Below are 55,771 nucleotides of genomic sequence, written 5' to 3' on the forward strand. Positions count from 1 at the left end.
GCGGCCACGAACGCGGCGGCCTCGGCCGGGTCGGTGCGGACGCCCGGCGCGTGGGCGCCGTCCTTGCCGCCGATCGCGCCAAGCTCGGCCTCGACCCAGGCACCGGCGGCGTGGCAGCGTTCGACGACGGCGCGGGTGCGGGCGACGTTCTCGTCGTAGGGCAGCGTGGCCGCGTCGAACATGACCGAGCGTATGCCGAGGGTGAGCGCCTCGTCGATCAGCGCCTCGTCCTCGGCGTGGTCGAGGTGGACGGTGACCGGCACTGTGGCCTGTGCGGCGAGGGCCTGGCAGGCGGCGGCGAACGGGGCCAGCGAGCCGTGGTACTTCACCGCGTTCTGCGAGATCTGGAGGATGACCGGTAGGCCGGCGTCCTCGGCGCCGGCGACGATCGCCTCGGCGTGCTCAAGCGTGATCGCGTTGAACGCGCCGATGCCGCGGCCGGTGCCGCGCAGCTCGCGAATTGTGCTCACGTCAGTTCCTCCACGGTGATGGTGTCGCGCCAGCGGGCGCGGGCTTGCAGGTCGATCTCGCCGGCGACTGGTTTGAGCACGCAGGCGGCGGAGGTGGCCACGGCGTCGGCGAGGGCGGCGGGCCAGTCGATCTTGTCGGCCAGGTGGATCGCCAGCGCGGCGGCCGCGGCGTCGCCGGCGCCGGTCGGGTTGCCGTCGACGACGCGTGCCGTGTGAGCCAGCCAGGCGCCGGACGGCGTGATCGCGACCGCGCCCTTCTCCCCGAGCGTCACCACGACGGCCGCGGCCCCGGCCTCGATCAGGCGGCGCCCGTGCGCGGCGACCTCGCCTATCGTCTCCGGGCGGCTGCCGACCAGTTCGGCCAGCTCGTCCGCGTTGGGGGTGAGGACCGCGCCCGCCCCGGTCGCGGCACGCAGCGCGGCCCCGGAGACGTCGATGATCGCTGGCACGTCCGCGAGCCGCGCCAGGCGCGCCGGAAGGTCGTGCGGCAGTCCGGGCGGCAGGCTTCCGGAGACGACCAGCACGTCCGCCCTGGTCAGCTCGTCGGCGACCGCTGCCTCGAGCGCCTCCGGCGTACCCTCGACGGCTGATCTTCCTGGTTCCAGGAGGATCGTGGTCGCGCCGTCCGCGCCGACCACCGCCACGGTCTGCCGCACGCTCTCGAACGCGGGCACCAGCCGGTAGGGCAGGCCGAGCCGGTCGAGGCCGTCCCGGAACGGGTCCGGTGTGGTGAGCGCGCCCGGCGCGACCACCACGGCCTCGCCGCCGAGGGCCCGCACCACGCTCGCGACGTTGACGCCCTTGCCGCCGGCCCGGGAGCGCACGGCGGCGACCCGGACGCTGCGGCCGACAAGCAGCGCCGGTACGTCATAGGTGAGGTCAAGCGCCGGGTTGAGCGTGACGGTGAGAACACGGGTCATGCGGGGGTCAGCTCCGCGTTCTTCTCGGTCGTGTAGACCATGAGCGTGGAGCCGGCCAGTGCGAGCACGATTCCCGCGGTCTGGAAGACGGACGGGACGGTCTGGTAGATCGCGAGCGACAGCGCGATGGTGAGGACCGGTGCGAGCGCGTTGGTGACGGGTGCGACCACTGACGCCTTGCCGCGGCTCATCGCCATCACCAGGAAGAGGGCGCCGACCGCGTTGAGCAGCTGGGTGACGGCGGCGAGGGTGGGCGCCTGCCAGGGGAAGTCGAGCGGGACTCCGCCGGTCATCAGGATCGCGACCGGGATGAGGACCAGGCCGCTGATCGTCATCCAGCTGAACGTGGTGGCGTCGTTGACGCCCGCGGTCGCGGCCTTGCGCATGTAGTAGGCCTGCACGCCCCAGGCGATGCAGATCAGCACGGCGAGCAGCAGGTACGGCCCGGTGGCGAACTCGCCGGGCGACACGGAGAAGAGCACGATCGCGACAAGCGCCAGCACGACGCCGATGAGCGCGAGGCGGGTGAGGCGTTCGCGGAGCACGACCAGCGCCATGACCACAGTGATCGCCGGGGAGAGCGCGATGATCGGGAAGATGATGTAGGCCGGGCCCATGGTGAGCGCCTTGAAGAGCAGCAGCTGGCCGCCGGCACCTGTGAGTCCGACGATAAGGCCGTAGAACGCGGCCACCGGGCGCCTGTCGAACGTGTTGCCGCGCAGCGCCGCCACGGCCGGGATGATCATCGTGATCGACCAGATGATGTAGACCATCCCGTCGGGATAGCCGTATTCGCTTGTCGGGAGGCTGGAGAAGGCGCCCCACACGCCCCAGAAGAGGACCAGCAGGCCGGCGTAGGGTATCCATCCGGTACGGCGCATGGCGGTGTCCTTTCTCAGAGTGGAATGCGGTGGCCCGCGAGCCGGGCCGCGTAGACGGCCGCGCCCCGGTCCGGTGGGAGTAGCGGCGCGCGCAGGTCGTAGCGGTCGCCGAGCGCGTCCCGGAACGCCGCGAGCAGCAGCGGCGAGGTGAACATGCCACCGGAGTAGGAGACCGGCAGCCCGTCCCCGCCGATCGCGGCCGCGGTGGCGTCGACGAGCGCGGCCAGCTCCCGCCCACCGTCACGGAGGATCGCCTCGCAGGCCTGATCGCCGGCCGACGCCGCCTCGCTGACCGCGGTGCTGAGCGCCGCGATCGTGGCCCGGTCGCCCTGCCAGCGGTTGAGCACGATGTCGACCGCGTCGAGGTCGTCGGCCAGCCCGAGCGTGCGGCGCAGCACCTCGGCCAGCGGGCCCGCGGGCTGCCGGCCGTCGCTCATCCGGCTGAACGCCTGGAGTCCGCGGATCGCGGTCCAGTAGCCGGAGCCTTCGTCGCCGTAGAGTTCGCCCCAGCCGCCGACCCGGGCGCGGCGGTCGCCGTGCTCGCCGTAGGCGATGGAGCCGGTGCCGGCCACCACGTTGATGCCGTCGCGGCCGCCGAGCGAGCCGGCCCAGCCGCAGATCATGTCGTTGCCGCACGCGTACCGGCCGGTGCCGAGGATCTCCGCGGGAAGCGCGTCGAGCGTCGGAACGTCCGCGCTGACCTCGCCGTAACAGGGTATGCCGAAGAACGAGTGGGTGATGTCCGCGGGCGTGATGCCGGCCGCCGCGCACACCTGGCCGATGCCCTCGGCGAGCAGCGGCGCGACGATCCCGATGTCACTCATCAGGTAGTAGATGCTCGCGGTCCGCGCCTCCGCGACCACCGCGCCGTCCGCGTCGATCAGGCAGTACGCGGTCTTGCTGCCGCCGCCGTCCACCCCGAGGTACATGTCAGGACCGCCCCTCGGTGAACGGGTGGATGACCACGCCCTGCACGACCCGGTTGACCTCGCCGCCGGGGAACGGGTTGTCAGGCGTGTGCCCGCCGGCGAGCGAGCAGGTCAGCGCGACAAGCTGCGCGGGCACGATCGCGGCGATCCCCCAGAGCGCGTCGGGCGTGCCGGGCGTGCGCGCGACAGTCCAGTGCCCGGCGTCGACGCCGTACCCCTCGTCGCTGATCATGATGACCCGCTCGGAGCCGAGCGTGCCGGCCAGCTCGCGCGCGATGTCCAGGTCGTAGGCGCGCCGATAGGGATCTCCAGAGACAAAGACGATCGCGAGGGTACGGGCGGTGAGCGCCGCCTTCGGCCCGTGCCGGAAGCCGAGCGACGACTCACCGAGCGCGAACACCTCGCCCGCGGTGAGTTCCAGGCACTTGAGCGCGCCCTCGTGCGCCAGGCCCTTCAGCCCGCCCGATCCGAGGTAGACGATGCGGTCCGGGTCGAGCGCGCGGACCGTCTCCTCGATCGCCGCCGTCTGGCGCAGCGCGCCCTCGCCCGCCTCGGCGAGCGCGTCGACGTCGGTGTCACCGGCGAGCACCAGCCAGGCCGCGAGCACCATGCTCGTGAACGAGGACGTCATGGCGAAGCTGCGGTCGTTCGTCTCCGGCGGCAGCGCGACGACTACCGCGTTGTCCGCGTCCCGGTAGGCGCCGGCCAGGTCGCCGTCCGCGTTGCACGTGATGACCAGGTGGTACGACTCGGCCGCGACCTGGTCGATCAGCCGTCCGGCCGCGACCGACTCCGGGCTGTTGCCGCTGCGGGCGAAGGAGACCAGCAGCACCGGCCGGTCGTCGACGGTGACCGCGAGCGGGTCCGCGACCAGGTCGGTGGTGGCGATCGCGTCGACCGGGCGTTTGAGCAGCCTGGTCAGCTCCGGTGCGAGCAGCTCGCCGACGTAGGCGGACGTGCCGGCACCGGTCAGCACGATGCGGGTGCGCGGGTCGCGCAGCGCCGTGCCGAGCAGCCGGTCGGTCCGGTCGCGGAGCGCCGTCACCACCTGCCGGGTGGCCCGCCACATGGTCGGCTGTTGGTCGATCTCCGCCCTGGTGAACATCCGGTCCCTTCCCGCGACAACTGAAGTGGTCTGGTTCCGGAAAGCTACTGGTATGCAACTGGTCTGTCAACGGCTTCAACCGGTGCGCAGCTGGTACGGTGGCGGTCATGCGTAATCCCCTGATCGACCCGGAGGCGTCGCCGCTCTACCTGCGCCTGGCCGACCGCATCGAGGGGGATCTGCGCGAGTCCAACGGCGCGGACGGCGCCCGGCTCCCCTCCGAGCGCCAGCTCGCCGAGCGGTACGAGGCGTCCCGGGTCACCATCCGCGCCGCCCTCGGTGAGCTGCGTGACCGCGGCATGCTGGTCTCGCTGCCCGCGCGCGGCTGGGCAGTGGCCGCCGCCCCGAAACCGCGCGGCGCCGGCACCGCGGGCCGCGTCATGGGCTTCACCGACCTGGCCCAGCAGCGCGGCCTGTCCATGCGCAGCCGGGTGCTCTCCTCAGGCGTACGCCCGGCCACGGTCCGCGAGGCGGAGCTGCTGCACACGGTCGCCGGCGCGGACCTGTTCGAGATGCGCCGCCTGCGCTACCTCAACGACCTGGTCATCGCGCTCGAACACAACCGGCTGCCGCTGTCGGTCGCGCCCGCGATGGCGGACACCGACTTCACCGCCAGGTCGCTCTACGACGTGCTGCGGGAAACCTCACCGACCCAGCAGCCGCACTACGCGGACTACTCGGTCGAGGCGCGCATCGCCACCGACGCCGAACGCGGCCACCTGGACATCACCGGCGCGGTACCGATCCTTGCCGCCACCCAGCTGACGTTCAACCAGGAAGCCGTGCCGATCGAGCTGACAATCCAGGCGTACCGGGGCGACCGCTACACGTTCCGCGCGTCGATCACGGACTGACGCGTGTACCAGGTCATCGTGGACACCGGCCGGAACCCGAGCTTCTCGTAGAGCGGCAGCCCCGCGTCCGTCGCGACAAGCGTGGCCTCCCGCTCCGGATGCGCCGCGAGCGCGGCCTCCATCACCGCGCGCCCGAGCCCGCGGCCGCGGTGCTCCGGGTGGGTGGCGACCCAGTAGAAGCCGACCGACGCGCCGTCGTCGTAGGTGAAGCAGCCCGCCGCCGGAGTGCCGTCCGCGGCCCGCGCCAGCCACACCCGCCAGCCCGGGATGTCCAACACCCGCGCCGGAAGCGCGTTCCCGGTCACCGGCGGCTGGTAGTTGGCCAGCGGGAACGCGCCGATTATCAGGCGCTCGGTCTCGGCCAGCTCACCCGGCTCGGTGACCTCGACGACCGGGGCACGGGGTGCGTCCACCGGCCCGGCGCCCCGGACCATGACCGGGATCCGGAACGTCCGCACGCCCTCGACCGGCGCGGCCTCCGCGTGCATCAGATCCTCGACCACGAGCGCCTTGCCGGGCGGCGCCTCCCGGGCGAGGCCCGCGACCGCGTCAAGCGAGATCGGGCGGGTGACAAGGAACCGGGTCACTGTCGGCAGGTCCACCCGCAGGCACCCGTTCTCCACGAGCGCGCCCGGATCCAGCGCCCGGAACATCGCCGCCGCGTTCCTCGCGTACACCCGCGTCCCACAGTTGATCACCTGGCGACTCTAGCCCGCTGTGTCCCGGCTGTGATCCGGCATGCATCCGGGAGGGAACGCCGGAGCCGGCGCATAGCATGGTGCAGTGCGTCGCAGCGGTAATCCTCGTGAGGCGACGGTCGTGGTCATCGGGGGTGGGCAGGCGGGCTTGTCCGCTGGCTATCACCTGCAGCGGCGAGGGTTCGTCAGCGCGCTGACCGGCGGCGGGCGCACGTTCGCGGTCCTGGACGCCGAGGACGCGGCCGGTGGCGCGTGGCAGCACCGGTGGGAGTCGCTGCGGATGGCGACGGTCAACGGGATCTTCGATCTGCCCGGCTTCCCGAAGCCGCCGATCGATGCGGACGAGCCGAGCCGGACGGCGGTGCCGCGGTACTTCGCGGACTTCGAGCGGCACGCCGGGCTGCCGATCCTGCGCCCGGTCACGGTGACCTCGGTGCGCCACGAGGGGCCGGACGCGTTCCACCTCGACACCGACCACGGGCCGTGGCGGGCGCAGGCGATCATCAACGCCACCGGCACCTGGACGAATCCGGTCCTCCCCCACTACCCCGGCCAGGAGACGTTCCGGGGGCTGCAGCTGCACACCCACGCCTACGTGGCGGCGGAGAAGCTGGCCGGGCTCCGGGTCGCGGTGGTCGGGGGCGGGATCTCGGCGGTGCAGCAGCTCGAGGAGATCTCGCGGGTGGCGACCACGTTCTGGTACACGCGCCGCGAGCCGGTCTTCCGCACCGACTTCACGCCGGAAGGCGCCGGGCGGGAGACGATCGCGAAGGTGGTCGCGGACGTGGAGGCCGGGCGTCCGACCGGAAGCGTCGTGTCGTACACCGGCCTGATCTGGACGCCCTACGCGCTGGCGGCCAAGGAGCGCGGCGCGCTGGAGCGGCGGCCGATGTTCACCGCGCTCGTGCCGGAGGGAGTGGTCGAGGCGAGCGGCGAGGTGACCGCTGTGGACGCGATCCTGTGGGCGACCGGGTTCAAGGCCGCACTCGCCCACCTCGGGCCGCTGGGCCTGCGCAACGCGGCGGGCGGCATCCGGATGACAGGCACGCAGGTGGCCGGTGAGCCACGTCTACACCTGATCGGTTTCGGCCCGTCGCAGTCGACGGTCGGCGCGAACCGGGCCGGACGCGACGCGGTCCAGAAGATCATCAAGACTCTGGCGGCCTGAGGCGCCCACCCTCCTCCGCGGCGGCGGACGGCCTCAGGGCGAAGCGGGCGCCGTCTCCAGTTGACCGCGGCGCGCTGCGACGTGGCGCAGCAGGCTGGTGAAGCGCGGCCCCACGGTCCACCCCCAGACACAGAAACGGGGGTACGTCACGCGCCGTGACGTACCCCCTCGGTGTTGATCAGTCGTTCTGTGTTGGTGAGGAGGACTTCGGTGAGGCCGGTGCGCGCTCGGGGCTGCCGGCGGAGCCGGACTTGAAGGAGATCTTCACGCTTGGTGCGTTGAAGTTCTTCACCGGCTGGCCCTTGAGCGCGTCCCGCATCAGCCGGGCGACCGCGGCGATGACCTCGTCCTGGACCGGCGCGCCGACGATGTCGTTCGGGTTGTCCGGGTTGACCGCGATGCCGGCGATGGCCAGCTGCGGCGTGGTGGCGATGAACGACTCGGTGGCGTTGTCCGAGGACGAGCCGGTCTTGCCCGCGACCGGGCGGCCGACGACGCCGCTGACCTCGGTGGACGTGCCGTTGTTGCACGCGCCGTGTGCGGGGCTCTGGCCGATCGGGCAGCGGGCCGCGTCGATGCCGCCGCGGGCCACGTCCTTGTCGAGGACCTGCTTGCAGTCCGGCTGGGCGGCCTTGGCGGCGGCCTCGCTCGACGAGCCTGTGGTGTCGGTGATCGAGACGACGGGCGTCGGCTTGCAGTAGTTGCCGTCCGCGGCGAGCGTGGCGTACGCGTTCGCCATGTCGAGCGGCGTGGTGGACGAGACGCCGAGCGTGAACGAGCCCCAGTCGTCCGGGTTCGCGGCCAGGTTCGCGTCGTTCTTGGTGCGGAACTGGATGCCGAGCCGCTTCGCCACGTCGACCGCGGCCTTCACCCCGACCTGCTCCTCAAGCTTCACGAAGTACGTGTTGGAGGACTTGCCGAACGCGGTCCACATGTTCTGGTAGCCGTCCTGGTAGGACGCGCTCGCGTTCTTCGGGCACCAGAAGCCGCCGCAGCCGTCCGAGCTGCCGTCGGAGAACGTGGTCTTGTCCTTGCTCTTCGTGGTGAAGCCCTTGTCGAGCGCGTAGCCCTTCTCAAGCGCGGCAAGCAGCACGAAGATCTTGAACGTGGAGCCGAACTGGTAGCCGGCCGAGTCGTCGCTGCCCGCGATGAACTGGTTCATCGTGTTCGGGTAATTGCCGCTTGTCGGGTTCTTCTCGTTGCTGTAGTGCCTGTTGATCGCCAGCGCCTTGACCTTGCCGGTGTTCGGCTCGACCGCGGCGAACGGCGCGGCCTTCGGGTCGTTGAAGCCGTAGATCTTCAGCGCCTCCTTGCTCGCCGCGCTCTGCAGCGTCGCGTCGAGCGCGGTGACGATCCGGAAGCCGCCCTTCTTCAGCGCGTCGTACCGGGCGTTGGCGTCCGGGCCGAACTCCTCCTGCTGCTTCCACCAGGAGACGAAGTAGTCGCAGTAGAAGCCCCAGCCGGCGTCCGCGTGCGAGGAGCCGGCGCAGTTGCTCGTGGACTTGGTGGGCTTGAGGCCGAGCGGCTCGGCGATCGCGGCGTCCGCCTCGGCCTGGGTGATCGCGCCGGTGCCGACCATCCCGTTCAGCACGTAGTTGCGCCGGCCGAGCGCCTCGTCCTCCTCGTTGTTCACCGGGTCGTAGAGGTCCGGCGACTTGACCAGCCCGGCGATCATCGCGGCCTGGGCCAGCGTGAGCTTGTCCGGCGTGGTGGAGAAGTACGCGTTCGCGGCCGCGGAGACGCCGTAGGCCTGGTTGCCGAAGTACGCGATGTTGAGATAGCGGCGGAGGATCTCCGGCTTGTCGAGCGAGTCCTCGAGCGTGATCGCGAACTTGATCTCCTGGAGCTTGCGGGTGGTGCTCAGCTCGGTCGCGGCCTGACGCTCCTCCTCGCTCATTGTGGAGTCGTTCTTCAGCACGTTTCGCACGTACTGCATGGTGAGCGTGGACGCGCCGGAGACCTCACCGCCCTGCGAGTTGGAGACGAACGCGCGGACCAGGCCCTTGATGTCCACGCCGCCGTGCTCGTAGAAGCGGGTGTCCTCGGCGGCGACGATCGCGTCCTTCATCACCTTCGCGATCTCGTCACCGGAGACGTCGGTGCGGTTCTCGTCAAGGAACGAGGTGATCACGGTCTTGCCGTCGCTGGCGTAGAGGTAGGACGTCTGCGCGGTCGGCGGCGTCTTCAGATCCTCCGGCAGGTCGTCGAACGAGTCGCTTGCGAGTTTCGCCGCGACGCCGGCCGTGGCGCTCACCGGAAGGCCCGCGCCCGCCACCACCGCACCGCCCAGGACGCCGAGTAACACCAGCGTGAGGACCTTGCGAGCCTTGGACGTGACCTGCCGGCCGGGAGCGGTCGCTGTCTCCGGGCCGGGTGGTGATGACGAAACCTGCATTGCGGGAAGGACCCCTCGTGGTCTATGGCGCCGGAAGTCGTGCGGCGCTCAGCAGAACATGATCGCGTTCATTGATGCGGAACGGGGTTCACCGTCCGGCGGGCCTCTGCCAGTGCCCCATCAGGGAGACCCCGGAGCGCCCGCGAAGGTTGCCGAATTCAACCCCGAAAAGCGAAATCTAGATCACATGAGCCTTACGCCGGGGGTACGCCGAGCGCGCGCAACGCCGCGTCGACCGCCTCGGCACGGATGGTGGTCGCCAGCTCCGGATCGTCGGCGAACAGGATGAGCGTGTCCTGCAGTCCACCGAGCGCGACCACCGCGCGCACCCGGTCGGCGGTGGTGGGCCCGGCGAGCGCGACGTCGATCCGGGTGCGCCAGGCGATGATCCAGTCGACGATCTTGAGCTCGTTGAGGACCGCGACGTCCCGCACGATGCCGAGCAGGATCGCGCGGTGGCGGTAGCAGAGGTCGAAGAAGGCCTCCAGGGTGGCGCGCGGCTCCGCGGGGAGGTCTGCGGAGAGCGCCTCGATGTCGGTGACGAACGGCTCGACCAGGCTCCTGAGCAGGTCACCCTTGGACCGGAAGTGGTAGTAGAGCGCGGCCTTGCTGATCCCGAGCCGGCCGGCGATCTCGGACAGGCTGGTCTGCTCGTACCCGCGGGTGGCGAACAGCTCCGCCGCGACCCGCTGGGCCTGCGCGCGGGTGTCGGTGGTCAGGCGGGGCATGCGGACGATCATAGACCCCCACTTGACTACTTGCCGGCCGGTAAGTAACTATCGAAAGCCATGAGACGAGTGCTGATTTCCGGGGCCAGCATCGCGGGCCCCACGCTGGCGTACTGGCTGGACCGGTACGGGTTCGAGGTCACAGTCGTGGAGAAGGCGCCGACCGTGCGGCAGGGCGGCTATCCGATCGACATCCGCGGGTCGGCGATGGAGGTCTGCGAGCGGATGGGCCTCCTCCCCGCGTTACGGGAGGCACACATCGGCACCCGGCGGATGACCGCACTGACCGAGGGCGGCCGGGTCGCCGCCCGCGTCGACATGGCCGCGCTGCTCGGCGCCGCCGCGGACCGGGATGTGGAGCTGCCGCGCGGCGAGCTCAGCGACATCCTCTACGCGCTCACCAAGGACCGGGTGGAGTACGTGTTCGACGACTCGATCAGCGCGCTGGAGCAGACCGCAGGCGGCGTCGACGTGACGTTCACGCACGGCGCACCCCGTACCGTCGACGTGGTGGTGGGCGCTGACGGCCTGCACTCGGTGACACGGCGGCTGGCGTTCGGCCCGGAGCGGGACTACCACCACTATCTCGGCCTGTGCTTCGCCGGTTTCACGGTGCCGAACACGGACGGGCTGTCGCACGAGATCGTGATCCAGAACGGACCCGGGTTCGGCGCGGCGCTCTACGCGGTGCGGGACCAGCCGTGGGTGCAGGCGATGGTGTTCTTCGCGACCCCACAGCCGGCCCGCGGCTGGACAGCCGATGACCTGCGCGCACAGGTGGCGGAGCGGTTCGCCGGGTTCGACAGCCCGATCCCGGGACTGCTGGAGACCGCGGACCGCGCACCCGGCCCGGCGTGTGGCTGCGCAATCAGAGCTTCCGGATGGCACCGCTGCTCTCCCGGATCGAGCGGAACGCGACCGCGCTGCGGATCTCCGACTATTAGAGACCCGCAGCGCGACGGTGTTCTAGGAGGCCAGCAACTCCAGCTCCGCCACCGTCGCCGGTGACGTGAACTCAAGGCGGTACTGCGTGTAGGCGCCTGGCGTCTTCACAGTGAACGGCCGCGTCTGCTGCCGCCAGCTGAACGCCTCGCCGGACCGGGCGTCCAGCTCGGTCCAGGTGGTGCCGTCGGCCGAGCCGAGCAGCTTCCACCCGGCCGGGTCGGCGCCGGACGCGGCCGCGGACGTGATCGTGTACTGCTTCACAGTGGCCGGGCCGGTGAGCGTCCACTGCGGGGCGCTCACCGAGGCGGACGTGGCGGACGAGTCGTCGGCAAGCGCCGCCGTCGTCACCGTGCCGGACACGTCGTGCTGCGGCGTGGCCGGTCCGGTGCCCTTGGTAAGCGACGGCGGGACCGCGTCCACGCCTGTCGCCCAGGCCGACGGCGCCGAACCCATTGTGAAGTCGAGCGTGCCGCCGTTGGCGAGCGCGGAGTGCGGAAGCGACGAGGAGTTCCACGCCTTGCCGTTCACCTTCAGCGACTGCACGTAGACGTTCGTCGCGGAGTTGCCCGGGGCCTTGACGACTACCTTCTTCCCGTTCTCCAGGTTGATCGTGGCCTTGGTGAACAGCGGCGAGCCGATCACGTAGTTCGCGCTGCCCATCTGGAGCGGGTAGATGCCGAGCGCGGCGAAGACGTACCAGGCCGACATCTCGCCGTTGTCCTCGTCGCCCGGGTAGCCCTGGCCGATCTCGCTGCCCAGGTAGAGCCGGGACAGCACCTCGCGGGTCAGCGCCTGCGTCTTGTACGGCTGCCCGGCGTAGGTGTACATCCACGGGATGTGGTGCGACGGCTGGTTGCTGTGCCCGTACTGGCCCATCCGCACGTCCCGCGCCTCGACCATCTCGTGGATGACGCCGCCGTAGGAGCCGGGCTTGAGCGCCTCCTCCGGGTCCGCGAAGAACGAGTCGAGCTTCTCCGCCAGCTCGGACCGGCCGCCGTAGAGGTTGGCCAGTCCCTGGCCGTCCTGCGGCGCGTGGAACGCCATGTTCCAGCCGTTGGTCTCGGTGTAGTCGTAGCCCCAGACCTCCGGGTCGTACTGCTCCGGCGTCCACCGCCACTGACCGGCCGTGTTCCTGCCCTGGAAGAAGTCGACGGACGGGTCGAAGTGGTTGACGTAGTTCAGCGCCCGCTGGCGGTAGTACTCCGCCTCCTCCGCGTAACGTACGGCGTTCGGGCCGCCGGCCTTGGACAGCTCAAGAGCCATGTTCGCGATGCCGAAGTCGTTGATGTAGCCGTCCATCGCCCAGGACATCGCCTCACCTGTCACGTCGAGCGGCGTGTAACCCTTGAAGATCGACCTGGTCAGGCCCTTGCGGCCGACGTTGTCGTTCGGCGGCGCGACGGACGCGTTCTTGATCGCCGCCTGGTAGGCGACCTCAGGATCGAAACCCTTGATCCCCTTCAGGTACGCGTCCGCGAACGCCACGTCCGAGCTGGTGCCGACCATCAGGTTCGCGTAGCCGGGCGCGGACCAGCGGGAGATCCAGCCGCCGTCCCGGTACTGCTGCACGAAACCGTCGGCCATCTCGCCCGCCATCGACGGCGTGAGAAGCGAGTACGCCGGCCAGGTGGTGCGGTAGGTGTCCCAGAAGCCGTTGTTGACGTACACCTTGCCGGGCTTGATCTGCGCCCCGGTCTCGGTGGGTGTGCTCGGCGGCGTGCTCGTCGACGACTGCACCGTGTGCTGCCAGACCGGTGCCGCGTTCGTGCCGGTGTTCTCGTGCGCGGAGTTCGGGTAGAGGAACAGCCGGTACAGGCTCGAGTAGAGCGTGACCAGCTGGTCGCGGCTGGCGCCCTCGACCTCGACCGTGCGCAGCTTCGCGTTCCACGCGGTCTCGGCACGGGCGCGGACCGACTCGACGGTGTCCGCTGCGGCGATCTCCAGGTCCAGGTTGTGCCTGGCCTGGGCCACGCTGATCAGCGAGGTGGCGACGCGCAGGTTGACGGTCTTGCTGGCGACGGTGACGTACCCGGTGGCGGGCCGGTTGCCCTGCGGCAGCTTGCCGGACGCCACGATCGGGCTGTCAAGCGTGGCGTACATGAACATGCGGGTGGCGCCGTTGGCGAGGCCGCCGCGCACGTCGGTCCAGCCGGTGATCGCGCCGGTCGCCGCGTCGATGGTCAGGTCCGCGTTGCCGTCCACGTTGTCGAAGATGACTGTGCCACCGGTGCCGGTGAACGTGTACCGCATCAGCGCCGCGTGGTCCGTCGGCGCGATCTCCGCCTTCAGGCCGCTGTCCGTGGTGACGCCGTAGTAGTGCGGCTTCGCGATCTCGTTCTCGTGGTGGAACGGCAGCGCACGGGCCGCCCGGTCCACGTTCGGCACCCCCGTGCCGTCCTGCGGCATGAACTGGAACGTCTGCCGGTCCGCCATCCACGGGCTCGGCTCGTGGCTCACCGACAGGGCCTGCAACGCCGGGAGGTTCTGCGCGTTGTTGGCCTTGTGGTACTCGTAGAGCCAGTTCAGCGTGCCGGCGTCGGTAACGGGCGTCCAGAAGTTGAAGCCGTGCGGCACCGCGGCCGCGGGGATGTTGTTACCGCGGGAGAAGCTGCTGCTCGACTGGGTGCCGCGACGCGTCTCGACATACCCCGCGAGGCTCTTCTCCGCCTGGGCGGCCGGCCTGTCGATCAGGCTGATGTCGTCGAACCAGGCCCGCCAGGCGCTCTGCGGCCCCGCCGGCTTGTCGTAGGCGACCAGGATCCGGTCGATGGTCTTGCCGCGGGCCACGTCGCCGATCCGGCTGACGATCTTGTTCCACTGGTTGGCGGACAGCATCTTCGACGCGCCCTGCGCCTGCGGGCTGACCACCGTCCCGTGCTGGTCCTTGGCCTTGAGCCCGCTCAGGAACGTGCCGTCGGTGAACGCCAGATCGACCGAGGTGTACGTGGCCGGGTAGCTCAGGTCACCGCGGCTGAACTCCGGGAAGACCAGGTAGGACAGCTCCGTGTCCCGGTTGACCTTCACGTTCACGTCGTAGATCTTGTTGTAGGTGTAGCCGCGCCCGTCCGTGGCGTGCCGCCCGGCGAACTCGAGCGCGGCCAGCCCGGAGAAGCCGACCCGGGCCTTCGCGGCCGGCGTGTTCGACGGCCCCGCACCGATCCTGCTCCGCACCGGCGCGGGCGGGGGCGGCGTCTCGTTCCCGTCGGAGAGCTGCAGGTCCGCGAGCTGCACAAGGGTGACGCCGCCGTTCGTCGCGGTCACGGTGAGGCGGTAGTACGCGTACGAGCCGGGCGTCGCCACGTCGAAGCCTGTCGTCGCGCCGCGCGCGCCGAGCGTCTGCCCCGAGCGCGTGTCCACTGTGGTCCAATTACTGCCGTCCGCCGAGCCCTGCAGCTGCCAGTCGCGCGGGTCGCGCTCCGGCGCGTCATTACCGGCGGTCAGCGCGTAGCGGACCACTGTGACAGGCGCGTCCAGCTGGTAGGCCGCCCACCCGGTCGGCGTGAAGACGAGCCATTTCGTGTCCGGGTCCGCGTCGCGCAGGTTCGCCGCGACCTCGCCGCCTGCGGTGTTCTCGCCGGACGCGGTGACCGCGACGACGTGCTCGTTGACCGACCCCGGAATGCCCGCTTGCAGCCGCCCGTCCACACCCTCCGCCCGCTCCGCGGTGTCCACCCAGGTCGGTGGCGGGTCCCCGGTCTCGAAGGAGGTGGCGAACCGGGGTGCCGGGGCGGCCGACGCGGGCTCGCTGATCACCACCGAGCCTCCGATCAGAGACAGTGAGAGTGCGGCGGCGAGCGGAATCCGCATCAGACCTCCATCGTTGAGGACGAATCGCCCGTCATCTTCGATCGTCTGACGCCGATCTGTAAAGGCACCGTAATAAAAAATCCAATCCATGGGTACGGATGCGGCCGCCTACGCGTTTCGTGCGAGGCGGCCGCGGTCCCAGGTCAGGCTCAGCAGGTCCAGGACTTGGCGCCGGTGCCGCTCAGACCGCGGACGCTCCCGCAGGCGCCCTTCTGCTTGACCGGCCCGGCGTAGTAGCGGTAGGTGCCGTCGTCGAGCGCCCACCCCGTGGCGCCACGCAGCAGCACGCCGGCGCCGACGTAGGTGGCCTTGCCGACGTTCGCCGTCTTGATCGTGACGACGCACTGCCACGAGCCGTTCGCGAGGTGGTAGACGGTGGCGCCGGGAAGCTTCGCGGAGCGCTTGACCGTGTACCCGGCACCACACAGGCCGGTGGGCGTGTAGGTCGCGGCGTGGGCCGCCGCGGGCGCGAGCGCGGTGGCCACGATCGCAGAGACAACAGCGACGCCGAGGGTACGCAGAATCCGGTTGATCATAATCTTCAACTCCCGATATGTCCGACTTTTCCCTGTTCAACGGCTGGGGATGGCGAGAGTGGCGGCTAAACCGGTGGCCAGCGGATGCGCCGCCGATCAACAATCCTGAGTTGTGAGCACACGACTGCGGGCCATCGCCAAGGAGACACTCGACGTTCTGGACGCCGGGCAGTACCGCGCGCCGTCCGGAGCCCTCGTGCCCGTGGCCTCGCCGGCCGCCTCCGGAACCGTGCTGCACCTGCCGGACGCGGACCTGCCCCTCCCGCCCGCCGCCGTTAGTCCTCCCGCGACGGTCGAGGTCACCGGCGAGTCCACCCTCGACGCCGCGCGCCGGCTCGCGGCGGACGGGCCGGTCGCCGCGCTTGTGTTCGCGTCCGCGAAGAACCCCGGCGGCGGCTTCCGTACCGGCGCGCAGGCCCAGGAGGAGAGCGTGGCCCGGGCGAGCGCGCTCTTCCCGTGCCTCACCGCGGTTCCGGAGTTCTACGCGTTCCACCGCGCCCAGGGCGACCTGCTCTACAGCGATCGGGTCATCTACTCGCCGCGGGTGCCGGTCTTCCGGGACGACAAGGGACGGTTCCTCGAGGCGCCGCACGCGGTGTCGATGCTCACCGCGGCCGCCCCGAACCGCGGCGCGATCATGCTCAACCAGCCGGCGAGCGCACCCATGATCGACACGGTGCTCGCCGCACGCGCCCGGCGGGTGCTGGCGGTGGCGGCGTACCACGGTGAACGTCGTCTGGTCCTTGGCGCCTGGGGTTGTGGCGTGTTCCGCAACGACCCGGCCGCGGTCGCGGAGGCATTCGCGACCGCGCTCGACGCCATGCCCGGCCGCTTCGATCAGGTCACGTTCGCGGTCCTCGACCGTGGCGCGGCACCGATCCGCGCCGCGTTCACCACCCGGCTGGGGGGCACGGCGCGAATCTGACACGTGTCGAGACCCCGATAGTCACGTAGCGCGTTTACTCTGTCGCACTACGCCTCCGTTCGGCGGGGAGGATGGGGATGATCAGGAACCGTTTCCGGCGTGCGATCACCTGTGGCTCGGTCGTTCTCACTCTGGCGCTCGCCACGGCCGCGGGCTGCCAGCCCGACGACGCCGGGCCGCCCTCGGTGGACGAACTGCTGCGGAAGTCACGCATCTGGCAGCGCCCGACGCTGAAGATCGGCGTGGCCGCCAACGAGCCGCTGATGGGCGAGTCGAAGGACGGGGTCCGCAGCGGTTTCGACGTCGAGATTGCCCGCTACCTGGCCCGCTCGCTCGGCTTCACAAACGAGAGCGACATCGAATTCGTCACGGTACGCACCGACGAGCGGATCCGGTTCCTCACCGCCGGGCACGTCGACATGGTGGTCGCCAGCCTCTCCTACACCGAGGAACGCGCCAAGCAGATCGGGATGGCCGGGCCGTACTTCGTGACAAGCCAGGCGTTCCTGGTGCCGAAGTCGTCCGAAGCCACGCTTCGCAACGAGGACGACTTCATCCAGAACAAGGTCAAGGTGTGCACAAGCGGCAGCTCGACAACTGAGGACGAACTGACCCGGCGCGGCTTCACCCGGTCCGTCGTGCTCGACCTCCAGGACTGCGTGAACGGGCTGCTGACCGGCAAGTACGGCGCGATGAGCACGGACAAGACCATCCTCGCCGGGTACTACTCCCAGCATCCGACGCAGCTCGCCTACGTGCAGCTGCCGCTCGGCGCGGACGAGAGCCTGCGCGTCGGCGTGCCGATCACCGACACCGCGCTGCGGGACCTGGTCGGCTACTTCCTGAAGAAGAGCTACAACGAGGGGCGCAACACCGGCGCGAGCCCGTGGCTTACCGCCTACAACAACACGCTCGGCCCGTTCTACCTCGCCGACGTGGACCGGATGAGCCAGCCGGAGCCGCTGAACGTGCCGGACATCGTCGACCACGACGACAAGGTCTCGCCGAAGTGACATCGCCGGCCGCGCCTCCGCCCCCGGACCCGACCGCGACAGAGGCCGCGGCCGCGCCATCGCCCTCGCCATCGCTTTCGCCCTCGCCATCGCTTTCGCCCTCGCCATCGCTTTCGCCCTCGCCGCCGGAGTCTGTGGAACAGCGGACGCAGGCCGGGCAGTCGTTCTGGAGCGTGGTCGTCGGCGTGCCGGCGATCTTCTCGGTGCTGCGGCTCGGCGTCGAGGCCGGCGGCGAACTCCAGACCACGCTGCTGCTGGTGTCGAACGTGGATCCGATCAACCTGATCGCGGCGCTGTTCACCACCGGCGCGCGGTTCACGTCCGCGGCGCTTGTCGGCGTGCTCGCGATCGGCGGCGTCGCGCTCGCCGGGTACACGCCCGGCCGGGGCCGGCCGGCACTGTTCGCCCGCTGGCTGCGCGCGGCCCCGCTGTGGTTCGCGGTCGCCGCGTTCGGGCTGGCCGCGATAACCTGGCAGATCCTCTACCTGCCGATGCTGCTGCCATGCGCGGTCGCCGCGTTCCAGTCGATCGTGACCGTGTCACCCGAGGACCGCTGGAAGGTCGTCTCCGCCGTCGCGGCCGGCTTCCTGGTCTACGGCTGGCTTGTCGGCTCCACAGTGATCGACGCGGCCCGGCAGGGCGACTGGCTGGCGTTCCTGCTGTTCACGGTGCCGCCACTGCTGGCGCTCGGGGTACGCGGGCCGCTGCCACGGACGTTCGTGGGCGTGCTCACGCCGCTCGCCCAGGCAGTGGCGCTGATCATCGTGGCGGGCGCGGCCGTCCCGCTTGTCACCACGCCGGTGCTGCCGCTCACCGTCATCACCGTCTCGCTTACCGGCCCGAACGGCTCCTCCTCCGCCGATCCGGCCTCGCCGGGGCCGGGCGATCCGACCGGCACGGCCACCCCGGGGCCGGGCGGTCCCGCCGGCACGGCCACGCCTGGGCTGGGCGGCAGCGCGCGCCCGGCGGAGCCGGGTGGATCATCGCCGGGGGCCGAGCCGGGCGGCATTGCATCGGGGGACGGTGACGCCGCCGCGCCCGCACCGGGCGGCACCGTTTCACCGGCCGTAGCCGGCCCGGCCGCGCCGGGCTCGTCTGGGGACTCGTCTGCGGGTTCGTCTGCGGGTTCGTCTGCGGGTTCGGCTGCCGGGCCGGACGGCGCCGAGCTGCCGGTCCGCGCGACCGGCGATCCCCGCGACACCGAGGACATCCTCGGCCACGTCATCACCGTTGACGACGTCAACATGGTGATCCTCCAGGAGAGCGGCGGCGTCCGTTACGTCCCCACCGACCTGGTTCGGGCCCAGGTGCTCTGTCCCAGCGAAGACGAACTCCCCCGCTACCGCCTCTGGGTCCGCGGCTTCCACGTCGAGGACTCGCTGCTGGAAGGGCTCGGCCGCCAGGTCCGCCCAGCCAGCCGCCTCGCCGCCGCCTGCCGCAACCCGGTCTCCGGCTGACCGTCCCCGCCGCAAGCTGATCTCCGGCTGACCGCCGCCTTCCCGCAACCCGGTGTCCTTGGCTGACTGCCCACGGCCGGGCCCGCTGCGGGGCGCGGCCGTGGGCGGTCAGCCGGTCAGGCGCCGATCAGGTGCGCCACCGCCTCGGCCGGCTGCGGGTGCGCGGCCAGCAGCGCCGTCGCCGCGCCGCCACCGGCTGGCGCCACCGGCGTCCACTCACCCGCGCACCCGAGCAGTTCCGCGACCGCGTCCGTGGTGACGGGATGTGCGGCCAGGAGCGTGCCGGCCGGCCTCGCCGCGGCGGCGGGCGTCGCGGTGCGGGCCTGGCGCGGCGGCGCGTTCCACGGCGCCACCCAGGAGTCCACGCCGGCAAGCGTGCCCGGGAACGTGCGCCCGGCCTCGCGGGTCAGCACCGGCACCAGCTCCGCGGCCTGGTCCTTCAGCGTGGTGATCAGGCTGGGGAGCCAGGGCAGCAGTACCGGGTCGGGCAGGCGGGCGAACGCCTTGGACAGCGTCTCCACCACGAACGGTGCGAGCCGTGGCACCGACTCCAGCGCCTGGATGAAACCGACCACGTACTGCGGGAACGCGGGCACGATCAGCGGGTTGCCGAGCAGCTCGTCGACGCGGGAGCGCAGGTCGGCGAGGGGCAGGACGCCGAGCTGGTGCAGTGCGGCCCAGAGCAGCGCGATCTTCGCGGGGCTCTCCGGGTGCGACTGCCGGACCGCGATCTCCAGCTGGGCGCGGTCGCAGCCGAGCGACAGCGCCAGGCTCTCCATGCTGAACAGGAAGCCAAGCATGGCGCCCACCTGCCGCACGCCTGTGTCGTCCGCGACGAACGCGGACGGCAGCAGCGTGCAGTAGTGGGCGTAACCGGTCCGGACGAACGACTCGCACCAGGCCGGCAGCACCGGTGTGGTGGACCGGTAGTGCGCGAGCAGCCGCCGGATGCGGCGCAGCACGTCCGGGGCGTCGTCGACGGTACGCTCCGCGGCCAGCAGTTCCACCGCCCGCGCGCCGAGTTCGTCGGTCAGCCGGGGGCTGTGCAGGAACAGCAGCGAGTCCTCGACCGCGGTGAGCGCGGTGGCGGCGGTCGCCTTCGGGTCCCAGGCGGCCCGGCGCAGGCGCTGCTCCAGCACCTGTTCGACTGTGACACCCTCGTACCCGAGCTGGATGATTGTGCGCTGGTGACGCCCGATGTCGAGGTCCCAGCTCTCCTGGATGTGCTTCTCGCCCAGCTTGCGGGAGCCCATGATCGGGCGGACCGCGTGGTCGGGCAGCAGGTAGCGAAGCATCCAGAGCAGCTGGGAGACGCCGGCCAGCTCCGGGTGGGCCGCGAGGTCGAGCAGCGCCCGCTGGATGCTGCGCTGCTCAAGGTTGAGGCCGAGCGGGGCGAGCCGGTCGTAGACGTCGCGGGCCAGCGGCGGCAGCGCGGCGTACCCGACCTGGCCGACCCGGTCCCCGCCGAGCAGGATCTCGCACAGCCGTCGCACGTCGCGGCGGCCGGGCACGCTGTCCTTCTCGATGCAGGTGACTGCCGCGTCCTGGAAGTCGTAGGGCGTCGGCCGGGCCCGCCCGCGCATGCCGGCCAGCAGGATCGACGTCTCGAAGACCGCGATCGCGTCCGCGGTGCTGGCCAGGTAGCCATTGCGGCGGGCGAGCCGGACGATGTCCACGCACCAGCCGCGCAGTTCCTCCTCGTCCAGCCCGTCGAGCGCGGGCGGCCCGGAGAGGTAGCCGGTGAGGTGGTCCTCGACCGGAGCGCCGGCGAGAACCGGTGGCGGCAAGGGCTTGACGGCCCGCGTCTTCCCGCCCTTCTGCCCCTCCAGCTGGAACGGCTTCAGACCGGTCCGGGTCAGTGACTTCTGCCAGGTGGCGCCCGCGATCGAGACGGAGCCGGGTGCGAGCCCGAACTGCGCCTCGATCGCGGACTGGCTGCTGGGGATCAGGCCGTAAAGCCACGTCGTCCCGGTCCGCGGCGTGATGGCGAAGTCCGGCGTGCCGGGCGCGGACCCGACCTCCGGCAGCCGGCTGGCCGCGTGGAACGCGCCGCACACGTAGAGGCACTCGGCCGGGTTCGCGCCGGAGCCGGCCAGGTGCTCGCGGATCCGCGTCCACATGTAGCGCTCGCGGTCCTCGTCCGAGGCGAACCGGCGCGAGTCGTGCGGCGACAACCGCCGGAACAAACTGCCGATCAACACCATGACCTGCCGGTACGTGTCGTAGTCCGCGCCCGCAAGCGGCTGCTCGACGTACTGGTCCCACCACTCCGACCAGTGCCGGACGCGACCGTGGTGGAGCAGGTGCTCCTCCAGCTCGGCGAACCGGGGACGCAGGTCGCCGATCTCCACGCCGACCGCGTCGCCGTGCAGGTCGTCCTCCGGCTCGACGTCCTCGCCGGCTTCCGAAGAAGACGGCGCCGGCTGCCACTGGAAGACGTGGTCGGTGGACCTGTCGACAAGGACCAGCTCCACCCCCGGCGTCTCCAGCGCGTACGAGATCGCCTGGTACTCCGCGGACGCCTCGGTGATCGGCGCGATGACCGACAGCGGCGCCGACTCCTTCGGGAACCCGTCCAGCTCGGATGCGAACGACTGCAGCGCGACCGGCAGCCGGCAGTTGCGCAGCTCGGTGAGGAGCGGCGCGAGGTCCTCGCACAGCTCCAGGTAGATCACTTTCGGCTGTTTTTCCCGGAGCCGGCGCACCATCGCCACCGCGGAGGCCGGGGAGTGGTGGCAGACCGGGAAGATCTCCAGGGGTTCACGGAGAGCATGATCAACGTCGTCGACGATCCCGGCGAGGATGTCCGGAAGCGCGGCCGGTCCGCCGGTGAGCGCTTCCGCCGCGCCGAGCAGTTGCGTGCGGAGGGCATCGAACGGCCCGCTCACGACAGGGTGGCGATCGCCTGGCGACCACCCTCCAGGAAGCCGTTCCACTCGCCGCCCGCGTCCTTGCTGCGCGGCTCGATCACGCCGTGCCAGTACTTGTTGAGGATCGCCAGGTCCTCCGGGCTGCGCCGGGCCAGCGACCCGACCAGCGAGGAGGCGAGCGTCTGGGAGCTGAGCGCGGCCGCGCCGAAGAACGTGGAGTGCAGGATCGCGTCCTCGAGCACACCGATCTGCTCCGCCGTGGACAGCGCGGACTCCAGGCGCTCGTCGTCGCTTGTCGCGGACGCGGACGCGGCGCGCAGGTCGGCGAACGACTGCAGCAGCACGTCGAGCAGCGTCGGCGGGACCTCCAGCTCGATGTTGTGCCGGCGTAGCAGTTCCTCGGTGCGGAACCGGACGATCTCCGCCTCGCTCTTGCGGTTCGTCACGACCGGGATGCGGACGAAGTTGAAGCGGCGCTTGAGCGCTGACGACAGGTCGTTGACGCCCCGGTCGCGGCTGTTCGCGGTGGCGATGATCGAGAAGCCGGGCTTGGCGAAGACGATGTTGTCGTCCTCCAGCTCCGGGATGGACACGTACTTCTCGGACAGGATCGAGATCAGCGCGTCCTGCACGTCGCTCGTCGACCGGGTCAGCTCCTCGAAGCGGCCGATGACGCCGCCCTCCATCGCGGTCATGATCGGCGACGGGATCATCGACTGACGGGACTGGCCCTTGGCGATCACCATCGAGACGTTCCACGAGTACTTGATGTGGTCCTCGGTGGTGCCCGCGGTGCCCTGCACGACGAGCGTGGAGTTGCGGCTGATCGCGGCGGACAGCAGCTCGGCGAGCCAGCTCTTGCCGGTGCCGGGGTCGCCGATGAGCAGCAGGCCGCGGTCGGAGGCGAGCGTGACGATGGCCCGCTCGACGAAGCTGCGGTCGCCGAACCACTTCTGCGGGATTTCGCGCTCGAGGCCGTCGGCGCGCTCGGAGCCGAGGATGAACAGGCGCACCATCTTGGGGCTGAGCCGCCAGGAGAACGGCTTCGGCCCGTCGTCGACCGACTCGAGCCAGTCCAGCTCGTCGGCGTACTTGGCCTCGGCCGGGGCGCGCAGCATGTCACTCATGAGGAAATCTCTCCTAGTTGTACAGAGTCAGGCGACGAAGTTCTTGAGCTCGGTGACGAGCTTGCGGATGTGACCGGAGATGACAGGCGTGCCCAGGTCCTTGAACTTCTTGCGGAACCACGGGTCCACGCTCTCGGTGCCGGAGCTGTTGACCGAGCCGACCGGGATGAACTTCACCCCGGACCGGTAGACGGCCTCGATCCCGGCGTAGAGCGGCTCGGACGCGCCGAACTCGTAGAAGTCGGAGATCCAGACCATCACGGTGTTCCGCGGGTCGGTGATCTTGGGGCGGGCCATCTCCATCGCGACCGGGCCGTTGTTGCCGCCGCCCAGATTCGTACGCAGCAGCACCTCGAACGGGTCGTGCACCCAGGCGGTCAGGTCCAGCGCACGCGTGTCGTACGCGATGAGGTGCACGTCGACCTTGGGCAGCCCGGCGAAGATCGAGGCCAGGATGGTGCAGTTGACCATCGAGTCGACCATCGACCCGGACTGGTCCACCACGACGATCAGCTTCGCCGGCGTCACCCGCTTCGCGGTCTGCTTGTAGAACAGCCGGTCCACGTAGAGGCGCTCGTCCTCCGGGTTCCAGTTCGGCAGGTTCTTCCAGATGGTCCGGTCGATGTCCAGGTTGCGGAACACCCGTTTCGGCGGGATCGACCTGTCGACAGTGCCGGCGCTGGCCTGCGCGACCTGCGTCTTGAGCGCCTCGGCCACCTCATCGACGTACCGCCGGATCAGCAGTTTGGCGTTCTTCAGCGCGACGCCGTCGAGGTTGTCCTTGTCGCGAAGCAACTGCTCGATCAGCGACATGCTCGGCGTGAGCTTGGCCGCGAGCCGTGGATCGGCGAGCACCTCACGCAGCCGCATGCGCTTGACCAGGTCGCCCTCGATCGCGGCCAGCGCCGGACCGAGATCGACGCCGAAGCCGTGGCCGGTGCCGCCCTCCCCGGTCGGCGTGCCGGACCTCATCGACGGCCCACCCGCTCCGGCCGCGGCCGCCCGGTTGCGCAGCGCGCCCGGCTCGCAGCCGAGCGCCCGCTCGAACCAGCCCGCGTCGGCCTGCCAGCGGGATAGCTGGTCCGCGCTTACCGCGCCGTTGCCGGTGGCGAACACGTTGAGCAACAGCTTGGACGCGAGCGCGGCCCGGCGGACCTCGCCGGAGCGGTCGTCGTCCGCAGTGGTCATCAGGCCGTCGATCTCGGCCTCCAGCTGCGGGAACCGCTGCACGACGTTGTCCACCGAGACGGACGGGTCGAGCAGGATTGACGGCAGCCCCAGGTCCTCGACGATCGCGACGCTCGACGACTCGAGCGTGGGCTGCTCCTCCGGGTCGAACAGCCGGGCCAGCAGCCGCCAGTAGAGCACCTGCCGCCGGTTCTCCTCCGAGGCGGTCATTTCCGCAGCAACCTTCCCGCGCGCTCGCGAAGCACGTCGACAGCGGTCCCGGCGACGGCCTCGGCCTTCGCCGCCTTCGCATCGGTCGGGCCGTTCGCCCAGTCGCCCGCGTGCGCGACCACCGCCTTCTTCTTCACGATCGCCTGCACCGCAAGCGGCTGCACGGACCAGCGGCCGCCGTCCCAGCGCAGCAGCCCGAGACAGGCGGACGCAGCGTCGGCAAGCGCCGGGGTGAGCGGCCCGGCAGCCGGCAGCCGGTCATGATCAACTGCAACATCAAGACCCCCCTCCAGCAGCACGGGTACGGCGATCGCGGCCGGATGCCGGTCCAGCGGCGGCACCGGGGGCAGCGTCGCGCCGGCCAGCCGGACCCGCGCGGTGGTGAACGGGTCCGCGGCCTCGCCCGGCGTGGCCCGCGCCTCGTCCCAGATCAGGTCGCCCGCCGGGGTGAGCAGCATGCCGTCCACCTCGACCGTGCGGTGCTCCGCAACCATCGCGCGGAAGAACGGGAAGCCGGACAGCATCCGCCAGGCTGACGGCCCGGTGATCGTGTCGACCTTCGCCGCGGCCACGCTTGTGCGCACCACGCGCACCTCGTCGCCGGTCTCCAGCACCGCGTGCGCCTGCGCCCGGAACACGGTCGGGTGCTCGTGCAGGTCCACGCCCAGGTAGAGCAGCCGGCCGGTGACCGGCGTCGCCTCGTACCCGGGGAAGCCGTCCTGGGAGAGCAGCAGCGCACGGGTCCACAGGTCGGCCCAGCGGCGGACCGGCACCCGGTCAAGCGTGGCGACCGGCGCGGCCGCCCGCAGCTCACCTGCGAACCCGTCAAGCAGCACCGCGAGCCGCCGCTGCGCCGGGTCGGCCAGCAACGCCTGCACGGACTGCGCACCCGCGGCCGCAAGCTCGTGGTCGACGCCGCGCCAGCCGGAGATGGCCAGCTCGCGCAGCCAGGAACGGCTGCCGGCCAGCAGCTGACCGGTGTCCGCCACAGCCGGTGTGACAGTCCACGCGGCGCGGGACCTGCCGAACGCGGTGTCCACCGAGGCGAGAAGCGCGTCATGGGCGGCGCCGAGCAGAGCGGCCCGGGCACCGGCAAGCGCGATCAGGTGCTCATCAGTCACCGTACCCGCGATGATCTTTCCGACGGAGTCGGTGACCCTGTCGGCCAGCGGCGAGCCGGCGAACGCGGCCGCGAGCTCCTCGAGCGCGCCGGCGCGCTCTTCGTCCAGCCGGGCGAGCCCGTGGGTGAGCGCGTCATCCAGGCCGTCGACGAGCGCGAGCACGTCGCCGAGACCGTCCGGCACGGTGTCGAGCATCAGCTCACCGCCCCGGCCGCCGGGAACCACTGCAGCTCGGGCAGCGGGTCGGTGCTGGCCGGCAGCTCCAGGTAGGCCAGGTGGCGCAGGAAGCTGGCGAACACCTCGGCCGCCCGGTTCTCCGCGCCTGTCGTCTTCAGCGCGGACATCACACTCGCGCCCTCCGGCACCTCGGCCTTCAGGTAGCGGGCCACCCGGTCCGTGCCGTACTGCAGCACGGCCTCCGCGACCAGCGACTCGATGTGCTTGCAGGCACGCCCGTAGGCCTGACTGAGCCCACCGCACGGCCGGTTGTTGTTGGTGTTGCAGCTCAACCCGTGCTCCCCCGCCGTCACCGACGACACGTAGACCCGCTCGATGTCCGAACCACTCGACACCACACCCTGCAGCCGCCCCTCGGCCAGCTCCACGAACGGCACCTTCGCCAGCTTCCGCGGCCGTGCCGGCGCGACGACCTGTGCTGCGCTGCGCCGCTCATAGGCGACGCCATCGCTTGTCACCACCAGACCTCCTCACGAACAAGTGCCGTAGTTGTATCGGACCGGTCCGACAAAATCTGGCAGGATCCGGTGGCGTGTGGGAGAAATCGAGCGCCGCCGGACGCCCGGCCTGGCGTCATACACCCTCCGGGGTGTTGTTCCGGGAGATTCCGGCCGGGACGTTCCGGATGGGGATGTCCGAGCCGGAGGAGGCGACGCTTGCCAACCTCGAGTTCGCGGAGTACGCGCCGACCGCGCACGACCTCGCCCAGATGCGGCCGGTGCGCGAGGTCCGGGTCGGCGCGTTTCTGATGGCACGTCACCCGCTGACCGTCGCGCAGGTCAGGCACTGGCTGCCCGACTACACCGACGACTACGCGGACGGCGACGACGACCGGGTGGCCCGGCTGGAGTGGCCGTCCGAGCTTGTCGACGCGATGCCGTTCCGCCTGCCCAGCGAGGCCGAGTGGGAATATGCGGCCCGCGCCGGGACGACCACGCTGTGGCATCGCGGCAACCTGCCGCCCGGCGAGGAGGACGTGCTCGACACGTTCGGCGACGAGGACGCGACGGCCGCGGCGGAGAACGGTTTCGGCCTGTCGGCGATGGGCTCGACCGGCGACCTGTGCGCCGACACCTACCTCGACGGGTACGAGAACGCGCCCGCGGACGCCCGGCCGCGCACCGGCGAGGACAGCGAACGGGTGGTCCGCGGCGGCGCAGCCGACCTCTACCCGTGGCAGGGCGTGGACGAGTGGCTGATGATGCTGCCCGCCATGCGCTACGAGTGCGGGGAGTTCGCCTCGGTCCGGCCGGTCGCCGCGCTGCCGTGAGCACCTGAGGTCCTCGCCGAACGGGCGAAAGTCGTCCAGGTCAGCGGCATCTAAGAGCCTCCGAGGGCCGAGTACGACACCGGCCAGGGCCCCTGTCTCGAGGCGACAAGCAGCCGGGCGGTGGTGTGGCTGACCGACACCCGCATCGACCGCCGCTGGCCGGACTTCAGCAGCCGGGCCGCCCACCTTGGGGTCGGCAGCATGCTCTCCCTGCAACTGCACGTCGCGGACGACACCATCGGCGCCCTCAACCTCTACGCCCGCCCTGGAACGGTCCCGACAGGCGCCCGCTCGCTCGTCGCTGCTCCGGCTAAGGTGCTGCCATGACCGAGGTGGAGATCTTCACGGACGGCGCGTGCCGGGGCAATCCCGGGCCCGGCGGCTGGGGCGCGCTGCTGCGCTACGGCAAGCACGAGCGCGAACTGCGCGGCGGCGAGGCCGGCGAGACCACCAACAACCGGATGGAGCTGATGGCGCCGATCTCCGCACTGGAGACGCTCACCCGCCCGTCAGTGGTCCACATCCACACCGACAGCACGTACGTCCGGAACGGCATCACCACCTGGATCAAGGGCTGGAAGCGCAACGGCTGGCTGACCAAGGACCGCAAGCCGGTCAAGAACGCCGACCTGTGGCAACGCCTCGACGCGGCCTGCACCCGTCACACGATCGAGTGGCACTGGGTGAAGGGCCACGCCGGCCACGTCGAGAACGAGCGCGCCGACCGCCTCGCCGCGGCCGGGCTTGAGGACGCGGTGGCGGCCGCCAAGGCCTGAGCACCCTGCCGCGTGTGCGAGACTGCGCCGCATGAGCGAGGATGAGCCGGTCGAGCTGAGCACGCTGCTGTTGCAGGGTGAAGAGATGATTCAGCAGCTGGCGGCGGCGCACGCCTCGTGGGGGCTCGGGACCGCGCAGGAGTGGGGCCTGGACCAGCGGACCGGCGTCATCACCTGGACGTTCCCGGACAAGGTGGCGTCCGCCCCGGCGCAGATCATCGGCAGCCACAGCCCGTCCGCCGAGTCGTGGCTCTGGGCCTGGGCCAACGGCTCGATCCTGCCGGAGATGAGCCGGGACTCGCGCGCGATCCGCGACTGGGCGATCCGGCACGGGCAGAGCGCACTGACCGAGCCGAAGCTGACCGCGGACGAGGACATGGTGGCCACGCTGGCGGCCCTGGCCGTCCGGATCACCGAGGCAACCGGCTTCTACCGCGCGCCGGGCGGCAGCGCCACCCCCATCATCACCTTCGGCCCGGTCACTCTGACCGCCTCCGACGGCAGCGTCTCCACTGTCGACGTCGACCTTCGATGATCAGCCGAGGCCGGTGCGGTCGTGGGTACTGACATCGCCGGCGGGGTGGAGAGCCGCCCGCACGGGCCGGGCACGCCGTGGCACCTGGCCGATGTCGACCTGAGCGCGCTCCCCCGGCACTACGACGCCTTCGGCCTGCTGTTCGGGGTACGGAACTACGCTGGTTTTGCACCTGTCGCGCCCGGTCGCGGCCTGCCTGATGACGCGAGCCCGGAACTGCGCGGTCTCCAACCCGGGGACGGCGAACACGATCACACCTGGGTCTCCTGGGCGGAGCTGGCCCGAATCGACTGGGACGCACGAGCACCGCGCGTCGACGACCGGATCCACGAGTACCGGCTGACCGGCGAAGGGCTGCTCGCCGGCGGTAAGGCCGCTCATCATGGCGCCGACTGGCGTGCGGCGGCCGGCGACCACGCCGATCCCCGGGGCAGCAGCTACCCGGAGGGGACGGAGTGGCGGGCCGGCGATCGGATCTGGCGGGTGGAACGCCTCACCAACGGTCACGTGTTGCGTGACGATCCTGAGCTGCGCGCCCTGCTTGACACCATGCGCGACCTCGCCGGGCGGTACGGAGGCGAGAACGTACGGCTGACCGTCTGGTTCGACAGCTGAAGCACCGTGCCGGGGTCAGTGCCCGTCGGCCGCCGGCGGTCAGCTGGATCGACAGCAGCTCGCCGCCGGCGGATGGGCACAGGATCGCGTGTGGTGTCCCGTGCTTTGCTCTTAAGAGGCAGGCACCGCCGCGCTGAGCTGCAGCATCAGCTGGATCTGGGCCGTGCGGGACTCGTCGATGCTCTTGGCGAGGGACTTGGCGTCCGGGTTGACGCCCTCGGCCGCCTCGGTCTTGGACATCTCGACCGCGTTGTGCTGGTGGCCGGTGAACAGCGCCAGGAACGTGGGGTCGAAGTCGGCGCCGGAGGTCGCGCGCAGGGAGTCGATCTCCTCGGTGCTTGTGGCGGGGAGGCCGCCGTGGTCGGCGTGGAGGTTGACGTCGGTGGCGGCGCTGTCGGCCTCACCCCAGGCGGTCAGCCAGGATTTCATTGTGGCGACCTCGTCGGTCTGGGTGGCCACGACTGCGGAGGCGAGCGTCTTCAGCTGGTCGCTTGTGGACTTCTCGGCGGCGATCTTGGCCATCTCGACGCCCTGCTGGTGGTGGTTGACCATCATCTGCAGGAACATGACGTCGTTCTCGTTGTGCTCGCCGGTGTTCGCGGCGACGTTCGTGCCGGCAGCCGGCGTCGACTCGGGGGTGGGCGTCGACGGGGCGGTGCCGCAGGCGGTGAGCGCGGCGGTCAGGGCGGCGGCGGTGATCAGGGCTGCGGTCAGGCGGCGCTTCATCGTGGGCTTCCTAGCGGAGGAGTGTGGGGGTGGACCGTGCGGAGCCCGCCGTCGGAACGGGCTCCGCACGGAGAACTGTGATTACTTGACCGGCAGCCAGAGCGCGAGCACGAGCGGCGGCTCCCAGCCGGGCAGCGTGGTGTGGCCCTGGCGGCATTCGTAGGTGACGCCGTCGAACGTGACCTTGTCGCCGGTCTTGTACGCGGTCCAGGACTTCCAGGTGCCCGAGGCGCCACCGGTCGCCGGCGCGGAGGTCGAGGCGGACGGTGCGGGGTTGTTCGCCGGGGGCTTCGGCGCGGCTGTCGTCTTGGACGGGGACGGGGACGGGGACGGGGACGGGGACGGATTCGCCGGGGTGGTCGTGCCACCGCCGCCGCCCACGTTCAGGTCGACGCAGTTGTAGAACGCCATCGGCGTGTCCGCGATGTTCCACACGGCCCGCACCGTGGTCCGGCCGGAGAAGCCGCTCAGGTCGACCTGGTGCTTCACTGTGGCGGCCGGCTGTGCGCCGTTGTCGTTGAACTCCGCGACCTTCTTGCTGCCGACGAAGTACTGCCACGTGGTCGTCTTGTGCCGGGCGGTCAGCACCCAGTTGAACGTCGCGGACTTGCCGACCGAGGTGGCCGGCCAGGTGCGCGCGTCGTCGGCGAGCGCCGAGAAGCCGGCGATGCCGCCGTCGCAGCTGGTCAGACCCTTGGGGCCCTCGACGGACTGCGGCTCGAACTGGATGGCGCCGCAGTCCTTGACCGCGCCGCTCGCGCAGTTCGCCTGCCGGCTTGGCGGCGACGAGATGTAGCCGTGCGCGCTCGCCGGAGACGCGATCACCAGGGAACCGGCGACGGTACCCAGCGCGAGAAGTGACGTGGTGAGGGTTCTACGCATGACGAACGGTGCTCCTTCGTAGGACGGACCCGCCGAGTGAATCCCTGGACGGGAGGGGGTCACTCAGCGTGAGACTCACGCTAGAAGAAGGTCGCCTAAGGCAAGATCATGCATTCCCTAAATCTTCTTTATGATCCGTTCCGCACCGCATGATCCATTGACCGGATCGCGGAGCCCGGCCGCACTGGCGGTTGCGGAGCGTCACGGCCACGCTCCCGGCCGGCAGAGAGAAGATCACATTCAAGGGCCTGCCACGGTACGGGTGTCAGCGGGAGGCTCCGGCCGTGTCAGCCGGCATCCGCCCGCCTGGTGAGCGCGTTCCTGCTGGGCAGCGCCCCCGGGCCGTACCGTGGAGGGTGGCGTGTGATCGTGGGTTGGGCGCCGCGCAGCGGGTGGGCGGCGCCCGGTGGATCAGATGCGGTCCCAGAGCGCCGGCACGTTCGGGGGTTCCCAGCCGGCGATTGAGGTGTGGGCCTGCTTGCAGCGGTAACTCGCGCCGCCGTAGGTGACTGTCGCGCCCACTGTGTAGCTGGCGCCGGCCGCCCAGGTGCCGCTCGCGGGCGGCGGGGTGGTCGGTGCGGGAGTGGTGGGGCGCGGCGTCGGGGTGGGAGTCGGGGTCGGGGTGCCGCTGCCGCCGCCGAACTGGAGGTCGACGCAGGAGTAGAACGCGTTCGGCGTGTCCGAGATGTTCCAGACCGCGAGCAGCCGCTGCCGGCCGGAGTAGCCGCCGAAGTTGATCGTGTGGCGCACTGTCGCGCCCGGCTGAGCGCCGCCGTCGTTGAACTCGGCGACCTTTGACGAGCCGATGAAGTACTGCCAGGTGCTTGTGGCGTGCCGCGCGGTCAGCACCCAGTTGAACGTGACGGACGAGCCGACCGGCGTGGCCGGCCAGCCCTTGGTCTCGTCGTCGAGCTGGGCGAACCGGCCGACGCCGCCGCTGCACTTGGTGCGGCCCTTGGGCGCCTCGACGGACTGCGGCTCCCACTGGATGTCGCCGCAGTTCTCGATGGTGCCGCCGGCGCAGAGCGCCTGCCGGCTGGGCGGGGAGGAGATGTAGCCGTGCGCGCTCGCGGGTGCGGCGATGACGAGCGTGGCCATCAGCGTGAACGACGCGGTAAGCGCCGTGGTGAGGAGGGATCTCCGCATGCCGGGGCTCCTTCGGGTGGGGGCTGCGGGCCGCGGCCGATGCCTGCGCGCTGTGCCGGAGATGTCCGGACACAGCGCTGCGGCCCAACCGCCGGTGCGCCCTCCACCCGGCGCCTGACGTGCACGTCAGCCTACTGGAAACATACTTAACAGTAAATGTCCCCACAGGTGGAATTCCGGCGACGGAGGTGATCACTCAAGCATCCGTGCGGACCGTTCCCAGAGTTCGCGGGCCAGGACCGGGTCGCCGGCCTGACGGTGCCGGCGGCGGACCGGGCGGCGCTTCTCGTAGTACGCGCCGGACTCCCAGTCGACGCCCGGCCGCCCCTCGGCCAGCCAGACCAGCTGCTCCGCGCTCTTCTCCGGCGTCATCATGACGGCCCGGCCCAGCCGGCTCGCATAGAAACGGCGGACGAAGCCGGTGCTGCCGCCCGCGAAACCGCTCGCCACAGTCCCCGGATGGAACGCGACAGCGTGCATCCCGCGGCGGTGCAGCTCCGTGGTGAACAGCTCGTTCTCAAGCTTCGCGGCGGCGTACGCGCGGATCGGGGTGTAGCTCTTCTCGCTTTGCAGGTCGTCGAGATCGACCCGGCCGAGCAGGCGGCCACCGTCGCTTGACGTCTGGATCACCGACGCGCCGCTCTCCGCCAGCCGGTCCCACAGCAGCCGGGTGAGCAGGAACGGCGCCAGGTGATTGACCTGGAAGGTCTTCTCGAAGCCGTCGCCGGTGAGCGTCCGGGCCCCGAACACGCCGCCGGCGTTGTTGGCCAGGACATCGATCCGGGGGTACGCCGTGAGCAGCTCGTCCGCGAGCCTGCGCACCTCGTCGAGGCGGGCGAAGTCGGCGACGAAGCCGTCCGTGCCGAGTTCTCCGGCGACCGCACGGGTTCTGGCCGGATCACGGCCGACGATCACGACGCGGTGGCCGTGCCGGCTCAGGATTCGGGCGGCCGCGGCGCCGATGCCGCCGGACGCCCCGGTGATCACGATTGTGGTGGACATGTGGGCCAGGCTGCCCGTTCCTGAGCACCCACGGATTGGACGTTCCGGAACATTGGAGAAAGCGGAACTGGCGTGCGGTCCGGTGGCGGCTACGTTTGGTGGGTGCAGCAGTGGGTGGAGAGCGTCGAGATCCTGACCGGGAACGATCCGGTGGGCACGCTGACGCTGGTGCCGGACGTGTCGGCGTCGCTGATCTACGGGGCACTCAAGGGCGACGACGCCGTGCTGATGGCGGTGGGCGCGCACAGCAGGGCGCAGTACCACGTCGACAAGCCGCTGCGGTTCGGCGTGCGGGTACGGATCCGCCCCGGGCACGCACGGGCGGTGCTCGGCGTGCCGGCGGCGGAACTGACGGACCGGTTCGTACCCGCGGCAGAGCTGTGGGGTGCGGCGGACGCCGGTCGGTATGCCGATGACCTGGCCGCGTTGACGGCCCGGCTGACCGCGGCGGCATCGGGGCCGGCAGAGCAGTCGGTCAGGTCGCCGGCCGCCGGGGTGGCGTTGTTTCCCGGCCGGTCGGCAGTGGCGTCAGCCGGTTCCGGGACGGCGCCGGAGTCCGGTGACCGTCTGTGCCGGCCGCTCACCGGACGGCACGACATGCTGGCCGCGGCCGTCTCAGACCTGGCCGCCGGCGCACCGACCGGGGTCGCCGCCGCCCGGCTCGGCATCAGCGAACGCCGGCTGCGCACCGTCTTCGCCCGCGAGATCGGTCTGTCACCAAAACACGCGGCCCGCATCCTGCGCCTGCGCCGCGTGCTCGAGCGCGCGCCGGGCCGGGGCGGCTGGGCCGCGGTCGCGGACGAGACCGGCTTCTTCGACCAGGCGCACCTGATCGGCGACTTCCGGTCGCTGATGGGCGTGTCCCCGGGCGCCTACCTCGCGGGCCGGGTGCCGCACTCCGGGCCGTGCGTGCGCCGCTACTGATGGTCGCGGGCGTACCGGGCGGGTGACCGCCCGTACCGCGCCCGGAACGCCCGGATGAAATGACTGCTGTCCGCGAACTGCCAGCGCGCCGCCACCTCCGACACCGACCGCCCGCCGGTAAGCGCCGCCCGTGCCTCCTCCAGGCGGCGACGCCGGATGTAGGCGGTGGCCGGCTCCCCGGTCGCGGCGAACGCGCGACTGAGCGTCCGCACCGAGACGTGCAGCTCACGGGCGAGCACGGTCGGCGTCAGGCCCGCACGCGTCAGCCACCGGTCGGCGAGCGCGCGGGCGGCCCCGGCAAGCGCGGGTGCCAAGGCCGGCTCGTCGCCGTCGACGTACCTGTGCACGACGCCGCGGGCCAGCTCGATCAGCGCGTTGCGGGCCGCGTCCACACCCGCGTCGGTCAGGTCGTCGATCGTGTCGTGAAGCAGGCTCGCGTGCGCGAGCAGCAGGCGTGCCTCGGGCGCGGTGGCCGGCCCGGTGATCGGTGCGCCGCCGGCCGGCCCGTCGATCGCGCCGAGCGGCAACCCCACCGTACGGGCTGTGGTCCGGGCGGCCGTCTCGAAGGCGTGCAGCCCGGCCGAGCGCTTGACCAGGAAGCGGCCGGCGTGCAGCGGGAACTCGGCCTGGTCGTACCGCAGCGTCCAGGCGCCCTGCCGCACCAGGTAGAGCCGCAGCTCACCGGGCCCTTCGCGGGAGACCTCGGCCCGTACCCCCGACACGGTGTGGAAGTCGGAGACCGTCACGTCCCAGGCGCGGGAGTCGCGGCCGCGCACGTCGGCGCCCGGCAGCAGCGGCGGGCAGCCGCTGATCCGCTCCCTTCGGCCCGCGTCGCCAGGCGTCTCCCGGCATTCCGTATCGACCCGGGTGGTGCCACGAAGTGAACTCACAGCTGCATCTCACCATGCTGTCCTGGACGTTCCATGTGCTGGCCGCCGCGTTCAAGTCGACTGCCGGTCCCGCTGCATAGCTTTCTCCGCATGGACAACACAGGGAACAACGGCCGCGTGGTACTGGTCACCGGCGCCAGCAGCGGCTTCGGCCGGCTGACAGTCGAGGTGCTGGCCCGGCGCGGCCACACCGTCTTCGCCGCCCTGCGCGACGTGGACGGCCGGAACCGGGCGGCAGCGGAGAGTCTGACCGCGCTCGCCGCCGCGGATCGGCTCGACCTGCACGTGGTCGAGCTGGACGTGACGGACCAGTCGGCCGCGGACCGCGCGATCGCCACGATTGTCGAGACCGCCGGCCGGCTCGACGTCGTGGTGAACAACGCCGGCGCGGTCTTCGCCGGTCCGGTCGAGGCGTATACCGCCGAGGAGGGCGCCCGCCAGTTCGACGTGAACGTGTGGGGCGCCCTGCGGGTCAACCGGGCCGCGCTCCCGCAACTGCGGAAGCAGGGGCACGGGCTGCTGATCCAGATCAGTTCCGTGTCGGACCGGGTGACGGTGCCGTTCACCGGGCTGTACGCGGCGAGCAAGGCCGCCCTGTCCGCGCTGACGGATGCGTGGCGGCACGAACTGACGGCGTTCGGCGTGGAGTCGGTGACGGTGCAGGCGGCACCGTACGAGTCCAGTCTCGGCGCGAACGGCACCATGCCCGCGGACGGCGCGCGACTGGATGCCTACCTTCCGGCGCTCGGCGCGTTCATGACCGACCTGACCGCAACGCAGAACGCGCAGGACCGCGACCCGCAGCCGGTCGCGGACGCCATCGCCGAGCTGGTCGAGGCGCCGGACGGAAAGCGTGCGCACCGCACCGTGGTCGGCCCGCCGGCGCAGCGGGACGCGATGGACGCGCTCAACCGGGCGACCGCGGAGACCGCGCAGGCGGTGGCGGCCGACATGGGCATCGCCGCGCACGTTCACGGAGGCTGATCCTCGTGCGGCCGGGGGCGTCGCATCGATGCCCCCGGCCGGCCTTCCCCGCCGACAGTTCAGCCCTTACGCCGCAGTTCGCGCAGCAGCCCGTGCCGGCGCAACGCCCAGGCCAGGCGCCGGACGCTGGGATGCCTGACGAACAGCACCACGGCCCGGCGGATCAGGCCGAGCCGGTTGTCTCTCTGCTGGTTCTCGACCGCCTCCCAGATCAGCGCGCGCACTGTCGCGTTGTCAAGCACCGCCCGCACCTCGCGCCGTACCACCGGATCCTCCGCCGCCGACGCGATCGCCGCCGCCTGCCCCGGCCGGTCCGCGAACGGCTCCGCCACCGCAGCGACGAGCGGCCGCCGCACCTCCTCATGCTCGAGCAGAAGCAGCACGGCCTCCCGGATCTCGTCCGTGTCGAGCGCGGACCGCAACAGGCTCAGCAGGCTGCGCTCGACGTCGCGGTCGTGCTCCTCGTCCTCGGACACGGCAAGCGTCGCCAGCAGCACGGTGATCTCATCCAGATCCACCAGGTGCCGCACCCCACTGCGAAACTCCGGCAGCACCCAGGCAGCCTGCAGCCCTCTGACGAGATTCCGATTCATGGCCCCCCGCTACCCGGCGGCGGCGGTCGCTGAAACGCGGAGACCGATCAACACCGCATCGCCACGGTACGAATGTGCTGTCACAAAAAGCCGTCCGGGTGAAGGCAGCCGTTCTGTACTGAGTTGGCCGGACGTTTCGTGCGGGCACGCGAGGGCAGGGGCAGTACATGGGTGGTACGACTGGTGAGGTGGCCGCGCTGAAGGCGGAGGCCGAGAAGCTGTTCTCCGTGCATCAGGCGCTCGTCGCCGAGGCCGCGGCGTCCCGCGAGTTGGAGGCGGTGACCGCGGCCTACCGGCGGCTGGCCGAGGCGGCGACCGCGGTCGAGCAGGCGGGGCGGGCCTGGGATGTGGCGCGGGCGATCCCGGGAAGCAACCTGACGGTCGCGGATCAGGCGGAGGAGGCCTTCTTCGCCGCGGACGCGCACCATCGCGATGTGGTGCGGGAGGTCGGGCCGCTGCTGGAGAGAGCGCTTGCCGCGGCGGCAGCGGACGCGGTCGCGGTGAAGGCGTCGAGCACGGCGTTCCGGGCGGCCCAGGACGCCTATTTCGCGGCGCTGGCGCGGCGCTGAGCACACGACAAAACGCAGGCCAACCTCGTACCCCCGTTATCTGTTGTTGATCTTTGACCGTTTGGCTCAGGGCATCGACCGCTGGCAGATCGTGCAACATCGAATCCGGTCACGCAGGGCTACGTTCCCCCGGAGATACCGCCCGATGTGGGGAGGTTTTACCAAATGGCGCTGCTGTCCGCACTTGACCGCCAGCACACCATCGCGCCGCCGGGGTATTCCCGGTGGCTCATTCCGCCGGCGGCGCTCGCGGTGCATCTGTGCATCGGGCAGGCGTACGCCACTAGCGTGTACAAGTCGTCGCTGATCGCGCACTTTGACGCGTCGGCGACCTCGATCGGCATCATCTTCAGCATCGCGATCGTGATGCTCGGGTTGTCCGCCGCGGTCGGTGGCACCTGGGTGGAGCGCAGCGGGCCGCGTAAGGCCATGTTCGTCTCGGCCTGCTTCTGGGCGACCGGCTTCCTGGTCGGCGCGCTCGGCATCGCGACCACGCAGCTGTGGCTGGTCTACCTGGGCTACGGCGTCATCGGCGGCATCGGCCTGGGCATCGGCTACATCTCGCCGGTGTCGACGCTGATCAAGTGGTTCCCGGACCGTCCGGGCCTGGCCACCGGCATGGCGATCATGGGATTCGGCGGTGGCGCGATGGTCGCCAGCCCGCTCTCCCGCCAGCTGCTGTCGTTCTACGACCCGAACTACGACCCGGGCAACTCCGCGTCGCTGGCGTCCGGAAGCGCACTGGTCTCGCTGTTCGTCACGCTCGGCATCGGCTACTTCCTGATCATGATGTTCGGCGTGTTCAACGTGCGTGTGCCGGCCGACGGGTGGAAGCCGGAGGGCTGGGACCCGGCGACGGTGACCGCGAAGCCGCTCGTCACCACCGCAAGCGTCTCGGCCGCCAACGCGATCAAGACGCCGACGTTCTGGTTCCTCTGGATCGTGCTGTTCTGCAACGTGACGGCCGGCATCGGCATCCTTGAGCAGGCCTCGCCGATGATCCAGGACTTCTTCCGGGAGAACGGCACGTCGTCAGTGACGGTCGCCGCGGCCGCCGGGTTCGTCGGGCTGCTGTCGCTGTTCAACATGGCGGGCCGGTTCGTCTGGTCGTCGACGTCCGACCTCATCGGGCGCAAGCCGATCTACATGCTGTACCTCGGGCTCGGCATGGTGCTCTACGCCACGCTTGCCGCGGTCGGAAACGCCGCCACAGTGCTGTTCGTGCTGCTGGCGGGCGTGATCCTGTCGTTCTACGGCGGCGGGTTCGCGACCGTCCCGGCGTACCTGCGGGACATCTTCGGCACCTACCAGGTCGGCGCGATCCACGGCCGGCTGCTCACCGCGTGGTCCGCGGCGGGCGTGGCCGGGCCACTGATCATCAACGGGTTCCTCGACGCGCAGGGCAAGCCGGGCACGCTCACCGCTGATGCGTACCGGCCGGCGCTGTTCACCATGGTGGGCGTGCTCGCGGTCGGCTTCATCGCGAACCTGCTGGTCCGCGCGGTCCCGGAGAGGTACCACGAGCCCACGAAGCCGGCCGGCCCGGTGCTGGCGGGCGCCGGCACCTCACCCGAGGGGAGCAAGGATGTCTGAGGGTACGAGCAAACCGGCCGGGCAGGGCCTCCGGCTGATCGTCTCGTGGGTGCTCGTCGCGGCGCTGCTGGGCTACGGCGTGATCCAGACCGGTATCACGGCGGCGAAGCTGTTCACGCACTGATATACGGGTGCCGCACGTCGGCCGGCTCGGTGTCCCATCTGCGGACCGGGCCGGCCGATCCCGTCTCATAGCGGGGCCAGCCGGGGTCTCCGGTGCTGGCGAAGTCAGTCCAGGCACGGCGCATGGCCGCGGAGAGCGGGGCGAAGTCGGGCGGCGGGTGATTGAAACCGGCCATCAGATCGGCATGCAGGTGCAACTCCCACGGCGGCGCCGGCCGGGACATCTCGGAAACCCTCGTGTCCCAGCCGATAGGCGACCGTGACCACCACCACGCCATGGCCGGCCAGCGTCGCACCGTCGTACTGCGGCATACCCGGCCAGCCGATCCGCCACCCGCCACCGTGCAACCACACCATCACCGGCAGCCGCGCGCCACGGCCCGGATCCGGCGACCACACGTTCACAGTCAGCCAGTCAAAGCCACGATCAGCATCAAACCACGTGGGTACGCCCGGCGCGGGCGACGGCTGCGGCACGGCCGGACCGAACTCGAGCGCATCCCGCACCCCGTCCCACGGCTCCGGCCGGACCGGCGCCGCGAAGCGCAGATCGCCGCGCGGCGGGGCGGCGAACGGGATGCCCTTCCACACTCCGGACACACCGCGCACCGCACCGCTGTCCGTACGGGCCACCGAATCGCTCATGGCAGCGACCGTACCGATGTGAGGTTGGCCGGATTGCTCAGGACACGCCCTATCCCTGCCGACCGTTTGCTGCGAACCCCATTGACCGGGCATGTGCTGTCCGGTGACCCCAACCCCCGTTCCCCGCGGAAGGCGTGACGATGTCCACGGAATCCTTCAGCCCCGCGCGGCAAGCCCCCGACCCGCCACCCGGGCCGGCGGGGGCGACGTCGTCAGCGGAAGCAGAACTGGTCAACGCGGCCGGTCTGGTCCCGCCGCCGCCCGGCCCAGCCATCCCCCACCCCGCTGTCGGGCCGCTCGCGCCCGCCGACGAACTCCCGAACCCCCGCTACGCGGACCCGGACGTGTCCGAGTCGTACCCGCTCCCGCGCCGTTCGGCAGGCGCCCAGATGCCCAGCGGCAGCTGGCAGGCCTTCGCCCCCAAGCCAACCCCGGAGTCTCTGAGCGCCACGAACGCGCAGACACCGGGCGGCGGCCTGGAGAACCTCACGCCGAGGACACCGGCCGGTCCGGTACCGGCGGTCGACGCGGACAACGCGCCGGTCGCGGGGGTCGGCGCGCGGTCCCACGATCGCCCGATCCCCGGTGCCGACGAGACCGCCGGATCCGAGGCGGAGCCGCGCGACCTGCCGACAGCCGGATTCCGGCCAGCGGACTCCGAGTCGCCGGGCTACCAGCCGCCGAAGGGCGGGGCAGCGTCGCCGCACTCCCAGTCCCCGGCGAAGCCGGCCGAGGGGGCCCACCAGGCTGAATCGCGCTCGTCCTACAAGCCGCCGACACGGCGGGGCACGACCGAGGCCCGGCCGTCCGCAGCAGGGGGCACCGGCGGTCCCACGCCGCGGGCGGAGTCCGGAAGCGCGCCCGCGTTCCGGCCCGCCGGACCGTGGCGTGCGGACGCCGGCGCCAACAGCAGCCCCGCGCCGCGGCACGGCCTCCCCAGCACCAGGCCATCAGCCACACCCAACCCGACTCCCACGACCGGCACAGCCTCGCCGGCGTTCCGGCCGGCGCGGGGTGGGTTCACGTCCGGGGCCGGAAGGCCGGCCACCACGGACGCCACCGGGGCGACCACGCCTGCCCGCTCGCCGGCTCAGCCGGTCAAGCCCGCGGACATGTTCGTCAAGGCGGCCGACATGTTCGCCACGTCCGCCGACGCGGCCACCGCTTCCGGCGGCACGACGGCCGGCGTACCCGTCGACTCGGCCACCAGGCACGTCGGCGTGCCCGCCGTCGACCCGTCCGCCGGCTATGCCGGCGGTCCGACCACCGACGCCCCGACCAGGCGAGACAGCGCAGCCGGATACGCCGGCAGCGCGACCACCACGAGCGGTGGCACGACCACCGATCCGTCCAGCGGCACCGCCGGCTATTCCGGCAGTGCGGCCGTCGACGCACCGGCGTGGTCCGGGAGCGCGTCCACCGTCGATCCGACCGGCGGCACCGCGGGCTACTCCGGCGGCACCGCGGGCTACTCCGGCGGTACGGCCGGCGGCGTGGGCGCCAGCCGGAACAGCGCTGCCGGATACTCCGGTGGTGCGGCCATCGACGCACCTATCGACCCGCCGGCTTGGTCCGGCGGCGCGTCAACCTCTGGTCCGTCCGGCGGCGCGTCAACCTCTGGTCCGTCCGGCGGCACGGCTGAGCACTCCGGCGGCACGGCTGGGCACTCCGGCGGCACGGCCGCGGACGCGCCCAGCAGGCGCAACGACGCTGCCGGATACGCCGGCGGCGCGGCTATCGACGCGCCGATCGACGCGCCGGCCTGGTCTGGCGGCACCTCCGCCGTCGATCCGACCGGCGGCACCCAGGGCTACTCCGGCGGTACTGCCACCGATGCGGGCACCGGTCAGTACAGCGCTGCCGGATACACCGGCGGTGCGGCCATCGACGCACCCGTCAACTCGCACGCCAGGCGCGACAGCGCTGCCGGATACGCCGGTAGCTCGGCCACCAACGCGCCCACCAGGCGCGGCGATACTGCCGGCTACCCCGGCGGTGCGGCCATCGACGCACCCGTCAACTCGCACGCCAGGCGCGACAGCGCTGGCGGCTACGCGGGCGGTGCGGCCGTTGACGTGCCCATCGGCACGCCGGCCCGGCGCAGCGGCGCTGGCGGCTACGCGGGCGGTGCGGCCATCGACGCACCTATCGACCCGCCGGCCTGGTCCGGCGAGGCTGCCGGCTACGCCGCTATCGACGCGCCGATCGACCCACCCGCGAAGCTCGTCGGCGCACCCGCCGGCTTCGCGGCCATCGACACGCCCATCGACCCGCCGGTGACGCGTGGCAGCACCATCAGCGTCGCGCCGATCGACACGCCCATCGACCCGCCGGCGCGGCTGGCCGGCGCTCCCAGCGTCGCGGCCATCGACACACCCATCGACCCACCCGCCCGGCGCGTCGGCACTCCCAGCGTCGCCCCGATCGACACCCCGATCGACCCACCGGCCCGGCTGGCCGGCGCCCCCAGCGTCGCCCCGATCGACACGCCCATCGACCCACCCGCCCGACTGGTCGGCGCCCCCAGCGTCGCCCCGATCGACACCCCGATCGACCCACCCGCCCGACTGGCCGGCGCCCCCAGCTTCGCCCCGATCGACACGCCCATCGACCCACCCGCGAAGCTCGTCGGCGCGCCGGCCGGCTTCGCGGCCATCGACGCGCCCATCGACCCGCCAGCCACGCGTGGCGCCACTGCCGGCTTCGCGGCCATCGACACGCCCATCGACCCGCCGGCAACGCGTGGCGCCACTGTCGGCCTCGCGGCCATCGACGCGCCGATCGACCCGCCCGCCAGGCGCGTCGCCGCGCCGGCTGTCGACCCCATCGACACGCCGATCGATCCGCCGGCCAACCCCAGGGTTCTCACCCGGCCGGTGGCCGAGACCGCGGCGCCGATGCCGGCCACCCAGGTCGCCCCGGTCGCCGGCCCGAAGCCGGCGGCCCAGGTCACCGCGCCCACCCCGGCTGCTCAGCCGGCTACCTACAAGCCGCCGGTGCGGAACACCACGCCGTCGCCGGCCGCCCAGCCGGCCGCGCCACGGCCGGTGCCGGAGACCGCCGCGCCGAAGCCGGCCGAGGCCGCGGTCGCCAAGCCGGCGGCCGAGCTCGAGCGCGTCAAGCGGCCGGGTGGGACGACGAAGCCGAAGGCGAAGCTGCCCACGCTCACCCAGCCGACGGCCTTCACCACGCCGGACGCGCCCGTCGCGCAGGCGAAGGATGAGTCGGCGGCCAAGGAGGAGGAGAAGTCCGCCGAGGAAGCCGCGGTGGAGACCCGCCGCAAGGAGGACCGGGCGGCGCTGCGCCGCGCCGAGGTCCTGCTCGCGATGGGCGACGCCGACAGCGCGCTCGCCGAGGCCGGTCCGGCGATGGCCCGGCTCGCGTCCGACGCGGACGTGTGGCTGCTGATGGCGAGGATCCGGATCGCGCTCAAGGATGTGCCGGGCGCGCTGCGGGCCACCGAGACGGCGACAAAGTTGAACCCGGACAGCGCTGCCGTCATGGCCGTGGCAAGTGAGGCGATGGCCGCGGCCGGGCGCAGGCAGGAGGCGCTCGCCGCCGCGCGGGCCGCGCTGGGGGCCAACCCCGGCAACCCGCACCTGCAGCATCTGGTCGCGACGCGGCTTGTCGAGAGCGGCCAGGACCGGTCCGAGGCGGACAAGCTGGCGCGCGCCGCTGTCGCGGCGATGCCGGACGAGCCCGCGTTCCAGGCCACGGCCGCGATCACGCAGGGTTCGCGGCACCGCCGCGGCCGGGGCGCGGAGGCGGACGAGGCCCCGCCGGTCAAGGCGGCCGCGCCCGGTCAGCCGCGTAAGGCGCTGGCCCTGGGCTGGTCCGGGAACCCGACCGGCGCCTCCCCGGAGGAGCGCGCCCAGGAGAAGGAGAAGGAGAAGCCGGCCGGCCGTCGTTGGGGCTGGGGCCGGACGGCCGCGCTCGAGCTGCCCGCGGGCCCGACCGGCAGGGCGCCGGCCGAGAGCGAGCCGATCGTCTCGTTCGTGGAGTCGCTGAAGGGCGACGTGCAGGGCGCGAACGGTGACCTCGTCGATGTGGCCGAGGCGGACGTGCGGTCCGCGCCCGCGTACCGGCCGCCACGTCCGGTGCCGAAGCTGTCCGACGACCACCTGGCCACGAAGCCGTGGGCGCGTGGCGGCCCGAACTCGATGACCGCGATGCGTCCGCAGGCACCGGACTGGTCGTCGATGGCGGGCGGCCTGGGCACCGGCGGCTCGTGGAACGCGCACACCGGCTCGATGCCGGCCGTGGGGTCGGGTCTCAGCGGGGTCCGCTGGCCGATGGCCCGGCTGGGTCTGACCGGCGTGCTCGGTGCGGCCGCGGCCTACGCGAGCATCACCTGGGACCTGGCCGACACGGCCCGGCTCTCCGGCGGCATCGCGCTCGGCATCATGGTGCTGATGCTTGTGCAGTTCGTCCTGTCGCTCGGCCGCGACGGACGCCGGGCGCTGTCCCGCGCGTTCGACTCGGCGCGCCGGGTCACCGCGGTGGTGCTCGGTCTCGGCAGCGCGGTCGCGCTCGGCGTGGCTACGGCCGGCCCGGTCGACCGGATGCCCTGGGTGCTGATCGGCGCGGCCTCGGCCGGCCTGCTCGCCGCGCTTGTGGCAGCCACCGAGCCGCGCTCCCGGCGCCGCTCCCCGGGCCAGCGCTGACCCGTTTCCCGCCGCCGTCCCTGACGGCGGCGGGAAACGACGCCACCGGCAACACCGCCGGAATCGACTCCCCGCCGCCTGAGGAACGACAGGCGGCGGGCCGCACGACCGGTACGGGAGTCACACCGCCCGGCCGAATCGGTGGGCTCCGCCCTCGCATCAGGAGGGCGGAGCCCAAATCCCGCAGCCCGCACATCCCCGATGTGCGGGCTCGCTGGTGTGCAACCGCACGGCGCTCTTACCGCGGGGCCGCGCGGCGCGGCACCCACGAGCGGGCCTCGCTGACATGCAGCCGCGCGGCGCTCTTGTCTCTGGGGCCGCGCCGCGCGGCACCGGAGCCCGCGGGAGCGTGCGGGCCGCAACCACCGCGGAAGCGGGAAGAAAGGGTTTGTGCGTCGGCCGCAGGTCGATCTCGGCTGTGGCGTGCCGGAGGTGGAGCGGCCCGCGCCGCACCACCGGGCGGTGGAAAATGAGCGGATGACCGCACACGATCTCGTCCGTGAGCTGCCCGACATCCCGGAGCTGCAGGATCGGTGCCGGGCGCTGGCGATGCTTGAGGCGATCGTCGGGTACGGCTCCGCATATCCCACGTACGTGTACGACGCGGCGTGGGCGCCCGGGGTGGAGCTGGCGTCGATGCGTAACGGCGGCGGGGACGAGTGGGACATCGCGTTCACGGCGGACGGGGCATGGATCCGGGGGTTCGATCACGAGTCCCCGATGTCGCCCTACGGGAACGAGGACCTGGCGCTGTGGCCGGGCCTCGTGGAGAGTGTGCCGGGGGTGTTCGCCGCGCTTGTGGCGGAGCCCGCGTTCCAGGCGGAGGACTGTCTTGCGGCGACGTTGTGCGTGTGGCGGCGGATCGGCGACGACGGCTGGCGGACCGGCGACGTCTCCTATCCGGAGCATCACGCCGGTGATCCGGATGGCGCCGGCTGGATGTTTCAGACGCTTCTGCGGCCGTCCGGCTACCGCGAGTGGGCCGAGGACATGTGGGAGGTCACGCTGGACGGTGACGCGGTCGACGCGGTGCTGGCGTTGCGGCCGCTGACCCCTGAGCTGCTGCGCGGGCTTCATCCAGAGGCGACGGTCGGCGGGCTCGTGACGGTGGCCGGGCACATCGGATATCCGATTTCGGCGAATCGGGACGCGGTGTAAGTCGGATGACATTCCCGGCCGGGCGCGACCGGGCCGCAACCTCGGCCTGGCAGCATCGAGGGATGGGGCGACGGAGGGACGAGCAGGACAGCGGGCTTGGCGTGGTCTACGGCAGTCTGGACACCCAGGTGTTGCGGCGGAAGCGCCGGTCGGCGGGGCGCCGGGCCGGCATGGTCGCGGCGGTGCTGCTCACGGCCGCGCTGATCGCGGCACCGGCCCTGGTCTACGCGGGCATGCTGCCGGACGCGCCGCTCGAGGGCGCCGTCGTCCCGGCCGCGATTGAGGCGCCGTCGTCGGAGACTCCACCTCCCACCGGCCCGATCACGGTCGGTGAGCTGCGGAATGTCTCGCTGGCCCGGGTGCCGGACGGCTGGACCTGCCCGGCCGGCGGCTTCACTGTCACGGAGAAGCCGTCCATCGGGGACGTGTGGGCCACGTCGATCACGCACGGCGATGTGGACGGCGACGGTGCGGAGGATGCGGTAGTGGTGCTGCGCTGCGTGTTGAAGGAGTCGGCGGGTCCGGAGGCCGCGGTCGCGTTCACCCGCCTCGGCGCGGATGTGGTGCCGATCGGCGTGATCACGGTGACGACCGGGTCGACGGTGCAGTGGCTGTCCGCGGTCGATGTCCGGCCCGGCGGCCCGATCACCATCACTGTCGGTGACCTCCAGCCGTATGCGGATCAGCTCCCCGAGTGGACCCGCCGGCTCGACGCCGAGTTCCTGTACGCGGGTGCGGGCGAGTTCGCGGGCGGGCTCCCGTCGTTCAGTCCCCTGGAGAATCCGCAGTCCAGAGCGAGAACCGACCTGTGGGTACGGAGTGGGAATCTCACCTTCGACGAGGAGGGCGAGGGCACTGTCACGGTGACCGTCGCCAACCGCGGCCCGGTCATCGCGGACGACGTCTGGCTGTCGCTCGACCCGGGTGGCCCGCTCTCCGCCCGCGGCCAGGGCTGGAACGAGTGTCTTGAGGTGCGCACCTCCCCACCGTGGGCCGTCCCGCCGGAATCGGGCCGCTCGGTCCCGTGGACCACCCCGTCCGGCGCCACCCCGTCCCCGCTCCCGTCGATGCCGCCGCTGAGCGCCGCACCTGTGCAGTGCCGGATCGGCGACCTGGAGGCGGGCGAGGAGCTCCGTCTCCTGCTGGTCGTGCACCGGAGCGGCGGCGGTGCGGCGGAGGGTTCGGCGGTGGTCTATCGGCGGGCGCTCGGCGGCGCGCCGGTCCCGGACCTGAACCCCGCTGACGATCAAGCCGCGCTGGCGGTGCAGTGATGTGGGAGGCCGCGTTCTGGGGTTTCGTCGGGGGGTTCGCGCTGCTCGTGGGCGCGGGGCTTGGGTTGTTGCGGCCGGTGCCGGAGCGGGTGGTCGGGCTGGTGATGGCGTTCGGCGCCGGCGTGCTGATCTCGACGATCTCGTTCGACCTGGTGGAGGAGGCGTTCGAGGAGGCGGGGGCGGTGCCGGTCGGCATCGGGATAGTGGCGGGTGCGCTCACGTTCTTCGCCGGTGACGCGATCCTGGACCGGAAGGGCGGCGACAAGCGGAAGCACCCGACCGCGGCCGCTGGGGGTGCCGCGTTCGCGCTGGTGCTTGGTGCCATGCTTGACGGCATTCCGGAGTCGGCCGCGATCGGCGTGTCGCTGCTCGGCGGCGGCACGGTGAGTGTGGCAGTGGTCGCGGGCGTGTTCCTGTCGAACGTGCCGGAGTCGTTGTCCGCCGCGGTCGGGTTGCGCGCGTCCGGCAGGTCCGCCCGGTGGATCATGGGGTTGTGGCTGGGCGTCGCGGTGATCTCGGCGGTGTCGGCCGCGCTCGGTTACGTACTGCTCGGGAGCGCGGGCGTGGGCACGATCGCCGTGGTGCAGGCGTTCGCGGCGGGGGCGATCCTGACCATGCTTGCGGACACGATGATGCCTGTCGCGTTCAAGGACGCCGGCCCGCTTGTCGGCATCGTGAGCTGCGCGGGGTTCCTGCTGGCATTCATGCTGTCGCACTCCTAGCATCGCCGGCAGGCCCAAGCGCACTCACCACGTGGCCTGCAGGCCCAAGCGCACTCACAGCGTCGCCGGCAGGCCGAAGCGCGGAAAGAGCCGGTCCACGTCCAGGTAGTTCGTCACGCCTGTGATGTGGCCGCCTGCGGTCTCCAGGGCGATCAGCGACCACGGCGTGTGCCCGGCCGGCGAGGCGCGGTACTGCCCGTACCCCAGGAGGCCGTTGATCTGGATCGGGAGGAGGCGGGAGCCGCGGCAGCCGGACCCGGTGCCGGACATCCACGCGCGGATGTCCGCCGGGCCGCGCAGCCAGAGCGGGAGCGGCGGCATGGAGAGCGTGGCGTCCTCGTGCAGGAGTGCGGTGAGCGCGTCCAGGTCGTAGGCCTCGAACGCGCGTACGTAGCGGTCGAGCAGCTCGGTCCGGGTCGCGTCCATGGCCGGGTGCACGTCGTCGGCGCCCACGGTGGCGAGCGTGGCGCGGGCGCGTTGCAGCGCGCTGTTGACGCCCGCGACGGTCATGTCGAGCAGGCCGGCGACCTCGGCTGCGGACCAGGACAGCACCTCGCGCAGGATCAGCACGGCCCGCTGTTTCGGCGGCAGGTGCTGGAGCGCGGCGACGAAGGCGAGCCGTACGGTGTCGCGCTCCGCGACCACGGCGGCCGGGTCGTCCGGGATCGGGCCGATCCAGGCCTCATCGCCGAGCGGCACGCCCGGTGACTCCGCGTGACCGGAGCCGGCCGGGCCGAGGTCCATCGGGCGGACCCGCCGCTGCGCGCCGGTGAGCATGCTCAGGCACACGTTCGTGGCGATCCGGTAGAGCCAGGAGCGCAGCGCGGACCGGCCCTCGAAGCGCTCGTAGCCGCGCCAGGCCCGGACCATGGTGTCCTGGACCGCGTCGTCGGCCTCGAACGCGGAGCCCAGCATCCGGTAGCAGTACCCGGTGAGTTCCGGCCGGTAGGTCTCCAGCGTGAGCGCCACGTCGGTCATGGTGGAAAATTTATCCTCCGGGCCGATGAGTTCCGGACCCCTCCCCGGTCTGACCCGGTGTAAGAACATCACCGAGGAGGCAACATCATGGCGTACGCCGAGGTCAACGGCCTTAACCTGTACTACGAGGAGCACGGCGAGGGCACCCCGCTGGTGCTGATTCACGGCGGTCTCGGCAGTGGCGAGATGTTCGGCCCGATCCTGCCGCTGCTCACCGCGCGCCACCGGGTGATCCTGCCGGACGTGCAGGGCCACGGCCGGACCGCGGACATCGACCGGCCGATCGACATCCGCACGATGGCGGACGACATCGCCGCGCTCATCCGTCACCTGGGGCTGGACCGGCCGGACGTGGCCGGGTACTCGCTCGGCGGCGGCATCGCGCTGCAGCTCGCGATCCGGCACCCGGAGACGGTGGGCCGGCTGGTCGTGGCGTCGGCCGGCATCCGCCGCGACGCGAACGATCCGGAGCTGCTGGCCCAGCAGGGTCAGGTGAACGCGGCCGCGGCGGAGTTCATGAAGGACACGCCGATGTACGAGCTGTACCACAGGGTGGCGCCCCGCCCCGAGGACTTCCCCCGGCTGCTCGACAAGATCGGCGCGTCGATGGCTGTCGACTACGACTACACCGAGGAGGTCCGCGGCCTGCAGGTGCCCACGCTGATCGTGGCCGCGGACGCGGACATGTGCCCGCCGAGCCACTTCGTCGAGGTGTTCGCGCTGCTCGACGGCGGGCTGCGGGACGGCGGCTGGGACGGCTCCGGGCGGGCCAAGGGCGGTCACGCGCTTGCCATCCTGCCCGGCCTGACCCACTACAACCTGTGCGACTCCCCGCTGTTCGCCCAGGTCACTCTGGACTTCCTCACACCCTGACACCATCGTGGGTACGCGGCGGGAGCACCCGCTCCCGCCGCACGGCATCGACGGCGGGCATGGCTGGCATCGACACGAATTGTTTCCGCTCGATGGCGAGGGTCGATACGTTGGGGCGCGAGTCGACCGAAGGAGACACAGAATGCCGGTGGTCAATCCCGAACGGGGTGCCGCGAAGGTCCAGCTCGTTCCGCCGAACCCGTACGGTTACCTGCTCGTCATGGCCGAGATCGACCCGGCGTCGGTGACCACCGACGTGGACGCGGCCGAGCGGGTCGCGATCCCCGCGGACATCGAGTCGCCGAGTGAGCGGCGCGCCGAGCTGCACCGGAACCTGAAGGGCGTGACCGGCGCGCTGCCCGGCGTGCGGTCCGTGTCGGTGTTCGAGGCGATCCTGTTCGCGCCCGGCAGCCTCGACCGGTTCGCGCCGCGGGGCGCCGGGCGACCGGCCAGGTACGACACGCTGATCGTTGTGGAGACCGATTCTCCCGCGGACGCCGTGGCGCTGCGGTCGCATCAGGCGTTCGCGGACCTGGTGGCCGTGGTGTCCGCCGCCGGCACGTTCACTGACGTGCTGCCGGTGACGAACGCCAAGAAGATCGACGACGTGGACCGAGCCCGCGGCGGCGTGTTCCTGTTCAACTTCTTCTTCGCGGAGGACCCGGAGGCGCTGCTCGACATCTGGGACTACACCGCCGGCTGGTGGCTGACGAGGGGCAACATGCTCAACTCGGAGCTGCTCCGCCCGGCGGCCGAGTCCGGCTACGCGCTGATCAACAATGCGCGCTGGGACGGCGTACGCGAGCCGGCCGACGCGTTCCGGCACCCGAGCTACTGGGAGTTCGTGCTGGCCAACATCGACGCGCAGAGGGCGACAGCGATGCCCTCGCTCTATCGCCTGGTCAGCTGATCAGAGCTGCTGCGCCTGCCGGGTCAGGCAGGCGCGCAGCCAGGCGTGGGCCGGGTCGCCGGTGCTTGCCGCGGTCCAGTAGAGCACCTCGACAAGCGGTTGCAGCGGCACCGGCGACGGCAGGATCGTCAGGCGGGCCTGCTCGCAGATCAGCCGCGCGAGGCGTTCCTGCACGAAGCTGACAAGCGGCGTACCTGTCAGCAGCAGCGGCACGATCACGTGGGCCTGCACGTTGAGCTCGCTGATCTGGGTGATGCCCTGCGCTTCCAGCTCAGCGGTGAGGATCCGCGGGTTGCCGATGTACCGCAGCTCGCGGAAGCGCTCCGCGGTCACCTGCGCGTCGAGCGCCGGGTTGTCCCGGTCGCCGACAAGCATGAAACGGTCCTCGAACAGTACGGCCCGGGGCAGGTCGTCGAGCGCGGTGGCCAGCTGCATGGGGCAGATCAGCAGGTCAACCGCGGAGCGGCGCAGCTGGTCCTCGAAGTCGTCCGCGAACGCCACCACGTTCAGCCTCAGTCCGGGCGCTTCCGACGCCAGCGTACGCAGCACCGGCTTGAGCAGCATCAACGTCACGTAGTCGCTTGTCATCACGGTGAACGTGCGGCGTGCGGTGGCCGGGTCGAACGGGGTGCGCACGCCGAGCAGCGCGTCCGCGGCGGCGACCAGCTCCCGGACCGGTTCGACAAGGGACTCGGCCAGCGCGGACAGCCGGTACACCCGGCCGTCCCGGATCAGCAGCGGGTCGCCGAGCTGTTTGCGCAGGCGGCCGAGGGCGGAGCTCATCGCGGGCTGGCCGACCGACATCCGCTCGGCCGCGCGGGTCACGTTCCGCTCGGTGAGCAGCGCGTCCAGGAGCGGCAGCAGGTTGAGATCCACGCCCCGCAATGTCATGGGTGAGGAGCCTAGCGGGGTCAGCGTGCGGTCCGGGTGTCCGCCAACTCGTCCACGATGAGCAGGTCGGCGCGGAAGCGGCCGGTACGGTAGGCGGCCCGCGCGACCAGGTGCGCGGCGACCGGCGCGGTGGCGAGCTGGAAGACCGCGATCAGCACGAGCGTGGTGACGTCGACCGGGTCGCGCAGGCGCAGCGCGCAGCCGGTCAGGATCAGCAGCAGGCCGAGGACCTGTGGTTTCGCGGTGGCGTGCATGCGGGACAGCAGGTCGGGGAAGCGGCACAGCGCGATCCCGGCGGCCAGGCAGAGCAGGCCGCCGCCGATCATCAGGAAGACGGCGAGGACGTCGATCACGAGCGGTCCCCCTCGCCTGTGCCGGAGCCGAGCCGGGCCACGCTCACCGAGCCGACGAAGCCGAGGATGGAGAGCACCACAAGAACCGGGAGCGCGGTGGCGTCCCGGCTGAACGCGGCCTCGGCGGCGATCGCGGCCACGACCACGGCGAGCAGCACGTCTGTGGCGACCACCCGGTCGAGCACGTCCGGGCCGCGCAGGATGCGGTAGAGCGTGAGCCCGGCCGCGACGCAGAGCAGGACGGTCAGGGCGACGGCGGATGTTGTCATGCGTGGTCCTCCTGAAAGTTGCGGTCAACGGCGCCGGCTTTCGGTAGCCGGGGCGGCGCGATCTTCACGGCCGACGGCAAGCCGGACGAGCCGTCGCCGGCTGCGGGATCGGCCGCCCTCGAAGGGCCTGTCGCGTGCAGGATGCGGTCCTCGAGGCGGACGACCGCCGCCCGTGCCCGCTCCACGTCCGCCACCGTGCGCACCCCGATGACGTGCACGTAGAGGATCGCCCGGTTGCGGTCCGCCTCCACCACCAGACTGCCCGGAATAAGCGACAGCGCGGACGCGGTGAGCGTGATGTGCAGGTCTGATGACGCCCGCAGCGGCACCGCGATGATCGCGCTGGCCGGCGGCGGCCCCGGCCGGATCGCCAGCCACGCCACCTGCGCGCTGGCCAGCACCAGGTCGCGCAGGAAGCAGCCGGCGAACAGCACGACCCCGGCAGGGCTGATCCGGCCCCCGAACGGCACCAGCGGCAGCGGGAACACGATCAGCGCCAGCACCGCGACGACCACGCCGCCGACGATTGTCCACGGCCCGGCGTTCCCCCAGAGCAGCAGCCAGACGGCCACCATGCCGAGCACCGCCACCGCGCGTTCGAGGAGCGTCGCGCGTCTCACTGTCCCACCTCCGGCAGTTCCGCGACGGTCCGCACGTAGGCGTCCCGCCCGATCAGGTCCTCCGCGGACGATTCCGCGATGCCGAACAGCGGCCCGGCCGCGACGGTAAGCGCCACGCCGAGCGCGACAAGCGCGATCGTGGGGGCGACCATCATCGCGGGCAGGCCCGTCACGACGTCCGGCGACGAGTCCGGCGCGGGGGGCGACTCGGACGACAAGGTCGCGTCGTCTCCGGCCGACACCGGCACCATCGCCCCGGTCACCGGCACCGATACCGCCGCCACCGACCCCAACAGCACAGGATCGGCCGGGGGTACGCCGGGCATCGCCGGGTTCGGCACCCGCCAGAACGCGAGGTTCCACACGCGTGCGATCGCGTACAGCGTCAGCAGGCTCGTCACCGCTCCACCTGCGACGAGCGCCCACGCCAGCCACCCGCCCACTCCTGCCGCGGCCTGGAACAGCCCGACCTTCCCGAGGAATCCGGAGAACGGCGGGATGCCGGCCAGGTTCAGTGCCGGGACCAGGAACAGCACGCCGAGCAGCGGGGACAGCCGGCCCAGCCCGCCCAGCCGGTCCAGCGCGGTCGATCCGCCGCGCAGCTCGATCAGGCCGGCGACCAGGAACAGCGTGGTCTGCACGACGATGTGGTGCGCGGTGTAGAAGATCGACGCGGACAGCCCGGCCGTGGTGGACAGCCCGATGCCGAGCAGCAGGTACCCGATGTGGCTGATCAGCGTGAAGGACAGCAGCCGTTTGATGTCCGACTGCGCGACCGCGCCCAGGATGCCGACCACCATGGTGAAGAACGCGACCACAAGCAGCAGGTCCGCCACCCGCCCACCGGGGAAGAGCAGCGTCTCGGTACGGATGATCGCGTACACCCCGACCTTGGTGAGCAGCCCGGCGAACACGGCGGTGACCGGCGCGGGCGCGGTCGGATAGCTGTCCGGCAGCCAGGACGACAGCGGGAACACGGCCGCCTTGATGCCGAACGCGAGCAGCAGCATCCCCTGCAGCACGAGCCGCAGGTTGTCCGGAAGCGCGTCAAGCCGGTCGACGAGCTGCGCCATGTTGAGCGTGCCGGTCGCCGCGTAGACGAGCCCGAGCGCGGTCAGGAAGATCAGCGAGGAGAGCAGCGAGACGACGACGTACGTGGTCCCGGCCCGGATCCTGTTCTCCGTGCTGCCGAGCGTGAGCAGCACGTACGACGCGACAAGCAGGATCTCGAACCCGACGTAGAGGTTGAACAGGTCCCCGGACAGGAACGCGTTGGTGACGCCGGCCGTGAGGATCAGGTACGTCGGGTGGTAGACGGACAGCGGCGTGTCCTCCGCGCCGTCCGCCATGCCCTGCCCGATCGAGTAGACGAGCACGCAGAGCGTCACCGCGGACGACACCGTGAGCATCAGCGCGGCCAGCTGGTCCGCGACGAGCACGATGCCGAGCGGCCCCCAGCCACCGACCGCGACCGCGAGCGCGCCGTCCTGGGTGGAGAGCACGAGCAGCGCGAGCGACACCAGCAGCGTGGCGGAGAGCGCGGTGAGGCTTACCGTGCGCTGGGCCCGGGGCCGCCGGCTGAGCAGCAGCGTTATGGCGGCGCCGAGCAGCGGGATGACCACCGGCAGCGGGACGAGGAACGTCATCGGGTGACCTCCTCGTCGTCGGTCAGCGGCAGCGCGTCGCGCTCGGCAAGCACGACGATCCGCTGGTCCTCGACGTCGTCCTGGACCTCGTCGTGGCCGGTGATGTCGCGGCTGCGGTAGGCGAGCGCGAGCAGGAACGCGGTCACCGCGAGCGTGATCACGATGGCGGTGAGGATCATGGCCTGGGGCAGCGGGTCGCTCATCTCCCCGGCCGGGACCGTGCCGACGATGGGCGTACCGCCGGCCCGGCCGCCGCCGAGGATGAGCACGTTGGCGCCGTGCCCGAGCAGGATGACGCCGATCAGGATGCGGGTCAGGCTGCGTTCCAGCAGCAGCACCACGCCGGCCGCGAAGAGCACGCCGACAAGCACGATGTACACGAGGTTGGGGGTCACGCGGTCACCTTCTCCCGATCTTGACCTTGGTCCTGGTTCTGGTTCTGGTTCTGCTCACTGACGTCCGGTTCGTCGACCGCGGCCGGCTGCGGCTCCGCGCCAAGGCTGCGCAGGATGTCAAGCACCAGCCCGACGACGATCAGGTACACGCCCACGTCGAAGATCGTGGAGGTGGCCATGTGCAGATCGCCGAGCACCGGCACGTGCAGATCCACGATCGCGGTCTGCAGCACCTGCCCGCCGAGCAGCATCGCGCCGACGCCGGTCCCGATCGCGATCAGCAGCCCGGCGCCGAGCACCAGGCCGGCGTCCACAGGTGCCGCGCGGTGCAACTCCCGGCGGCCGCCCGCCAGGTAACGCACGGTGAGCGCAAGCGCCGCCACAAGCCCGCCCGCGAACCCGCCGCCCGGCGCGTTGTGCCCGGAGAGCAGCAGGTAGATCGAGAACAGCACGATCGTGTGGAAGATCAGCCGGGTGACGACCTGCAGGATCACCGACCCGGACTGCGGGCCGGCCGTCCGCTCCGCACCGGCCCACGCGGCGCGCCCCGGCGACGGCGTCTCGGCCCGGCGGCGCAACGCGGAGGTGCGCTGGAAGATCAGGCTGGCCACGCCGGTCGCGGCCACCACGAGCACGGAGATCTCGCCCATCGTGTCCCAGGCCCGGATGTCGACGAGGATCACGTTCACGATGTTCGACCCGCCGCCGTAGCTGACGGACAGGTCCGCGAAGCGCTCCGAGATCGGCGTGGCCGTCCGCCCGCCGCTCGCCACGAACGCCATCCCGGCCGCGGCCAGCCCGACCGCCACGCCGAGCACGATCCGCAGCCGCCGGGCCGTGCGCAGCGGCCGCGCGGAGAACGTCGCGGGCAGCCGCCGCAGCACGAGCACCGCCATCACGATGCTCGCGGTCTCGACGAGCGCCTGGGTCAGCGCCAGGTCCGGCGCGCCGTGCAGGATGAACAGCACCGACACGCCGTAGCCCGCGGCTCCGGCCAGCACGAACGCGGCCAGCCTCCGCTGCGCCCGGACCGCCCCGACCGCGGCCGCGATGATCGCCACCGCGGCCACGGCCTGCAACGGCGAGTCCCAGATCCGGAACGCGGTCGGCCACGGCGCGCCGGCCGCAAGCGCGGTCCCCGCGATGATCACCAGCACGATCAGGATCACGCTGAGATACCCGGGCAGCGATCCGCGCTGGGTCGCACCGGTCAGCTCCACGGCGAGCCGGTCCACGCCGCGCAGCACCTGCTCGTACCCCCAGGCTCCGGCACTGATCCGCTGCTTCTCCGCCCTGTCCCGCGTCATCCGGAACACCGCGTAGCCGCCCGCAAGCACCAGCACCGTCAGCGCGAGCGGCAGGTTCAGCCCGTGCCACAGCGCCAAATGCAGATCAACCCCATCAAGCCCCTGCGGGTACGGCTTCAGCGCGCTTTCCACGAGCGGGGCAGCCAGTCCGCCAACGACACCGAGCGCGCTGAGCAGCACCGGTGCGGCGAGCAGACCCGGCCCGGGGGCATGGACGGCGGGCACCTCCACCCCGGGCCTGGTGCCGAACGCGCCCCACAGGAACCGCAGGCTGTAACCCACGGTGAGGGTGGCGCCGAGCACAAGCGCGACAAGGACGAGCGTGTCCGTGGGCTCGCCGGTCGCGAACGCGGCGAACAGCGCCTCCTTGCCCACGAAGCCGAGAAGGGGCGGCGCGCCCGCCATCGACGCGGCCGCGAGCGTGGCAGCGACCGCAAGCACCGGCAGCCGGCGGCCGAGCCCGGAGAGTCTGCGTAGGTCACGGGTGCCGGTGGCGTGATCGATCGCGCCGACCGTGAGGAACAGCGCGGACTTGAACAGCGCGTGCGCGAGCACGAGCGTCAGCCCGGCCAGCGCCGCCGCCCGGGTCCCGGCGCCGAGCACCGCGACAAGCAGTCCGAGTTGGCTTACCGTGCCGTACGCGAGAAGCAGTTTGAGGTCGTGTTGGCGCAGCGCGGCGAGGCCGGCGACGACAAGCGTGGCGAGCCCGGCGCCGACCGTCAGCAGCTGCCAGGCGAGCACGCCTGCGAACGCCGGGGCCAGCAGCGCGACAAGGAACACCCCGGCCTTGACCATGGCGGCCGCGTGCAGGTAGGCGCTGACCGGCGTCGGTGCGGCCATCGCGGCCGGCAGCCACG

General features: G+C 71.5%; 52 protein-coding genes (2 of these 52 cut by a window edge). 22 read left to right on the top strand and 30 right to left on the bottom strand.

What is annotated here, in order from left to right:
* The 5 genes in view from ACIA8K_RS17270 to ACIA8K_RS17290 are tightly spaced (at most 14 nt apart) and all read right to left on the bottom strand, a layout consistent with a single transcriptional unit that may run on beyond the window.
* On the bottom strand, positions 1-470 hold the 5' portion of the coding sequence (locus tag ACIA8K_RS17270; protein ID WP_396059842.1) for a ketose-bisphosphate aldolase. Its footprint begins 352 nt before the window's first position; the window shows 470 of its 822 coding nt (coding positions 1-470); its start codon is at positions 468-470; its stop codon lies off the left edge, out of view.
* Positions 467-1,390: a hexose kinase gene (locus ACIA8K_RS17275; RefSeq protein ID WP_396059844.1), complete on the bottom strand. Its 924-nt coding sequence runs from the start codon at positions 1,388-1,390 to the stop codon at positions 467-469. Before ACIA8K_RS17275 ends, ACIA8K_RS17270 begins: the two co-directional genes overlap by 4 nt.
* Positions 1,387-2,271: an EamA family transporter gene (locus tag ACIA8K_RS17280; protein ID WP_396059846.1), complete on the bottom strand. Its 885-nt coding sequence runs from the start codon at positions 2,269-2,271 to the stop codon at positions 1,387-1,389. Before ACIA8K_RS17280 ends, ACIA8K_RS17275 begins: the two co-directional genes overlap by 4 nt.
* 14 nt (positions 2,272-2,285) lie before the next feature.
* Entirely contained in the window at positions 2,286-3,200 is a 915-nt protein-coding gene (locus ACIA8K_RS17285) for an N-acetylglucosamine kinase (RefSeq protein WP_396059848.1), read from the bottom strand.
* A 1-nt stretch (position 3,201) separates the two neighbouring features.
* Complete coding sequence (locus tag ACIA8K_RS17290) at positions 3,202-4,305, bottom strand: SIS domain-containing protein (RefSeq protein ID WP_396059850.1); 1,104 nt, start codon at positions 4,303-4,305, stop codon at positions 3,202-3,204.
* 107 nt (positions 4,306-4,412) lie between these two features.
* On the opposite strand from ACIA8K_RS17290, the gene ACIA8K_RS17295 reads away from it, so the two are divergent.
* The gene (locus ACIA8K_RS17295) at positions 4,413-5,159 is read left to right on the top strand and encodes a GntR family transcriptional regulator (RefSeq protein WP_396059852.1); all 747 of its coding nucleotides are present in this window, start codon (positions 4,413-4,415) and stop codon (positions 5,157-5,159) included.
* On the opposite strand, the gene ACIA8K_RS17300 is transcribed toward ACIA8K_RS17295, so the two are convergent.
* Positions 5,129-5,857 (bottom strand): GNAT family N-acetyltransferase, encoded by a 729-nt coding sequence (locus ACIA8K_RS17300; protein WP_396059854.1) that lies wholly within the window; start codon positions 5,855-5,857, stop codon positions 5,129-5,131. The genes ACIA8K_RS17295 and ACIA8K_RS17300 overlap by 31 nt on opposite strands.
* 121 nt (positions 5,858-5,978) lie before the next feature.
* Between ACIA8K_RS17300 and ACIA8K_RS17305 the strand changes: the two genes are divergently transcribed.
* Complete coding sequence (locus tag ACIA8K_RS17305) at positions 5,979-7,025, top strand: NAD(P)-binding domain-containing protein (protein ID WP_396059983.1); 1,047 nt, start codon at positions 5,979-5,981, stop codon at positions 7,023-7,025.
* A 178-nt stretch (positions 7,026-7,203) separates the two neighbouring features.
* Here the strand turns inward: ACIA8K_RS17305 and ACIA8K_RS17310 are convergent, their stop codons facing one another.
* Together ACIA8K_RS17310 and ACIA8K_RS17315 are read right to left on the bottom strand one after the other, a co-directional pair.
* The gene (locus ACIA8K_RS17310; RefSeq protein WP_396059856.1) at positions 7,204-9,420 is read right to left on the bottom strand and encodes a transglycosylase domain-containing protein; all 2,217 of its coding nucleotides are present in this window, start codon (positions 9,418-9,420) and stop codon (positions 7,204-7,206) included.
* Between the two features lie 194 nt (positions 9,421-9,614).
* Positions 9,615-10,148, bottom strand: coding sequence for a TetR family transcriptional regulator (locus ACIA8K_RS17315; protein WP_396059858.1), 534 nt, complete (start codon positions 10,146-10,148; stop codon positions 9,615-9,617).
* Positions 10,149-10,208: 60 nt separating this feature from the next.
* On the opposite strand from ACIA8K_RS17315, the gene ACIA8K_RS17320 reads away from it, so the two are divergent.
* On the top strand, positions 10,209-11,156 hold the full coding sequence (locus ACIA8K_RS17320) for an FAD-dependent monooxygenase (RefSeq protein ID WP_396059860.1): 948 nt from the start codon (positions 10,209-10,211) through the stop codon (positions 11,154-11,156).
* Here the strand turns inward: ACIA8K_RS17320 and ACIA8K_RS17325 are convergent.
* On the bottom strand, positions 11,115-14,900 hold the full coding sequence (locus ACIA8K_RS17325) for a GH92 family glycosyl hydrolase (RefSeq protein WP_396059862.1): 3,786 nt from the start codon (positions 14,898-14,900) through the stop codon (positions 11,115-11,117). The genes ACIA8K_RS17320 and ACIA8K_RS17325 overlap by 42 nt on opposite strands.
* 149 nt (positions 14,901-15,049) lie before the next feature.
* A complete protein-coding gene (locus ACIA8K_RS17330; protein ID WP_396059864.1) occupies positions 15,050-15,436 on the bottom strand; it encodes a hypothetical protein in 387 nt (128 codons plus the stop codon).
* A 112-nt stretch (positions 15,437-15,548) separates the two neighbouring features.
* On the opposite strand from ACIA8K_RS17330, the gene ACIA8K_RS17335 reads away from it, so the two are divergent.
* The 3 genes from ACIA8K_RS17335 to ACIA8K_RS17345 all read left to right on the top strand — a co-directional run bounded on the left by ACIA8K_RS17335 (position 15,549) and on the right by ACIA8K_RS17345 (position 18,831).
* Positions 15,549-16,361 carry a TIGR02452 family protein gene (locus tag ACIA8K_RS17335; protein WP_396059866.1) on the top strand — a complete coding sequence of 271 codons (813 nt, stop codon included), beginning with the start codon at positions 15,549-15,551 and terminating at the stop codon, positions 16,359-16,361.
* 77 nt (positions 16,362-16,438) lie between these two features.
* Positions 16,439-17,374 carry a transporter substrate-binding domain-containing protein gene (locus tag ACIA8K_RS17340; protein ID WP_396059868.1) on the top strand — a complete coding sequence of 312 codons (936 nt, stop codon included), beginning with the start codon at positions 16,439-16,441 and terminating at the stop codon, positions 17,372-17,374.
* Between the two features lie 134 nt (positions 17,375-17,508).
* On the top strand, positions 17,509-18,831 hold the full coding sequence (locus tag ACIA8K_RS17345) for a hypothetical protein (protein ID WP_396059870.1): 1,323 nt from the start codon (positions 17,509-17,511) through the stop codon (positions 18,829-18,831).
* A gap of 116 nt (positions 18,832-18,947) precedes the next feature.
* Here the strand turns inward: ACIA8K_RS17345 and ACIA8K_RS17350 are convergent, their stop codons facing one another.
* Genes ACIA8K_RS17350 through ACIA8K_RS17370 form a run of 5 tightly spaced genes read right to left on the bottom strand, consistent with a single transcriptional unit; the run spans position 18,948 to position 26,042 of the window.
* A complete protein-coding gene (locus ACIA8K_RS17350) occupies positions 18,948-21,719 on the bottom strand; it encodes a DUF5682 family protein (RefSeq protein ID WP_396059872.1) in 2,772 nt (923 codons plus the stop codon).
* Positions 21,716-22,828, bottom strand: a complete 1,113-nt coding sequence (locus ACIA8K_RS17355; RefSeq protein WP_396059874.1) for an AAA family ATPase — start codon at positions 22,826-22,828, stop codon at positions 21,716-21,718. The genes ACIA8K_RS17350 and ACIA8K_RS17355 overlap by 4 nt, the downstream gene beginning before the upstream one ends.
* Positions 22,829-22,855: 27 nt before the next feature.
* Entirely contained in the window at positions 22,856-24,226 is a 1,371-nt protein-coding gene (locus ACIA8K_RS17360; RefSeq protein ID WP_396059875.1) for a VWA domain-containing protein, read from the bottom strand.
* Entirely contained in the window at positions 24,223-25,542 is a 1,320-nt protein-coding gene (locus tag ACIA8K_RS17365) for a hypothetical protein (protein WP_396059877.1), read from the bottom strand. The genes ACIA8K_RS17360 and ACIA8K_RS17365 overlap by 4 nt, the downstream gene beginning before the upstream one ends.
* Entirely contained in the window at positions 25,542-26,042 is a 501-nt protein-coding gene (locus ACIA8K_RS17370; RefSeq protein ID WP_396059985.1) for a hypothetical protein, read from the bottom strand. The genes ACIA8K_RS17365 and ACIA8K_RS17370 overlap by 1 nt, the downstream gene beginning before the upstream one ends.
* 74 nt (positions 26,043-26,116) lie before the next feature.
* Here ACIA8K_RS17370 and ACIA8K_RS17375 point away from each other — a divergent pair, with 74 nt between their 5' ends.
* From ACIA8K_RS17375 to ACIA8K_RS17395, 5 genes are all read left to right on the top strand, one after another.
* Positions 26,117-26,854, top strand: a complete 738-nt coding sequence (locus ACIA8K_RS17375; protein ID WP_396059879.1) for a formylglycine-generating enzyme family protein — start codon at positions 26,117-26,119, stop codon at positions 26,852-26,854.
* A 120-nt stretch (positions 26,855-26,974) separates the two neighbouring features.
* Positions 26,975-27,181 carry a hypothetical protein gene (locus tag ACIA8K_RS17380; protein WP_396059881.1) on the top strand — a complete coding sequence of 69 codons (207 nt, stop codon included), beginning with the start codon at positions 26,975-26,977 and terminating at the stop codon, positions 27,179-27,181.
* Complete coding sequence (gene rnhA, locus ACIA8K_RS17385) at positions 27,178-27,630, top strand: ribonuclease HI (protein WP_396059883.1); 453 nt, start codon at positions 27,178-27,180, stop codon at positions 27,628-27,630. The genes ACIA8K_RS17380 and rnhA overlap by 4 nt, the downstream gene beginning before the upstream one ends.
* Positions 27,631-27,661: 31 nt before the next feature.
* Complete coding sequence (locus ACIA8K_RS17390) at positions 27,662-28,165, top strand: DUF6882 domain-containing protein (RefSeq protein ID WP_396059885.1); 504 nt, start codon at positions 27,662-27,664, stop codon at positions 28,163-28,165.
* 21 nt (positions 28,166-28,186) lie between these two features.
* Positions 28,187-28,780 (top strand): hypothetical protein, encoded by a 594-nt coding sequence (locus ACIA8K_RS17395; RefSeq protein ID WP_396059887.1) that lies wholly within the window; start codon positions 28,187-28,189, stop codon positions 28,778-28,780.
* Between the two features lie 111 nt (positions 28,781-28,891).
* Here ACIA8K_RS17395 and ACIA8K_RS17400 read toward each other — a convergent pair whose 3' ends face one another.
* The 4 genes from ACIA8K_RS17400 to ACIA8K_RS17415 all read right to left on the bottom strand — a co-directional run bounded on the left by ACIA8K_RS17400 (position 28,892) and on the right by ACIA8K_RS17415 (position 32,536).
* Entirely contained in the window at positions 28,892-29,506 is a 615-nt protein-coding gene (locus ACIA8K_RS17400; protein ID WP_396059889.1) for a DUF305 domain-containing protein, read from the bottom strand.
* Between the two features lie 81 nt (positions 29,507-29,587).
* Complete coding sequence (locus ACIA8K_RS17405) at positions 29,588-30,388, bottom strand: lytic polysaccharide monooxygenase (RefSeq protein ID WP_396059891.1); 801 nt, start codon at positions 30,386-30,388, stop codon at positions 29,588-29,590.
* Positions 30,389-30,799: 411 nt separating this feature from the next.
* Positions 30,800-31,534 carry a lytic polysaccharide monooxygenase gene (locus tag ACIA8K_RS17410; RefSeq protein ID WP_396059893.1) on the bottom strand — a complete coding sequence of 245 codons (735 nt, stop codon included), beginning with the start codon at positions 31,532-31,534 and terminating at the stop codon, positions 30,800-30,802.
* A 192-nt stretch (positions 31,535-31,726) separates the two neighbouring features.
* Positions 31,727-32,536 carry an SDR family NAD(P)-dependent oxidoreductase gene (locus ACIA8K_RS17415; RefSeq protein WP_396059895.1) on the bottom strand — a complete coding sequence of 270 codons (810 nt, stop codon included), beginning with the start codon at positions 32,534-32,536 and terminating at the stop codon, positions 31,727-31,729.
* Between the two features lie 102 nt (positions 32,537-32,638).
* Between ACIA8K_RS17415 and ACIA8K_RS17420 the strand changes: the two genes are divergently transcribed.
* Entirely contained in the window at positions 32,639-33,460 is an 822-nt protein-coding gene (locus ACIA8K_RS17420; RefSeq protein WP_396059897.1) for a helix-turn-helix domain-containing protein, read from the top strand.
* On the opposite strand, the gene ACIA8K_RS17425 is transcribed toward ACIA8K_RS17420, so the two are convergent.
* On the bottom strand, positions 33,454-34,350 hold the full coding sequence (locus ACIA8K_RS17425) for a helix-turn-helix domain-containing protein (RefSeq protein WP_396059899.1): 897 nt from the start codon (positions 34,348-34,350) through the stop codon (positions 33,454-33,456). The genes ACIA8K_RS17420 and ACIA8K_RS17425 overlap by 7 nt on opposite strands.
* Positions 34,351-34,440: 90 nt before the next feature.
* Between ACIA8K_RS17425 and ACIA8K_RS17430 the strand changes: the two genes are divergently transcribed.
* Positions 34,441-35,334: an SDR family NAD(P)-dependent oxidoreductase gene (locus tag ACIA8K_RS17430; RefSeq protein WP_396059901.1), complete on the top strand. Its 894-nt coding sequence runs from the start codon at positions 34,441-34,443 to the stop codon at positions 35,332-35,334.
* Between the two features lie 59 nt (positions 35,335-35,393).
* On the opposite strand, the gene ACIA8K_RS17435 is transcribed toward ACIA8K_RS17430, so the two are convergent.
* Positions 35,394-35,927, bottom strand: coding sequence for a hypothetical protein (locus ACIA8K_RS17435; protein ID WP_396059903.1), 534 nt, complete (start codon positions 35,925-35,927; stop codon positions 35,394-35,396).
* A gap of 167 nt (positions 35,928-36,094) precedes the next feature.
* Here ACIA8K_RS17435 and ACIA8K_RS17440 point away from each other — a divergent pair, with 167 nt between their 5' ends.
* From ACIA8K_RS17440 to ACIA8K_RS17450, 3 genes are all read left to right on the top strand, one after another.
* The gene (locus ACIA8K_RS17440; protein ID WP_396059905.1) at positions 36,095-36,496 is read left to right on the top strand and encodes a hypothetical protein; all 402 of its coding nucleotides are present in this window, start codon (positions 36,095-36,097) and stop codon (positions 36,494-36,496) included.
* A gap of 171 nt (positions 36,497-36,667) precedes the next feature.
* Entirely contained in the window at positions 36,668-38,089 is a 1,422-nt protein-coding gene (locus tag ACIA8K_RS17445; RefSeq protein ID WP_396059987.1) for an OFA family MFS transporter, read from the top strand.
* Positions 38,082-38,213 carry a hypothetical protein gene (locus ACIA8K_RS17450; RefSeq protein WP_396059907.1) on the top strand — a complete coding sequence of 44 codons (132 nt, stop codon included), beginning with the start codon at positions 38,082-38,084 and terminating at the stop codon, positions 38,211-38,213. Before ACIA8K_RS17445 ends, ACIA8K_RS17450 begins: the two co-directional genes overlap by 8 nt.
* A gap of 104 nt (positions 38,214-38,317) precedes the next feature.
* Here the strand turns inward: ACIA8K_RS17450 and ACIA8K_RS17455 are convergent, their stop codons facing one another.
* A complete protein-coding gene (locus ACIA8K_RS17455) occupies positions 38,318-38,857 on the bottom strand; it encodes a carboxylesterase family protein (RefSeq protein WP_396059909.1) in 540 nt (179 codons plus the stop codon).
* A gap of 140 nt (positions 38,858-38,997) precedes the next feature.
* On the opposite strand from ACIA8K_RS17455, the gene ACIA8K_RS17460 reads away from it, so the two are divergent.
* From ACIA8K_RS17460 to ACIA8K_RS17475, 4 genes are all read left to right on the top strand, one after another.
* Positions 38,998-43,521, top strand: a complete 4,524-nt coding sequence (locus tag ACIA8K_RS17460; protein WP_396059911.1) for a tetratricopeptide repeat protein — start codon at positions 38,998-39,000, stop codon at positions 43,519-43,521.
* 477 nt (positions 43,522-43,998) lie between these two features.
* Complete coding sequence (locus tag ACIA8K_RS17465; protein WP_396059913.1) at positions 43,999-44,679, top strand: hypothetical protein; 681 nt, start codon at positions 43,999-44,001, stop codon at positions 44,677-44,679.
* A 62-nt stretch (positions 44,680-44,741) separates the two neighbouring features.
* Positions 44,742-45,950, top strand: a complete 1,209-nt coding sequence (locus ACIA8K_RS17470; protein ID WP_396059915.1) for a hypothetical protein — start codon at positions 44,742-44,744, stop codon at positions 45,948-45,950.
* The gene (locus ACIA8K_RS17475; protein WP_396059917.1) at positions 45,950-46,672 is read left to right on the top strand and encodes a ZIP family metal transporter; all 723 of its coding nucleotides are present in this window, start codon (positions 45,950-45,952) and stop codon (positions 46,670-46,672) included. Before ACIA8K_RS17470 ends, ACIA8K_RS17475 begins: the two co-directional genes overlap by 1 nt.
* A 54-nt stretch (positions 46,673-46,726) precedes the next feature.
* On the opposite strand, the gene ACIA8K_RS17480 is transcribed toward ACIA8K_RS17475, so the two are convergent.
* Positions 46,727-47,650 (bottom strand): sigma-70 family RNA polymerase sigma factor, encoded by a 924-nt coding sequence (locus ACIA8K_RS17480; protein ID WP_396059919.1) that lies wholly within the window; start codon positions 47,648-47,650, stop codon positions 46,727-46,729.
* 87 nt (positions 47,651-47,737) lie between these two features.
* Between ACIA8K_RS17480 and ACIA8K_RS17485 the strand changes: the two genes are divergently transcribed.
* Together ACIA8K_RS17485 and ACIA8K_RS17490 are read left to right on the top strand one after the other, a co-directional pair.
* A complete protein-coding gene (locus ACIA8K_RS17485; protein WP_396059921.1) occupies positions 47,738-48,523 on the top strand; it encodes an alpha/beta fold hydrolase in 786 nt (261 codons plus the stop codon).
* A gap of 142 nt (positions 48,524-48,665) precedes the next feature.
* Positions 48,666-49,433 (top strand): hypothetical protein, encoded by a 768-nt coding sequence (locus ACIA8K_RS17490; RefSeq protein WP_396059923.1) that lies wholly within the window; start codon positions 48,666-48,668, stop codon positions 49,431-49,433.
* Here ACIA8K_RS17490 and ACIA8K_RS17495 read toward each other — a convergent pair whose 3' ends face one another.
* The 7 genes in view from ACIA8K_RS17495 to ACIA8K_RS17525 are tightly spaced (at most 23 nt apart) and all read right to left on the bottom strand, a layout consistent with a single transcriptional unit that may run on beyond the window.
* Positions 49,434-50,324, bottom strand: a complete 891-nt coding sequence (locus ACIA8K_RS17495) for a LysR family transcriptional regulator (RefSeq protein ID WP_396059925.1) — start codon at positions 50,322-50,324, stop codon at positions 49,434-49,436.
* A gap of 20 nt (positions 50,325-50,344) precedes the next feature.
* The gene (gene mnhG / locus ACIA8K_RS17500) at positions 50,345-50,650 is read right to left on the bottom strand and encodes a monovalent cation/H(+) antiporter subunit G (RefSeq protein WP_396059989.1); all 306 of its coding nucleotides are present in this window, start codon (positions 50,648-50,650) and stop codon (positions 50,345-50,347) included.
* A gap of 23 nt (positions 50,651-50,673) precedes the next feature.
* Complete coding sequence (locus ACIA8K_RS17505) at positions 50,674-50,946, bottom strand: monovalent cation/H+ antiporter complex subunit F (protein ID WP_396059927.1); 273 nt, start codon at positions 50,944-50,946, stop codon at positions 50,674-50,676.
* Complete coding sequence (locus ACIA8K_RS17510; protein WP_396059929.1) at positions 50,943-51,566, bottom strand: Na+/H+ antiporter subunit E; 624 nt, start codon at positions 51,564-51,566, stop codon at positions 50,943-50,945. Before ACIA8K_RS17510 ends, ACIA8K_RS17505 begins: the two co-directional genes overlap by 4 nt.
* Positions 51,563-53,212 carry a Na+/H+ antiporter subunit D gene (locus tag ACIA8K_RS17515; protein WP_396059931.1) on the bottom strand — a complete coding sequence of 550 codons (1,650 nt, stop codon included), beginning with the start codon at positions 53,210-53,212 and terminating at the stop codon, positions 51,563-51,565. Before ACIA8K_RS17515 ends, ACIA8K_RS17510 begins: the two co-directional genes overlap by 4 nt.
* Positions 53,209-53,607, bottom strand: a complete 399-nt coding sequence (locus ACIA8K_RS17520; RefSeq protein WP_396059933.1) for a Na(+)/H(+) antiporter subunit C — start codon at positions 53,605-53,607, stop codon at positions 53,209-53,211. The genes ACIA8K_RS17515 and ACIA8K_RS17520 overlap by 4 nt, the downstream gene beginning before the upstream one ends.
* Positions 53,604-55,771, bottom strand: partial view of a Na+/H+ antiporter subunit A gene (locus tag ACIA8K_RS17525; RefSeq protein ID WP_396059935.1) — the 3' portion only. The gene runs 652 nt beyond the window's last position; only the last 2,168 of its 2,820 coding nucleotides appear in the window; the start codon falls outside the window, past its right edge; the stop codon is at positions 53,604-53,606. The genes ACIA8K_RS17520 and ACIA8K_RS17525 overlap by 4 nt, the downstream gene beginning before the upstream one ends.

Origin of the sequence: Catenuloplanes sp. NPDC051500, from assembly GCF_044454585.1 — a bacterium.
In the GTDB taxonomy this organism is placed as follows: Bacteria; Actinomycetota; Actinomycetes; order Mycobacteriales; family Micromonosporaceae; genus Catenuloplanes.

What these genes read in the sequence shown, in the direction of transcription:
- ACIA8K_RS17275 (WP_396059844.1), bottom strand. Translation starts at nt 1,390, where the DNA reads ATGACCCGTGTTCTCACCGTCACGCTCAACCCGGCGCTTGACCTCACC.
- ACIA8K_RS17280 (WP_396059846.1), bottom strand. Translation starts at nt 2,271, where the DNA reads ATGCGCCGTACCGGATGGATACCCTACGCCGGCCTGCTGGTCCTCTTC.
- ACIA8K_RS17285 (WP_396059848.1), bottom strand. Translation starts at nt 3,200, where the DNA reads ATGTACCTCGGGGTGGACGGCGGCGGCAGCAAGACCGCGTACTGCCTG.
- ACIA8K_RS17290 (WP_396059850.1), bottom strand. Translation starts at nt 4,305, where the DNA reads ATGTTCACCAGGGCGGAGATCGACCAACAGCCGACCATGTGGCGGGCC.
- ACIA8K_RS17295 (WP_396059852.1), top strand. Translation starts at nt 4,413, where the DNA reads ATGCGTAATCCCCTGATCGACCCGGAGGCGTCGCCGCTCTACCTGCGC.
- ACIA8K_RS17310 (WP_396059856.1), bottom strand. Translation starts at nt 9,420, where the DNA reads ATGCAGGTTTCGTCATCACCACCCGGCCCGGAGACAGCGACCGCTCCC.
- ACIA8K_RS17315 (WP_396059858.1), bottom strand. Translation starts at nt 10,148, where the DNA reads ATGCCCCGCCTGACCACCGACACCCGCGCGCAGGCCCAGCGGGTCGCG.
- ACIA8K_RS17320 (WP_396059860.1), top strand. Translation starts at nt 10,209, where the DNA reads ATGAGACGAGTGCTGATTTCCGGGGCCAGCATCGCGGGCCCCACGCTG.
- ACIA8K_RS17325 (WP_396059862.1), bottom strand. Translation starts at nt 14,900, where the DNA reads ATGCGGATTCCGCTCGCCGCCGCACTCTCACTGTCTCTGATCGGAGGC.
- ACIA8K_RS17330 (WP_396059864.1), bottom strand. Translation starts at nt 15,436, where the DNA reads ATGATCAACCGGATTCTGCGTACCCTCGGCGTCGCTGTTGTCTCTGCG.
- ACIA8K_RS17340 (WP_396059868.1), top strand. Translation starts at nt 16,439, where the DNA reads ATGATCAGGAACCGTTTCCGGCGTGCGATCACCTGTGGCTCGGTCGTT.
- ACIA8K_RS17355 (WP_396059874.1), bottom strand. Translation starts at nt 22,828, where the DNA reads ATGAGTGACATGCTGCGCGCCCCGGCCGAGGCCAAGTACGCCGACGAG.
- ACIA8K_RS17360 (WP_396059875.1), bottom strand. Translation starts at nt 24,226, where the DNA reads ATGACCGCCTCGGAGGAGAACCGGCGGCAGGTGCTCTACTGGCGGCTG.
- ACIA8K_RS17365 (WP_396059877.1), bottom strand. Translation starts at nt 25,542, where the DNA reads ATGCTCGACACCGTGCCGGACGGTCTCGGCGACGTGCTCGCGCTCGTC.
- rnhA (WP_396059883.1), top strand. Translation starts at nt 27,178, where the DNA reads ATGACCGAGGTGGAGATCTTCACGGACGGCGCGTGCCGGGGCAATCCC.
- ACIA8K_RS17390 (WP_396059885.1), top strand. Translation starts at nt 27,662, where the DNA reads ATGAGCGAGGATGAGCCGGTCGAGCTGAGCACGCTGCTGTTGCAGGGT.
- ACIA8K_RS17400 (WP_396059889.1), bottom strand. Translation starts at nt 29,506, where the DNA reads ATGAAGCGCCGCCTGACCGCAGCCCTGATCACCGCCGCCGCCCTGACC.
- ACIA8K_RS17405 (WP_396059891.1), bottom strand. Translation starts at nt 30,388, where the DNA reads ATGCGTAGAACCCTCACCACGTCACTTCTCGCGCTGGGTACCGTCGCC.
- ACIA8K_RS17410 (WP_396059893.1), bottom strand. Translation starts at nt 31,534, where the DNA reads ATGCGGAGATCCCTCCTCACCACGGCGCTTACCGCGTCGTTCACGCTG.
- ACIA8K_RS17415 (WP_396059895.1), bottom strand. Translation starts at nt 32,536, where the DNA reads ATGTCCACCACAATCGTGATCACCGGGGCGTCCGGCGGCATCGGCGCC.
- ACIA8K_RS17430 (WP_396059901.1), top strand. Translation starts at nt 34,441, where the DNA reads ATGGACAACACAGGGAACAACGGCCGCGTGGTACTGGTCACCGGCGCC.
- ACIA8K_RS17435 (WP_396059903.1), bottom strand. Translation starts at nt 35,927, where the DNA reads ATGAATCGGAATCTCGTCAGAGGGCTGCAGGCTGCCTGGGTGCTGCCG.
- ACIA8K_RS17440 (WP_396059905.1), top strand. Translation starts at nt 36,095, where the DNA reads ATGGGTGGTACGACTGGTGAGGTGGCCGCGCTGAAGGCGGAGGCCGAG.
- ACIA8K_RS17450 (WP_396059907.1), top strand. Translation starts at nt 38,082, where the DNA reads ATGTCTGAGGGTACGAGCAAACCGGCCGGGCAGGGCCTCCGGCTGATC.
- ACIA8K_RS17455 (WP_396059909.1), bottom strand. Translation starts at nt 38,857, where the DNA reads ATGAGCGATTCGGTGGCCCGTACGGACAGCGGTGCGGTGCGCGGTGTG.
- ACIA8K_RS17460 (WP_396059911.1), top strand. Translation starts at nt 38,998, where the DNA reads ATGTCCACGGAATCCTTCAGCCCCGCGCGGCAAGCCCCCGACCCGCCA.
- ACIA8K_RS17465 (WP_396059913.1), top strand. Translation starts at nt 43,999, where the DNA reads ATGACCGCACACGATCTCGTCCGTGAGCTGCCCGACATCCCGGAGCTG.
- ACIA8K_RS17470 (WP_396059915.1), top strand. Translation starts at nt 44,742, where the DNA reads ATGGGGCGACGGAGGGACGAGCAGGACAGCGGGCTTGGCGTGGTCTAC.
- ACIA8K_RS17475 (WP_396059917.1), top strand. Translation starts at nt 45,950, where the DNA reads ATGTGGGAGGCCGCGTTCTGGGGTTTCGTCGGGGGGTTCGCGCTGCTC.
- ACIA8K_RS17480 (WP_396059919.1), bottom strand. Translation starts at nt 47,650, where the DNA reads ATGACCGACGTGGCGCTCACGCTGGAGACCTACCGGCCGGAACTCACC.
- ACIA8K_RS17485 (WP_396059921.1), top strand. Translation starts at nt 47,738, where the DNA reads ATGGCGTACGCCGAGGTCAACGGCCTTAACCTGTACTACGAGGAGCAC.
- ACIA8K_RS17490 (WP_396059923.1), top strand. Translation starts at nt 48,666, where the DNA reads ATGCCGGTGGTCAATCCCGAACGGGGTGCCGCGAAGGTCCAGCTCGTT.
- ACIA8K_RS17495 (WP_396059925.1), bottom strand. Translation starts at nt 50,324, where the DNA reads ATGACATTGCGGGGCGTGGATCTCAACCTGCTGCCGCTCCTGGACGCG.
- mnhG (WP_396059989.1), bottom strand. Translation starts at nt 50,650, where the DNA reads ATGATCGGCGGCGGCCTGCTCTGCCTGGCCGCCGGGATCGCGCTGTGC.
- ACIA8K_RS17505 (WP_396059927.1), bottom strand. Translation starts at nt 50,946, where the DNA reads ATGACAACATCCGCCGTCGCCCTGACCGTCCTGCTCTGCGTCGCGGCC.
- ACIA8K_RS17515 (WP_396059931.1), bottom strand. Translation starts at nt 53,212, where the DNA reads ATGACGTTCCTCGTCCCGCTGCCGGTGGTCATCCCGCTGCTCGGCGCC.